Origin of the sequence: Pseudomonas sp. GM18 (genome assembly GCF_000282195.1) — a bacterium.
In the GTDB taxonomy this organism is placed as follows: domain Bacteria; phylum Pseudomonadota; class Gammaproteobacteria; order Pseudomonadales; family Pseudomonadaceae; genus Aquipseudomonas.
The window spans coordinates 1-57,671 of the sequence record NZ_AKJT01000075.1; the positions used below are offsets into that span (position 1 = coordinate 1).

At 55.0% G+C, this 57,671-nt stretch carries 48 protein-coding genes (1 of these 48 running past the window's edge); 42 read left to right on the forward strand and 6 right to left on the reverse strand.

Features of this window, described 5'->3' with window-relative positions:
- Nucleotides 1-116: 116 nt before the first annotated feature.
- The gene (locus PMI21_RS09260) at nucleotides 117-1,511 is read right to left on the reverse strand and encodes a class II fumarate hydratase (protein ID WP_033064110.1); all 1,395 of its coding nucleotides are present in this window, start codon (nucleotides 1,509-1,511) and stop codon (nucleotides 117-119) included.
- Nucleotides 1,512-1,703: 192 nt separating this feature from the next.
- Between PMI21_RS09260 and PMI21_RS09255 the strand changes: the two genes are divergently transcribed.
- The 7 genes from PMI21_RS09255 (at nucleotide 1,704) to PMI21_RS09225 (ending at nucleotide 9,548) form a co-directional block, all read left to right on the forward strand.
- Complete coding sequence (locus PMI21_RS09255; protein WP_007939899.1) at nucleotides 1,704-2,234, forward strand: DUF2059 domain-containing protein; 531 nt, start codon at nucleotides 1,704-1,706, stop codon at nucleotides 2,232-2,234.
- 12 nt (nucleotides 2,235-2,246) lie between these two features.
- Nucleotides 2,247-2,546: a BolA family protein gene (locus PMI21_RS09250; RefSeq protein ID WP_007939900.1), complete on the forward strand. Its 300-nt coding sequence runs from the start codon at nucleotides 2,247-2,249 to the stop codon at nucleotides 2,544-2,546.
- Between the two features lie 102 nt (nucleotides 2,547-2,648).
- Nucleotides 2,649-3,590 carry an oxygen-dependent tRNA uridine(34) hydroxylase TrhO gene (trhO, locus tag PMI21_RS09245; protein ID WP_007939901.1) on the forward strand — a complete coding sequence of 314 codons (942 nt, stop codon included), beginning with the start codon at nucleotides 2,649-2,651 and terminating at the stop codon, nucleotides 3,588-3,590.
- 36 nt (nucleotides 3,591-3,626) lie between these two features.
- Nucleotides 3,627-4,229, forward strand: coding sequence for a DsbA family protein (locus tag PMI21_RS09240; RefSeq protein WP_177318296.1), 603 nt, complete (start codon nucleotides 3,627-3,629; stop codon nucleotides 4,227-4,229).
- Nucleotides 4,222-6,048 carry an ABC transporter ATP-binding protein gene (locus PMI21_RS09235; protein WP_007939903.1) on the forward strand — a complete coding sequence of 609 codons (1,827 nt, stop codon included), beginning with the start codon at nucleotides 4,222-4,224 and terminating at the stop codon, nucleotides 6,046-6,048. Before PMI21_RS09240 ends, PMI21_RS09235 begins: the two co-directional genes overlap by 8 nt.
- A 201-nt stretch (nucleotides 6,049-6,249) precedes the next feature.
- On the forward strand, nucleotides 6,250-8,709 hold the full coding sequence (locus tag PMI21_RS09230) for an EAL domain-containing protein (RefSeq protein WP_007939904.1): 2,460 nt from the start codon (nucleotides 6,250-6,252) through the stop codon (nucleotides 8,707-8,709).
- Nucleotides 8,710-8,786: 77 nt separating this feature from the next.
- Entirely contained in the window at nucleotides 8,787-9,548 is a 762-nt protein-coding gene (locus tag PMI21_RS09225; protein ID WP_443200770.1) for a TenA family transcriptional regulator, read from the forward strand.
- Between the two features lie 61 nt (nucleotides 9,549-9,609).
- Here the strand turns inward: PMI21_RS09225 and PMI21_RS09220 are convergent, their stop codons facing one another.
- The 5 genes from PMI21_RS09220 to PMI21_RS09200 form a co-directional block, all read right to left on the reverse strand.
- Complete coding sequence (locus PMI21_RS09220; RefSeq protein WP_007939906.1) at nucleotides 9,610-10,536, reverse strand: GGDEF domain-containing protein; 927 nt, start codon at nucleotides 10,534-10,536, stop codon at nucleotides 9,610-9,612.
- Nucleotides 10,537-10,910: 374 nt separating this feature from the next.
- On the reverse strand, nucleotides 10,911-11,651 hold the full coding sequence (locus tag PMI21_RS09215; protein ID WP_007939907.1) for a YciK family oxidoreductase: 741 nt from the start codon (nucleotides 11,649-11,651) through the stop codon (nucleotides 10,911-10,913).
- Nucleotides 11,652-11,791: 140 nt separating this feature from the next.
- Complete coding sequence (gene mupP / locus PMI21_RS09210) at nucleotides 11,792-12,463, reverse strand: N-acetylmuramic acid 6-phosphate phosphatase MupP (protein ID WP_007939908.1); 672 nt, start codon at nucleotides 12,461-12,463, stop codon at nucleotides 11,792-11,794.
- Between the two features lie 4 nt (nucleotides 12,464-12,467).
- Nucleotides 12,468-13,166, reverse strand: coding sequence for a bifunctional 2-polyprenyl-6-hydroxyphenol methylase/3-demethylubiquinol 3-O-methyltransferase UbiG (gene ubiG, locus PMI21_RS09205; RefSeq protein ID WP_007939909.1), 699 nt, complete (start codon nucleotides 13,164-13,166; stop codon nucleotides 12,468-12,470).
- A 71-nt stretch (nucleotides 13,167-13,237) separates the two neighbouring features.
- A complete protein-coding gene (locus PMI21_RS09200; RefSeq protein ID WP_007939910.1) occupies nucleotides 13,238-14,572 on the reverse strand; it encodes a TRZ/ATZ family hydrolase in 1,335 nt (444 codons plus the stop codon).
- 108 nt (nucleotides 14,573-14,680) lie between these two features.
- On the opposite strand from PMI21_RS09200, the gene mtnA reads away from it, so the two are divergent.
- The 35 genes from mtnA to PMI21_RS09035 all read left to right on the forward strand — a co-directional run.
- Nucleotides 14,681-15,757 (forward strand): S-methyl-5-thioribose-1-phosphate isomerase, encoded by a 1,077-nt coding sequence (gene mtnA / locus PMI21_RS09195; protein WP_033064112.1) that lies wholly within the window; start codon nucleotides 14,681-14,683, stop codon nucleotides 15,755-15,757.
- Between the two features lie 385 nt (nucleotides 15,758-16,142).
- Complete coding sequence (gene gyrA, locus PMI21_RS09190; protein WP_007939912.1) at nucleotides 16,143-18,812, forward strand: DNA gyrase subunit A; 2,670 nt, start codon at nucleotides 16,143-16,145, stop codon at nucleotides 18,810-18,812.
- 222 nt (nucleotides 18,813-19,034) lie between these two features.
- Nucleotides 19,035-20,120 carry a 3-phosphoserine/phosphohydroxythreonine transaminase gene (gene serC / locus PMI21_RS09185; RefSeq protein WP_007939914.1) on the forward strand — a complete coding sequence of 362 codons (1,086 nt, stop codon included), beginning with the start codon at nucleotides 19,035-19,037 and terminating at the stop codon, nucleotides 20,118-20,120.
- The gene (gene pheA / locus PMI21_RS09180; RefSeq protein WP_007939916.1) at nucleotides 20,120-21,214 is read left to right on the forward strand and encodes a prephenate dehydratase; all 1,095 of its coding nucleotides are present in this window, start codon (nucleotides 20,120-20,122) and stop codon (nucleotides 21,212-21,214) included. Before serC ends, pheA begins: the two co-directional genes overlap by 1 nt.
- A 12-nt stretch (nucleotides 21,215-21,226) precedes the next feature.
- Complete coding sequence (hisC, locus tag PMI21_RS09175) at nucleotides 21,227-22,339, forward strand: histidinol-phosphate transaminase (RefSeq protein WP_007939918.1); 1,113 nt, start codon at nucleotides 21,227-21,229, stop codon at nucleotides 22,337-22,339.
- Nucleotides 22,340-22,367: 28 nt separating this feature from the next.
- Entirely contained in the window at nucleotides 22,368-24,575 is a 2,208-nt protein-coding gene (locus PMI21_RS09170; protein WP_007939919.1) for a bifunctional prephenate dehydrogenase/3-phosphoshikimate 1-carboxyvinyltransferase, read from the forward strand.
- Nucleotides 24,572-25,261, forward strand: a complete 690-nt coding sequence (gene cmk / locus PMI21_RS09165) for a (d)CMP kinase (RefSeq protein WP_007939921.1) — start codon at nucleotides 24,572-24,574, stop codon at nucleotides 25,259-25,261. Before PMI21_RS09170 ends, cmk begins: the two co-directional genes overlap by 4 nt.
- A gap of 119 nt (nucleotides 25,262-25,380) precedes the next feature.
- The gene (gene rpsA / locus PMI21_RS09160) at nucleotides 25,381-27,075 is read left to right on the forward strand and encodes a 30S ribosomal protein S1 (protein WP_007939922.1); all 1,695 of its coding nucleotides are present in this window, start codon (nucleotides 25,381-25,383) and stop codon (nucleotides 27,073-27,075) included.
- Nucleotides 27,076-27,294: 219 nt separating this feature from the next.
- Nucleotides 27,295-27,573 (forward strand): hypothetical protein, encoded by a 279-nt coding sequence (locus PMI21_RS09155; protein ID WP_007939923.1) that lies wholly within the window; start codon nucleotides 27,295-27,297, stop codon nucleotides 27,571-27,573.
- Between the two features lie 150 nt (nucleotides 27,574-27,723).
- Entirely contained in the window at nucleotides 27,724-28,020 is a 297-nt protein-coding gene (ihfB, locus tag PMI21_RS09150) for an integration host factor subunit beta (protein WP_007899751.1), read from the forward strand.
- A 27-nt stretch (nucleotides 28,021-28,047) separates the two neighbouring features.
- The gene (locus PMI21_RS09145; protein WP_007939924.1) at nucleotides 28,048-28,287 is read left to right on the forward strand and encodes a LapA family protein; all 240 of its coding nucleotides are present in this window, start codon (nucleotides 28,048-28,050) and stop codon (nucleotides 28,285-28,287) included.
- 224 nt (nucleotides 28,288-28,511) lie between these two features.
- Nucleotides 28,512-29,588 carry a dTDP-glucose 4,6-dehydratase gene (rfbB, locus tag PMI21_RS09140; protein ID WP_007939926.1) on the forward strand — a complete coding sequence of 359 codons (1,077 nt, stop codon included), beginning with the start codon at nucleotides 28,512-28,514 and terminating at the stop codon, nucleotides 29,586-29,588.
- A complete protein-coding gene (gene rfbD, locus PMI21_RS09135; RefSeq protein ID WP_007939927.1) occupies nucleotides 29,585-30,478 on the forward strand; it encodes a dTDP-4-dehydrorhamnose reductase in 894 nt (297 codons plus the stop codon). The genes rfbB and rfbD overlap by 4 nt, the downstream gene beginning before the upstream one ends.
- Entirely contained in the window at nucleotides 30,475-31,383 is a 909-nt protein-coding gene (rfbA, locus tag PMI21_RS09130) for a glucose-1-phosphate thymidylyltransferase RfbA (protein WP_007939928.1), read from the forward strand. The genes rfbD and rfbA overlap by 4 nt, the downstream gene beginning before the upstream one ends.
- A gap of 440 nt (nucleotides 31,384-31,823) precedes the next feature.
- Nucleotides 31,824-33,266, forward strand: coding sequence for a mannose-1-phosphate guanylyltransferase/mannose-6-phosphate isomerase (locus PMI21_RS09125; RefSeq protein WP_007939929.1), 1,443 nt, complete (start codon nucleotides 31,824-31,826; stop codon nucleotides 33,264-33,266).
- Nucleotides 33,267-33,392: 126 nt separating this feature from the next.
- Nucleotides 33,393-34,760 carry a phosphomannomutase/phosphoglucomutase gene (locus PMI21_RS09120; protein WP_007939931.1) on the forward strand — a complete coding sequence of 456 codons (1,368 nt, stop codon included), beginning with the start codon at nucleotides 33,393-33,395 and terminating at the stop codon, nucleotides 34,758-34,760.
- A complete protein-coding gene (locus PMI21_RS09115) occupies nucleotides 34,757-35,554 on the forward strand; it encodes an ABC transporter permease (RefSeq protein WP_007939932.1) in 798 nt (265 codons plus the stop codon). The genes PMI21_RS09120 and PMI21_RS09115 overlap by 4 nt, the downstream gene beginning before the upstream one ends.
- Nucleotides 35,554-36,774 (forward strand): ABC transporter ATP-binding protein, encoded by a 1,221-nt coding sequence (locus tag PMI21_RS09110; RefSeq protein WP_007939933.1) that lies wholly within the window; start codon nucleotides 35,554-35,556, stop codon nucleotides 36,772-36,774. Before PMI21_RS09115 ends, PMI21_RS09110 begins: the two co-directional genes overlap by 1 nt.
- Complete coding sequence (locus PMI21_RS28470) at nucleotides 36,771-38,981, forward strand: glycosyltransferase (protein ID WP_007939934.1); 2,211 nt, start codon at nucleotides 36,771-36,773, stop codon at nucleotides 38,979-38,981. The genes PMI21_RS09110 and PMI21_RS28470 overlap by 4 nt, the downstream gene beginning before the upstream one ends.
- Nucleotides 38,982-39,242: 261 nt before the next feature.
- A complete protein-coding gene (locus PMI21_RS09105; protein WP_007939935.1) occupies nucleotides 39,243-40,757 on the forward strand; it encodes a hypothetical protein in 1,515 nt (504 codons plus the stop codon).
- A gap of 58 nt (nucleotides 40,758-40,815) precedes the next feature.
- Nucleotides 40,816-41,805, forward strand: a complete 990-nt coding sequence (locus PMI21_RS09100; protein WP_007939936.1) for an FAD-binding oxidoreductase — start codon at nucleotides 40,816-40,818, stop codon at nucleotides 41,803-41,805.
- 12 nt (nucleotides 41,806-41,817) lie between these two features.
- Nucleotides 41,818-42,591, forward strand: coding sequence for a glucose-1-phosphate cytidylyltransferase (gene rfbF, locus PMI21_RS09095; protein ID WP_007939937.1), 774 nt, complete (start codon nucleotides 41,818-41,820; stop codon nucleotides 42,589-42,591).
- 1 nt (nucleotide 42,592) lies between these two features.
- On the forward strand, nucleotides 42,593-43,675 hold the full coding sequence (rfbG, locus tag PMI21_RS09090) for a CDP-glucose 4,6-dehydratase (RefSeq protein ID WP_007939939.1): 1,083 nt from the start codon (nucleotides 42,593-42,595) through the stop codon (nucleotides 43,673-43,675).
- A 28-nt stretch (nucleotides 43,676-43,703) separates the two neighbouring features.
- Nucleotides 43,704-45,017, forward strand: coding sequence for a lipopolysaccharide biosynthesis protein RfbH (gene rfbH, locus PMI21_RS09085; RefSeq protein WP_007939941.1), 1,314 nt, complete (start codon nucleotides 43,704-43,706; stop codon nucleotides 45,015-45,017).
- A gap of 3 nt (nucleotides 45,018-45,020) precedes the next feature.
- On the forward strand, nucleotides 45,021-46,739 hold the full coding sequence (locus tag PMI21_RS09080) for a thiamine pyrophosphate-binding protein (RefSeq protein WP_033064113.1): 1,719 nt from the start codon (nucleotides 45,021-45,023) through the stop codon (nucleotides 46,737-46,739).
- The gene (locus PMI21_RS09075) at nucleotides 46,736-47,686 is read left to right on the forward strand and encodes an NAD-dependent epimerase/dehydratase family protein (protein ID WP_007939943.1); all 951 of its coding nucleotides are present in this window, start codon (nucleotides 46,736-46,738) and stop codon (nucleotides 47,684-47,686) included. The genes PMI21_RS09080 and PMI21_RS09075 overlap by 4 nt, the downstream gene beginning before the upstream one ends.
- On the forward strand, nucleotides 47,686-48,063 hold the full coding sequence (locus PMI21_RS0128230; protein WP_033064114.1) for a GtrA family protein: 378 nt from the start codon (nucleotides 47,686-47,688) through the stop codon (nucleotides 48,061-48,063). The genes PMI21_RS09075 and PMI21_RS0128230 overlap by 1 nt, the downstream gene beginning before the upstream one ends.
- Nucleotides 48,056-48,988 (forward strand): glycosyltransferase family 2 protein, encoded by a 933-nt coding sequence (locus tag PMI21_RS09070; RefSeq protein WP_007939944.1) that lies wholly within the window; start codon nucleotides 48,056-48,058, stop codon nucleotides 48,986-48,988. Before PMI21_RS0128230 ends, PMI21_RS09070 begins: the two co-directional genes overlap by 8 nt.
- Nucleotides 48,989-49,009: 21 nt before the next feature.
- Nucleotides 49,010-51,304: a DUF7024 domain-containing protein gene (locus PMI21_RS09065; RefSeq protein ID WP_238541226.1), complete on the forward strand. Its 2,295-nt coding sequence runs from the start codon at nucleotides 49,010-49,012 to the stop codon at nucleotides 51,302-51,304.
- 356 nt (nucleotides 51,305-51,660) lie between these two features.
- On the forward strand, nucleotides 51,661-52,692 hold the full coding sequence (gmd, locus tag PMI21_RS09060; protein WP_007939947.1) for a GDP-mannose 4,6-dehydratase: 1,032 nt from the start codon (nucleotides 51,661-51,663) through the stop codon (nucleotides 52,690-52,692).
- On the forward strand, nucleotides 52,692-53,588 hold the full coding sequence (locus PMI21_RS09055) for a GDP-mannose 4,6-dehydratase (RefSeq protein ID WP_007939948.1): 897 nt from the start codon (nucleotides 52,692-52,694) through the stop codon (nucleotides 53,586-53,588). Before gmd ends, PMI21_RS09055 begins: the two co-directional genes overlap by 1 nt.
- A complete protein-coding gene (locus PMI21_RS09050; protein ID WP_007939949.1) occupies nucleotides 53,589-54,734 on the forward strand; it encodes a glycosyltransferase family 4 protein in 1,146 nt (381 codons plus the stop codon).
- Nucleotides 54,731-55,840 (forward strand): glycosyltransferase family 4 protein, encoded by a 1,110-nt coding sequence (locus PMI21_RS09045; RefSeq protein WP_007939951.1) that lies wholly within the window; start codon nucleotides 54,731-54,733, stop codon nucleotides 55,838-55,840. The genes PMI21_RS09050 and PMI21_RS09045 overlap by 4 nt, the downstream gene beginning before the upstream one ends.
- A gap of 109 nt (nucleotides 55,841-55,949) precedes the next feature.
- The gene (locus PMI21_RS09040) at nucleotides 55,950-56,921 is read left to right on the forward strand and encodes a UDP-glucose 4-epimerase family protein (protein WP_007939953.1); all 972 of its coding nucleotides are present in this window, start codon (nucleotides 55,950-55,952) and stop codon (nucleotides 56,919-56,921) included.
- On the forward strand, nucleotides 56,918-57,671 hold the 5' portion of the coding sequence (locus tag PMI21_RS09035; RefSeq protein ID WP_007939954.1) for an MraY family glycosyltransferase. 275 nt of this gene lie beyond the right edge of the window; the window shows 754 of its 1,029 coding nt (coding positions 1-754); the start codon lies at nucleotides 56,918-56,920; the stop codon falls past the right edge of the window. The genes PMI21_RS09040 and PMI21_RS09035 overlap by 4 nt, the downstream gene beginning before the upstream one ends.

Consider the following 57,671-nt stretch of genomic DNA (forward strand, 5'->3'; position numbering starts at 1 on the left):
GGTTGAATGATCGTTCCCACGCGCAGCAAAGGAATGCAGCCCGGGACGCTCCGCGTCCCAAGAGCGGACGCAAAGCGTCCATTGAGGCATTCCCACGCAGAGCGTGGGAACGATCATCAACCCTTGGCACCCGCTTCCAGCATATTCTCCGGCTTCACCCACGCATCGAACTCTTCATTGGTCAGATACCCCAGCTTCAACGCCGCCTCACGCAAGGTCAGCCCCTCGCCATAAGCCTTCTTGGCAATCTCGGCTGACTTGTCGTAACCGATGTGCGGGTTCAGCGCTGTCACCAGCATCAAGCCTCGTTCCAGATGCTCGGCCATTTTCTCGGCATCCGGTTCCAGGCCGGCGATGCAATGCTGCTGGAAGTTGCTGCAGCCGTCGCCCAGCAATCGGATCGATTGCAGCAGGTTGTGGATGATCACCGGTTTGAACACGTTCAGTTGCAGGTGCCCCTGACTGGCGGCGAAACCGATGGCGACGTCGTTGCCCAATACCTGACAGGCCAGCATCGACAGGGCTTCGCACTGGGTCGGGTTGACCTTGCCGGGCATGATCGAGCTGCCTGGCTCGTTGGCCGGCAGTTTCACTTCGGCAAACCCGGCTCGCGGTCCGGAGCCCAGCAGACGCAGGTCGTTGGCGATTTTCATCAGGGTCACGGCGAGGGTTTTCAGGGCGCCGGACAGCGTGGTCAGTGGCTCATGACCGGCCAGTGCGGCGAATTTGTTCGGCGCGGTGACGAACGGCAGGCCGGAGAGGGCGGCCAGTTCGGCGGCGATCGCTTCGCCAAAACCGTGGGGCGAGTTCAACCCGGTGCCGACCGCGGTGCCGCCCTGGGCCAGCTCACAGACCGCCGGCAGCGCGCTGCGGATCGCCTGCTCGGCGTAATCCAGTTGTGCGATGAACGCCGAGAGTTCCTGACCGAAGGTAATCGGCGTGGCGTCCATCATGTGGGTACGACCGGTCTTGACCAGTTTCATGTGCCGCGCGGACAACTCCGCCAACCCGCCGGACAACTCACCGATCGCCGGCAGCAAATGCTGTTGCACCGCCTGAACCGTCGCGATGTGCATGGCCGTGGGGAAGCAGTCGTTGGAGCTCTGGGAGCGATTGACGTGATCGTTGGGGTGCACCGGAGACTTGCCGCCGCGCGGGTTGCCGGCCAGTTCGTTGGCGCGACCGGCGATCACTTCGTTGACGTTCATGTTGCTCTGGGTGCCGCTGCCAGTCTGCCAGACCACCAGCGGGAACTGGTCGTCGTGGTTACCGTCGAGCACTTCGTCGGCGGCCTGTTCGATCAGGCGGGCGATGTCGGCGGGCAGATCGCCATTGCGATTATTGACGCGCGCCGCGGCTTTCTTGATCAGGGCCAGGGCATGCAACACGGCCAGGGGCATACGTTCGTTGCCGATGGCAAAATTAATCAGCGAGCGTTGCGTCTGAGCGCCCCAGTAAGCGTCATCCGGGACTTCCACCTGGCCCAAACTGTCGGTTTCGATACGGCTCATCATGCACACTCCTGTAGGTCTGATAGCGCAGTTTAGGCTGTGATCGCCGGTCGTGGTTCCATCAGCCTGGAATTTGACCGTTCAACCCCTCTAAATCAGGCGTGACAAGGCTTGGGGTTGAGCGACACACTTTTTTAGGCGCAGAATGGGCGCCCTTGGGGTTATACCTCGCCTGCTAGAAAAGGAAACTCGATGACTCGTCTTCGTGCCATCTGTACCGCGGTTGCACTGGTTTGCGCCAGCGGCCAGGTTTTTGCCGATACCGCCAGCCACAACGCCAGTGCCGAAGCTTTCCTGACCCTGGCGCACGCTGACAAACTGGGCACTCCGGTGTACATGCAAGTGCAGCAAATGTTCGCTCAGCGCTTTGAACAGACCAAAGCCCCTGAGTCGAAAAAAGCCGTTCTGGAAACTTATCAGGCCAAGGCCAACGCAGCGCTGGACGCAGCCATTGGCTGGAAACAGCTGAAGCCGGACATGGTCAAGCTCTACACCACCAACTTCAGCGAATCCGAGCTCAAGGATCTGGTGGCGTTCTACCAGTCGCCACTGGGCAAGAAAGTCCTGGAAAAAATGCCGCAGCTGACTCAGCAATCGGCCCAGATGACTCAAGCCAAGCTGGAAAGCGCGGTGCCTGTGGTCAACAAGCTGCTGGCTGACATGACGGCCGAGCTTTCGCCGAAAGATGCGGCCGCTCCAGCTCCAGCCAAGAAAAAGCCTTAAGCGGAGTTCGGGATGACCATGCAACAACGCATCGAATCGACGCTGGGGCTGCTACAGCCCGAGCACCTGCAAGTGCTGGATGAAAGCCACATGCACAGCCGTGGGTTGCAGACCCACTTCAAGGCAGTGGTGGTCAGCCGGCAGTTCGAAGGGCTCAATCGCGTCAAGCGTCACCAGAAGGTGTACGGCACTTTGGGCGAACTGATGGGCGAGTTCCATGCGTTGGCGCTGCATACCTACACGCCGGAAGAATGGGCACAGATCGACGCGGCTCCGGCCTCGCCGACCTGTGCTGGCGGCAGCAAGCATTAAGCATCGGTTTTTTGCTAGAATCCGCAACGCGCCGCTTACCCGGCGCGTTTTTTTTCGCATCCGGTTCACCCCTTACGAGGGTAGCCACCTGGAGAATTACCCATGACACAACAGATTGTCGTGGCGGCACTGTATAAGTTCGTCACCCTGGAAAACTACGTCGATCTGCGCGAGCCACTGTTGCAAGCGATGGTCGATAACGGCATCAAAGGCACCCTGCTGATCGCCGAAGAAGGCATCAATGGCACCGTGTCCGGCAGCCGCGAAGGCATTGACGGGCTGATGGCCTGGCTCAAGAACGACCCGCGCATGGACGACATCGACCACAAAGAGTCGTACTGCGACGAACAGCCGTTCTACCGCACCAAAGTCAAACTCAAGAAAGAAATCGTCACCCTCGGCGTTGAAGGCGTGGACCCGAACAAAAAGGTCGGTACCTATGTGGATCCGCAGAACTGGAACGCGCTGATCAGCGATCCGCAAGTGTTGTTGATCGACACCCGCAACGACTACGAGGTCTCGATCGGCACCTTCGAAGGCGCCATTGACCCGAAGACCACCAGTTTTCGCGAATTCCCCGACTACATCAAAGCCAACTTCGACCCGGCCGTGCACAAGAAAGTCGCGATGTTCTGCACCGGCGGCATTCGCTGCGAAAAGGCCTCGAGCTACATGCTCAGTCAGGGTTTCGACGAGGTCTATCACCTCAAGGGCGGCATCCTGAAGTACCTCGAAGAGGTGCCGCAGGAAGAAACCAAATGGCAGGGCGACTGCTTCGTGTTCGATAACCGCGTGACCGTTCGTCACGATCTCAGCGAAGGCGACTACGATCAATGTCATGCCTGTCGTACGCCCGTCAGCGTTGAAGACCGCGCATCCGAGCACTATGTGGCCGGCATCAGTTGCCCGCATTGCTGGGATAAGCTGAGCGAGAAAACCCGTCGCAGTGCCATCGACCGGCAGAAGCAGATCGAACTGGCCAAGGCGCGCAACATGCCGCACCCGATCGGTTACAACTACAAGCAATCCGCTTCCGAGGCTTGAACCATGTCTGCACGCCTGCTCTATGTGATGGATCCGATGTGTTCCTGGTGCTGGGGCTTCGCTCCGGTGGCCAAAGCGCTGGTTGAGCAGGCGCAGGCGGCGGGTGTGGAGTTGCATCTGGTGGTGGGCGGTTTGCGCACCGGCAGTGGCGCGGCGCTGGAGCCGACCACCCGGCGCTACATCCTCGAGCACTGGCAGGCGGTCAGCGAGGCCACCGGCCAGCCGTTCAAATTTGAAGGCGCGTTGCCCGACGGGTTTGTCTACGACACCGAGCCTGCCTGTCGGGCACTGGTGACCGCGCGCAGCCTGGCGCCGGATTGCGCCTGGACATTGCTCGGGCTGATCCAGCACGCGTTCTACACCGAAGGTCGCGATGTCACCCGTGCCAGCGTGTTGGTGGAGCTGGCGGAGAAGGCCGGTTTGCCGCGCATCGAGTTTGCCGCAGCGTTCGACCGTGCCGATCAGCACGCCGCGACTGCCGCCGATTTCACCTGGGTCCAGGACCTGGGCATTGCCGGTTTCCCGACCTTGCTGGCAGAACGCAATGGTCAATTGGCGCTGCTGACCAACGGTTATCAGCCCCTGAGCGAGTTGTCACCGTTGCTCGGCCGCTGGCTGGAGCGCGCTGCCTGTGCATGATCTGCCCGATGATGCAGCGGCTCCCAAACGTGTCGATCGGCTGAGCTGGGCGGAAATCCGCCGCCTGGCCCTTCACCATAAAAAGTCCCTGTGGATCGCCAACGGCGTAGCGGTATTGGCAACGCTGTGCAGCGTGCCGATTCCGTTGCTGTTGCCGTTGCTGGTGGATGAAGTACTGCTGGGCCACGGTGACGTTGCGCTGAAAATCATGAACCACGCGCTGCCCGATGTCTGGCAGAAAGCTGCGGGTTATATCGGTCTGATGCTGCTGGTGACCCTGGCGCTGCGTTGCGCCGCGTTGTTGTTCAACGTGGTGCAGGCGAAATTGTTTGCGGCGCTGGCCAAGGACATCGTGTATCGGATCCGGGTGCGGTTGATCGACCGGCTCAAGCGCATCTCGCTGGGCGAATACGAAAGCCTGGGCAGCGGCACGGTGACCACGCACCTGGTCACCGACCTGGACACGCTGGACAAATTCGTCGGCGAAACCCTCAGTCGTTTCCTCGTGGCGATGCTGACACTGGTGGGCACCGCATCGATCCTGATGTGGATGCACTGGAAACTCGCGCTGCTGATTCTGCTGTTCAACCCGCTGGTGATCTACGCCACGGTGCAGTTGGGCAAGCGGGTCAAACATCTGAAGAAACTCGAGAACGACAGCACCTCACGCTTCACCCAGGCCTTGACCGAAACCCTGGACGCCATTCAGGAAGTACGCGCAGGTAACCGGCAGGGCTTTTTCCTCGGACGGTTGGGGCAGCGAGCGCGGGAAGTGCGCGATTACGCGGTGAGCTCGCAGTGGAAAACCGATGCATCGAACCGGGCCAGCGGTTTGTTGTTCCAGTTCGGCATCGATATTTTCCGCGCCGCGGCCATGCTCACCGTGCTGTTTTCCGACCTGTCCATCGGCCAGATGCTGGCGGTGTTCAGTTATCTGTGGTTCATGATCGGTCCGGTGGAGCAACTGCTCAATCTGCAGTACGCCTTTTATGCGGCCGGCGGTGCGCTGTCGCGGATCAACGAGTTGCTGGCCCGTGCCGACGAGCCGCAATACACCGGCAGTGTCGATCCGTTTCAGGGGCGCGACACGGTGGGGATCGAAGTGCAGGGGTTGAGTTTCGGCTACGGCGACGAGTTGGTGCTGAACCAAATGAACCTGTCGATTGCCCCCGGTGAAAAAGTCGCGATCGTCGGCGCCAGCGGGGGTGGCAAAAGTACCCTGGTGCAGTTGCTGCTGGGCTTGTACACGCCGCTGGCCGGGACCATCCGTTTCGGTGGTTCGACTCAGCAAGAGATCGGCCTGGACACCGTGCGCGAAAATGTCGCCGTGGTCTTGCAACATCCTGCCCTGTTCAACGACACCGTGCGGGCCAACCTGACCATGGGCCGCGAACGCAGTGACGAAGCCTGCTGGCAGGCACTGGAAATTGCTCAGCTGCAACACACGGTGCGTGAACTGCCCAATGGCCTGGACAGTATCGTCGGGCGATCCGGCGTGCGTTTATCCGGCGGGCAGCGTCAACGCCTGGCGATTGCCCGAATGGTGTTGGCCGAGCCCAAAGTGGTGATCCTCGACGAAGCCACGTCCGCCCTGGACGCGGCCACCGAATACAACCTGCACCAGGCGCTGGCGCGCTTCTTGAGCCACCGTACCACGTTGATCATTGCGCACCGATTGTCGGCCGTGAAGCAGGCCGATCGGGTGCTGGTGTTTGATGGCGGACAGGTTGCCGAGGATGGCGACCATCAGCAATTGATTGCCGATGGTGGCTTGTACGCCAAGCTTTATGGGCATTTGCAGCAAATTCAACGACCTTGAACTTTGTACGGTTTTCTGTGCTTAGTGTTTGAGCGGTCCCGGGGAATTCAATTTTGGCGTTTTTCGCGCTCTGTCTGGCCAGACAATCGGGTTGCAGTGGTGTGCTCGATGATTCGAAGTGTCGGAAATTAGCCTAGTCTGTGCTGTCAGGTGCAGGATTTATTTGGGTGTTCATCCGGCAGTGCTTATGCAAGGGACCTCATGAAGCAAAAACGGACTCTCGGAACGCCACGGCTGTTGGGCATCGTCTGGCCATTTATCGCCGTTGTGTTGTTTCAGGCACTGTTGGGCGGCGTCAGTCTTTACGTTCTTTCAGCGGTTCGTGGCTACGTCGGCGGTGAGAGCCTGTGGTCCAAGGGCCAGAAAGAGGCCATCTATTACCTCAATCTCTACGCCGACAGTCGCGACGAGACGATTTTTCTCAAATACCAGAACGCGATTGCCGTGCCTCAGGGCGGCCATGAGTTGCGTATGGCGCTGGATCATCAGCCACCGAATATCGAGGCCGCGCGGCTCGCGATTCTCAAGGGCGGCAATCACCCGGACGACGTCCCCAGCCTGATTTGGCTGTACCTCAATTTCCGGCATTTCAGTTACCTGGAAAAAGCCATCGAACTCTGGACGATCGGTGACGCGTACCTGGTGCGGCTCGATGACGTCGCGCGGGAAATGCATCAGGGTATCGTCGATAACCAGGCCACCGATGCCGACATCAAGCGCTGGAAGGCGCAGATTTTGGCCATCAACGATGGCGTAACACCCCCTGCCAAAGCGTTCAGCGATGCCTTGGGCGAAGGCTCGCGCATGATTCTCCGGCTGCTGCTGGCGACGAACCTCGCCACCGCGCTGGGCCTGATCGTGCTGGCCTTGATGCGTACCCACAAGCTGCTCGAGCAGCGCCATGCCTTCGCCGATGCCTTGCAGTTGGAGAAGGACCGGGCGCAGATCACTTTGCAATCGATTGGCGACGGGGTGATCACCACCGACGTCGAGGGCGCGATTGCCTACATGAACCCGGCCGCCGAGGCCTTGACTCACTGGAAGGCCGAACAGGCAACGGGGTTGCCATTGGCGGCGCTGTTCAATCTGCTGGACGAGAACGCTCAGGCCGACGGTTTTACCTTGATCGAGCACATTTTGAGCGGCCAGCTCAGCGGCGGCAGCGAACATTCCAAACTGATCCAGCGACTGGATGGCAGCACGGTTTCGGTCACCCTGGTCGGTGCGCCGATCCGCAACGCGGGCAAGGTCAGTGGCACCGTGCTGGTGCTGCATGACATGACCCAGGAGCGGCAGTACATCGCCAATCTGTCCTGGCAGGCGACCCATGACGCCTTGACCGGGCTGGCCAACCGCCGTGAATTCGAATATCGCCTGGAGCAGGCCCTGCATGGCCTGATGCGACAAGCGGGGCGTCACGCCTTGATGTTCCTCGATCTGGATCAATTCAAACTGGTCAACGACACCTGCGGTCATGCTGCCGGCGATGAGTTGTTGCGGCATATTTGTGCGTTGCTGCAGTCAGGTTTGCGCGAAGGCGACACCTTGGCCCGATTGGGTGGCGACGAGTTCGGCATTCTGTTGGAAAACTGTGCGCCGGAAGCGGCTGAGAAAATCGCCGAAGTCCTGCGCCAGACTGTGCAGAACCTGCATTTTGTCTGGAAAGGCCGGCCGTTCGTGACCACGGTGAGTATTGGTCTGGTGCACGTCACTCAGAGTCCGGCCACCCTCGAGGCCTCGCTGCGAGCCGCTGATATGGCCTGTTACATGGCCAAGGAAAAGGGCCGCAACCGGGTTCAGGTCTATCACGCCGACGATTCGGAACTGTCCGTGCGCTTTGGCGAGATGGCCTGGGTGCAGCGCCTGCACATGGCGTTGGAGGAAGACCGCTTTTGCCTGTACTCCCAGGAAATCGCGCCTCTGGGCCTTGGCGAGCGGGACGGCGGACATATCGAAATCCTGCTGCGCCTGCATGACGAGGCCGGGCGCATGATTCTACCGGACAGTTTCATTCCGGCCGCCGAGCGTTATGGTTTGATGACGTCGCTTGACCGCTGGGTGGTGGAGAACGTTTTCAAGGTCATTGCCCAGGCCATCGCCCAGGAGGGCGAAGGGCCGCTGGCCATGTGTGCGATAAATCTGTCAGGTATTACTATCGGAGATGAGGCGTTTCTGGACTTCCTTCGTGAACAGTTTGTTGCATATTCAATTCCACCTGAAATGATTTGTTTTGAAATCACAGAAACCAGCGCGATTTCCAATTTGCCTAGCGCAATTAGATTTATTAATGAACTCAAAGGCTTAGGTTGCCACTTCTCATTAGATGACTTCTGCGCCGGTATGTCCTCATTCGCTTACTTGAAACATTTACCTGTAGACTTCTTGAAGATCGATGGGAGTTTCGTAAAGGATATGCTGGACGACCCGATTAACCGCGCCATGGTCGAAGTGATCAATCACATCGGGCATGTCATGGGTAAGCGTACGATTGCCGAGTTCGTTGAAACACCTCAGATCGAGCAGGCATTGCTGGAGATCGGGGTGGATTACGCTCAAGGGTATCTGATTGAACGCCCGCATCTGTTTACCTGCGACAGTTTACAAAGTCGTCCTGCCAGGCCCCGGCCTTTGTTATTCAAGGCGCCCGGCACGTTCCGTTGAAATCTCCTGTCGATCTTAAAATCACAATCAAAAGGAGCGCGACAGTGATCGACACATTCAACAGAACCGGACCCCTCATGGAAGCTGCAAGTTACCCCGCCTGGGCTCAGCAATTGATTCAGGATTGTAGTGAGAGCAAGCGCCGGGTTGTCGAACATGAACTGTATCAGCGTATGCGCGATAACAAGCTCAGCGCAAAAACCATGCGTCAGTACCTCATTGGTGGCTGGCCGGTGGTCGAACAGTTCGCCTTATACATGGCACAGAACCTGGCCAAGACCCGTTTTGCACGCCACCCTGGCGAAGACATGGCGCGTCGCTGGCTGATGCGCAATATTCGCGTCGAACTGAACCACGCCGATTACTGGGTGCACTGGAGCCGTGCTCACGGTATCAGCCTGGAAGATCTGCAGGCGCAACAGGTTGCCCCTGAACTTCACGCCTTGAGCCACTGGTGCTGGCACACCAGTTCGTCGGACTCGCTGATCGTGGCCATCGCCGCCACCAACTACGCCATCGAGGGAGCGACCGGGGAGTGGTCGGCACTGGTCTGTTCCAGTGGCGTCTACGCGGCATCGTTCCCCGAGGAGGATCGCAAGCGGGCCATGAAGTGGTTGAAGATGCACGCCCAGTACGACGATGCTCATCCTTGGGAAGCGCTGGAAATCATCTGCACCCTGGCGGGGCTGAACCCGAGCAGATCCCTGCAAATGGAATTGCGCCAGGCGGTCTGCAAAAGTTACGACTACATGTACCTGTTCCTGGAACGTTGCATGCAGTTGGAACTGGCAGGAAAAGCCCCGGTAGTCCGTGAGCGGATGGCGTTGGCCGAAAGCTAAAAGATCGCAGCCTACGGCAGCTCGCAGGAGCTGCCGAAGGCTGCGATCCCTTCAAAAATATTTACCCCGCCATCGTCAACCGGTTACGCCCCTCGCGCTTGGCCACATACAGCGCACTGTCGGCACGTCGTAACAGGCTCTCGGCAGACTCGCCGGGCAGCAGGGTCGAGCAACCCAGGCTGACCGTCAGTTCGATGGTCTTGCCTTCGGCCACATAGTCCTGAGCTTGCGCAGCAAACCGCAGTCGTTCGCCGACCATGGCCGCGGCTTCCCGGCTGGTGTTGGACAGCAGGATCATGAATTCTTCGCCGCCAAACCGGAACACCATGTCCACGTTACGCAACTGGCTTTTGATCGAAGCCGCGACGGCCTTGAGCACTTCATCGCCGGCGCTGTGCCCGTAGGTGTCGTTGATCTGTTTGAAGTGATCGATGTCCAGCATCAGCAGCGACAGGGGGTGTGAGTGTCGGCGCGACATCTCGATTTCCCGTTGCAGCGTCTGATCCATCGCGATGCGATTGCCGGTGTCAGTCAGCGGGTCGCGCAAGGCGCTTTGGGTGGCGGCACGGTAGAGCAGGGCATTGCGCATCGGGTAGAGAAGCGCTGATAACAGCGATTCCAGATGGCCTTGCTCTTCATCGCTGAAACGCTGATTGCGACGGAACACCAGTTCACCCAATCGCTCGCCTTCATGACTGAGGCTGTAGCTGATCGAATGATGACCCCGCTGGCCGAACTGCAGGCGCAAGTCGCTGGGCTGATGCTCATAATTCAAGGCATCCAGCGGTACAAGGCGCTGAATTTCACGGAAGAAAAGTCCGAGAATGCGTTGCGGCTCAAGACTGGTTTGCAGTTGCAGGCCCAGCTCCTGACGCAACTGCGCAAGACTGACGGGCCGCTCCAGAAGGGGAGGCTGCTGACCAAAGCCCAGGCGTTGCAATTTGGCGCTGTCGAAGTCAATTGCGTTGGTCTGGGAAGGTGATTTCATATGGCGTGAGCCCCTAAGCAGTAAGGCTGTCTTACAGGCTGGGTGAGAGCGGCTTTGGGCTGCGCGTCATACTGGTCCATCAGTCCCGTAGGACATTTGGCACGAGTTTAGTCCGCTTTGCCGAAGATTAGTAACCTCTCGGCTCACGCTCCGCCCCGTCTGCTTTCACACGGCGTGTCTGAGCAAAATTAGAGCGAAAGTCGTGCCATTCGGTTCAGTCGGCTAAAAAGCCTTCTAAATCAATCGGGTTGGGTTTTTTGCGAAGGATGGTGTCAGGGGGGTTGACATTTATTTGACTTGAAACAGCAGCAGTTATCACCGGTTATGCGTGCCGCGACGGGAAGTCGTCGCGGCACAAAAGCGACGCACGGGCATTACTGAGCGTCGAACGCCTGGCCATTGATGCCGGTACTGTCCGGACCCATCAAGTAAAGGTAGACCGGCATGATCTCCTCGGGTGTCGGGTTGTTCAGCGGATTTTCACCAGGGTAGGCCTGAGCGCGCATGCTGGTGCGGGTGGCGCCGGGGTTGATGCTGTTGGAGCGCACGGGTGCCACGGTGTCTACTTCGTCGGCCAGGGTTTGCATCAGGCCTTCGGTAGCGAACTTGGACACGCCGTAAGCGCCCCAATACGCACGCCCCTTGCGACCGACGCTGCTGGAGGTGAACACCACCGAGGCGTCCTGCGACAGCTTGAGCAGCGGCAGCAGGGTGCTGGTGAGCATGAACATGGCGTTGACGTTGACCTGCATGACGCGCATGAAGTTCTCGCCGGACAACTGCTCGATCGGCGTGCGTGGACCGATGATCGACGCGTTGTGCAGCAAGCCGTCGAGGTGGCCGAATTCGGTTTCGATCATGGCCGCCAGTTCATCGTATTGATGGGGTAGGGCGGTTTCCAGGTTGAACGGGATCACCACCGGTTGTGGATGCCCGGCCGCTTCGATTTCGTCGTAGACCTGAGTCAGGTTGGCTTCGGTCTTGCCCAGCAGCAACACGGTGGCGCCATGCGCGGCGTAGGTTTTCGCAGCGGCAGCACCGATGCCCCGGCCAGCGCCGGTGACCAGGATGACCCGGTCCTTGAGCAATTCAGGACGGGCGGAATAATCAAACATAAAAAACCTCAACACAAAAAAGCGGACCCTGTGGGAGCCAGCGGTGCGGCGATCCGACTTGCCGGCGAAGGCGTATTCAAAACTGCCATCGCCGGCAAGTCGGATCGCCGCACCGCTGGCTCCTACAAAAGCATCTCAACTCAGCAACTGCACAAAGCGCTATCCAGCACCTGGCGCAACTCCAGCGGATGATCGACCACCACATCCGCGCCCCAATGCCGCGGGTTATCGTCCGGATGAATATAGCCATAGGTCACGGCGGCTGTCTTGGTGCCGGCATCACGCCCGGACTCGATATCGCGCAGGTCATCGCCGACAAACAGCACGCTGGCCGGGTCGAGGTCGAGCATCTTGCACGCCAGGATCAACGGCTCCGGGTCCGGTTTGCTGTTCTTCACATGATCCGGGCAGATCAGCAGCGCCGAACGCTCGGCGAGCCCCAGTTGCTGCATGATCGGCTCGGCGAAGCGCAGCGGCTTGTTGGTGACCACGCCCCAGATCAGGTTGGCCTTCTCGATGTCGGCCAGCAATTCGCCCATGCCGTCGAAGAGCTTGCTGTGAACCGCGCAACCTTTGACGTAGCGCTCCAGAAACTCCAGGCGCAGCTCCTCGAATCCCGGCGATTCCGGGTCCATGGAGAAGGTCACCGCGACCATCGCCCTGGCGCCGCCGGAAATCTCGTCACGGATGTGTTTGTCGTTCATCGGCGGCAAACCACGGTCAGCACGCATCGCCTGGCAGATGGCGATGAAGTCCGGCGCGGTGTCGAGCAGGGTGCCGTCCATGTCGAAAAGAACTGCTCTGATACGCATCGGCTTACTCCTCGCGCAGAGTCTGGATCATGTAGTTGACGTCAACATCGGCTGCCAGTTTGTAGTGCTTGGTCAGCGGGTTGTACGTCAAGCCAATGATGTCCTTGACGGTCAGGCCGGCCATGCGGCTCCAGGCGCCGAGCTCGGAAGGGCGGATGAACTTCTTGAAGTCGTGAGTGCCGCGCGGCAGCAGCTTCATGATGTATTCGGCACCGACGATGGCGAACAGATAAGCCTTCGGGTTGCGGTTGATGGTGGAGAAGAACACCTGGCCGCCAGGTTTGACCATGCGGAAGCAGGCGCGGATCACCGAGGACGGATCCGGCACGTGTTCGAGCATTTCCAGGCAGGTGACCACGTCGAATTGCTCAGGCATTTCTTCAGCCAGGGCTTCGGCAGTGATTTGCCGGTACTCGACATTCACGCCGGATTCCAGCTGATGCAATTGCGCGACCGCCAGCGGCGCTTCGCCCATGTCGATGCCCATGACGGTGGCCCCGCGTTGCGCCATGGCTTCGCTGAGGATGCCGCCGCCGCAACCGACGTCGAGGACTTTCTTGTCGGCCAGATTGACGCGCTCGTCGATCCAGTTGACCCGTAGCGGGTTGATGTCGTGCAGCGGTTTGAACTCGCTTTCGCGGTCCCACCAGCGATGGGCCAGGGCTTCGAATTTGGCGATTTCGGCGTGGTCGACGTTGCTCATGGTGTCAGTCCTCTAAAACTTGAAAAATTCTGTTGCCCCGGTTTCGGTCCAGGGTGCTTACAATTCGGTGCTTACGATTCGGTGTGGCCGCTGATGCGCCTGCCCCAGGCCTTGGCGGTGGCGCACAGTTGCGCTTCATCCAGGCGGGTCAGGCGGCGGTCGTCGAGCAGTTGCTTGCCGGCGACCCAAAGGTGTTTCACGCAGTCGCGGCCAGTGGCGTATATCAGTTGCGAAACCGGGTCGTAGACCGGTTGCTGCGCCAGGCCCGACAGGTCGAACGCGACGATGTCCGCCGCCTTGCCGACTTCCAGCGAACCGGTTTCGGCTTCGATTCCCAGCGCGCGGGCGCCATTGAGCGTGGCCATGCGCAGGGCGCGATGGGCGTCCAGCGCGGTGGCCGAGCCGGCGACAGCCTTGGCCAGCAATGCGGCGGTGCGGGTTTCACCAAGCAAGTCCAGGTCATTATTGCTGGCCGCGCCATCAGTGCCGACCGCCACATTCACCCCGGCCTGCCACAAACGCTCGACCGGGCAGAAGCCACTGGCCAGCTTCAGGTTCGACTCCGGGCAATGAATCACATTGGTGTTACTTTCTACCAGCAGCGCCAGGTCTTCATCGCTGATCTGGGTCATGTGAACGGCCTGGAAGCGCGGCCCGAGCAGGCCCAGGCGGCCGAGGCGGGCCAGCGGGCGTTCGCCGCGCTGCTCCACCGACTGCTGCACTTCGAAGGCGGTTTCGTGGACATGCATGTGAATCGAGGCGTCCAGCTCTTCGGCGATCACCCGGATTTTTTCCAGGTTTTCGTCGCCCACGGTGTACGGGGCATGGGGGCCGAAGGTGACTTTGATCCGTTCGTGATGCTTGAGATCGCCGAATAATTCGACGCCCTGACGAATGGCTTCATCCGCGGTGCTGGCGCCTGGAATCGGGAAATCGAGGATCGGAATGGCGATCTGGGCGCGAATCCCACTGTTATGTACGCGTTCGCTGGCGACCTTCGGGAAGAAATACATGTCAGAGAAGCAGGTGATGCCGCCTTTTATCTGCTCGGCGATGGCCAGGTCCGTGCCGTCGCGTACGAAAGCCTCGTCGACCCATTTGGCTTCGGCCGGCCAGATGTGGTTTTCCAGCCAGGTCATCAGCGGCAGATCGTCGGCCAGTCCGCGGAACAGCGTCATTGCCGCGTGCCCGTGGGCATTGATCAGGCCGGGGCTGAGCAGCATGCCCGGCAATTCGCGCACTTCGCTTGCGTTAAGTTTCAAGGCTGCTGCGCGCGGGCCGATAAACACGATACGACCGTCGCGGATGCCCAGGGCATGCTCTTTTAGGACCACGCCAGCCGGTTCGACGGGTACCAGCCAGGTCGGCAGCAATAATAGGTCGAGCGCAGCGGTGGGGGTCGGCATCGAGAGTCGGTTCCAGTGCTTTTGTAAGGGATGGCGAAGTATACCCGAGCGTCTTCGCGGGGGGATCGCTATAATCGGCGGCTTTTGTTCATGAGTGCGGGGTGTGGGATGCGCGATCGACTGTTGGCTGCGGAGAAGGTGAAGGCCATCGATTGGCGTGATGACGCACTGTACCTGCTGGATCAGCGTATTTTGCCGTTCGAGGAAACCTGGATCGCTTACACCAGCGCCGCCGGTGTGGCCGAAGCCATTCGCTCGATGGTAGTGCGCGGTGCGCCGGCCATTGGTATCAGCGCCGCTTATGGCGTGGTGCTGGCGGCCCGCGCCCGATTTGCCGAGGGTGGCGACTGGCAGGCAGCGCTGGAAGAGGATTTCGCGCTGCTGGCCGACTCCCGTCCGACCGCGGTTAACCTGTTCTGGGCGTTGGGCCGGATGCGTGAGCGGCTTGAGCGCCTGAGGGAGCACACCGATCCGCTGTCGGTGCTGGAAGCCGAAGCCATCGCCATCCACGAAAGTGATCGCGAAGCCAACCTGACCATGGCCCAGCTGGGTGTCGACCTGATCCGCAAGCATCAGGGCAACGCCCAGGCGATCCTCACTCACTGCAACACCGGCGCACTGGCCACCGGTGGTTTCGGCACGGCGCTGGGGGTGATTCGCGGGGCGTTCATCGAAGGCATGGTCGAGCGCGTCTACGCCGACGAAACCCGGCCATGGCTGCAAGGTTCGCGATTGACCGCATGGGAATTGGCCAATGAAGGCATTCCCGTGACGTTAAATGCCGACTCCGCCGCTGCGCACATCATGAAAACCAAGGGTGTGACCTGGGTGATTGTCGGCGCCGACCGCATCACCGCCAATGGCGATGTGGCGAACAAGATCGGCACCTACCAGTTGGCGGTCAACGCGATGCACCACGGCGTGCGTTTCATGGTGGTGGCGCCGAGTTCGACCATCGACATGAACCTGGCCAGTGGCGACGAGATTCCTATCGAAGAGCGTGATGGCCGCGAGTTACTGGAAGTTGGCGGTAAGCGGGTGGGGGCGGATGTGGAAGCGTTCAACCCGGTGTTCGACGTGACTCCGGCCGACCTGATCGACGCGATCGTCACCGAAAAAGGCATCGTCGAGCGCCCGGACACCGCGAAAATGGCCCAATTGATGTGCCGCAAGCGTTTGCATTAAATCATTCAGGTTGCACGAAATCCCTGTAGGAGCTGCCGAAGGATCGCAGCCTTCGGCAGCTCCTACAGGTCGGTGTTTACAAGTGAAAAATACGGTTGAATGCCGGTTGATCACACCTCTAAGCCCCTCTCGTCCCCTTCAAGCCTGTCACCGGTCAACTAACTATGCTCCATGCGCATCTGGGGGATAGGTGCGTGGCGGCTCTTGTGATAACATCCGGCGGTTTCCAGGGTAGCCTGATGTGGCTGCCTTTACTGCGCAGATCCATGGCATAACTCGTTGATTTGTCGTAAGTCGGTGCATGGCACTCAGTCTGCATCGGCGAGCTTCGTTCGTCCCATATGGATGTGACGAAGTTTCACCAGAAAAAGGAATCAGGCTTCTCATGGGCGAACTGGCCAAAGAAATCCTCCCGGTCAATATCGAAGACGAGCTGAAGCAGTCCTACCTCGACTACGCAATGAGCGTAATTGTCGGGCGGGCACTGCCGGATGCGCGCGATGGCTTGAAGCCCGTGCACCGGCGTGTGCTGTTCGCGATGAGCGAGCTGGGCAACGACTTCAACAAGCCGTACAAGAAATCTGCCCGTGTTGTCGGTGACGTGATCGGTAAGTATCACCCTCACGGTGATACCGCGGTGTACGACACCATCGTTCGGATGGCGCAGCCATTCTCGCTGCGTTACCTGCTGGTGGACGGTCAGGGCAACTTCGGTTCGGTGGACGGCGACAACGCCGCGGCCATGCGATACACCGAAGTGCGCATGACCAAACTGGCGCACGAGCTGCTGGCCGACCTGCATAAAGAAACCGTGGACTGGGTGCCGAACTACGACGGCACCGAAATGATCCCCGCGGTCATGCCGACCAAGATCCCCAACCTGCTGGTCAACGGTTCCAGCGGTATCGCCGTGGGCATGGCGACCAACATTCCGCCGCACAACCTCGGTGAAGTCATCGACGGTTGCCTGGCACTCATCGACAACCCTGAACTGACCGTCGATGAACTGATGCAGTACATCCCCGGTCCGGACTTCCCGACCGCCGCGATCATCAACGGTCGCGCCGGCATCATCGAAGCCTACCGCACCGGTCGCGGGCGCATTTACATGCGTGCCCGCTCGATGATCGAAGACATCGACAAGGTCGGTGGTCGTCAGCAGATCGTTATCACCGAACTCCCTTACCAGCTGAACAAGGCGCGTCTGATCGAGAAGATCGCCGAGCTGGTCAAAGAGAAGAAGCTTGAAGGCATCACCGAGCTGCGCGACGAGTCCGACAAGGACGGTATGCGCGTCGTGATCGAGCTGCGTCGCGGTGAAGTGCCTGAGGTGATCCTCAACAACCTCTACGCCCAGACTCAGCTGCAAAGCGTGTTCGGCATCAACATCGTCGCGCTGATCGACGGCCGTCCACGGATCCTCAACCTCAAGGATCTGCTGGAAGCCTTCGTTCGTCACCGTCGCGAAGTCGTGACCCGCCGTACCGTGTTCGAACTGCGTAAAGCGCGCGAACGTGGCCACATCCTGGAAGGTCAAGCGGTTGCCCTGTCGAACATCGACCCGGTCATCGCCCTGATCAAGGCCTCGCCAACCCCGTCGGAAGCCAAGGAAGCGCTGGTCAGCACGCCGTGGGAATCCTCCGCTGTGGTTGCGATGGTCGAACGTGCCGGTGCCGATTCGTGCCGTCCGGAAAACCTCGATCCGCAATACGGCCTGCGCGACGGCAAGTACTTCCTGTCGCCAGAGCAGGCGCAAGCCATTCTGGAACTGCGTCTGCACCGTCTGACCGGTCTGGAACACGAAAAGCTGCTGGCCGAGTATCAAGAGATCCTCAACCAGATTGGCGAGCTGATCCGCATCCTCAACAGCGCCACGCGCCTGATGGAAGTGATCCGCGAAGAACTGGAAGTGATCCGCGCCGAATACGGCGATGTGCGTCGCACCGAGATTCTCGATGCCCGTCTCGACCTGACCCTGGGCGACATGATCCCGGAAGAAGAGCGCGTCGTGACCATTTCCCACGGTGGCTACGCCAAGACCCAGCCTTTGGCTGCGTACCAGGCTCAGCGTCGTGGCGGTAAAGGTAAATCGGCTACCGGCGTGAAGGATGAGGACTACATCGCTCACCTGCTGGTCGCCAACAGCCACACCACGCTGCTGCTGTTCTCCAGCAAAGGCAAAGTGTACTGGCTGAAAACCTACGAAATCCCGGAAGCCTCCCGCGCTGCCCGTGGTCGGCCGCTGGTCAACCTGCTGCCGCTGGACAGTGATGAATACATCACCACCATGCTGCCGGTCGAGGAATACACCGAAGGTCACTTCATCTTCATGGCCACCGCTAAAGGCACCGTGAAGAAGACCCCACTGGAATCCTTCAGTCGTCAACGCAGCGTCGGTTTGATCGCGCTGGAGCTGGATGAAGGCGACGTGCTGATCTCTGCCGCCATTACCGATGGCGATCGCGAAGTCATGCTGTTCTCCGACGGCGGCAAGGTGACTCGCTTCAAGGAGACCGACGTTCGCGCCATGGGCCGTACCGCTCGCGGTGTCCGCGGCATGCGTCTGCCGGAAGGCCAGAAGCTGATTTCCATGCTGATCCCGGAAGAAGGCAGCCAGATCCTCACCGCTTCGGCACGTGGTTTCGGCAAGCGCACCGCGATCACCGAGTTCCCTGAGTACAAGCGTGGCGGTCAGGGCGTTATCGCCATGGTCAGCAACGAGCGTAACGGCCGTCTGGTCGGCGCGGTCCAGGTGCTCGACGGCGAGGAAATCATGCTGATTTCCGACCAGGGTACGTTGGTTCGTACCCGCGTCGACGAAGTGTCCAGCCTGGGTCGTAACACCCAGGGCGTGACCCTGATCAAGCTGGCCAACGATGAAACGCTGGTGGGCCTGGAGCGGGTTCAGGAGCCGTCGGAAGTCGAAGGCGAAGAGCTGGAAGGCGAAGGGCTTGCAGGTGAAGAGGGTGCAGTGTTCGAAGGTGAGGTCGTGATCGACGATATTGCCGACGACCAGCAACTCGACGCCGCCGCCGACGAAGAGCCGCAGGAGTAAGCGGACAGACAGGGGGCGGATGAGAATTCGCCCCCTTGTTGTTTGTCCTGTGGAATTGTTTTTTTGATCGTTCCCACGCTCTGCGTGGGAATGCCGCCCGGGACGCTCCGCGTCCCTATGACGCAGAGCGTCATTAGATGCATTCCCACGCAGGAGCGTGGGAACGATCAACAGGTCAAATAGATTATTGCGTGATACCACCAAATCAGAGCGAGATTGGATGTGAGCAAGAGAGCCTATAACTTCTGTGCCGGTCCTGCGGCGCTTCCCGAAGCTGTCCTGAAGCGCGCCCAGGCTGAACTCCTTGATTGGCACGGCAAGGGCCTGTCGGTCATGGAAATGAGCCATCGCAGCGATGAGTTCGTGTCCATTGCCACCAAGGCCGAGCAGGATCTGCGTGATCTGCTGAATATCCCCTCGAACTATAAAGTGCTGTTTCTGCAAGGTGGCGCGAGCCAGCAATTTGCTCAGATTCCGCTGAACCTGTTGCCGGAAAACGGCAGCGCCGACTATATCGACACCGGTATCTGGTCGCAGAAAGCGATCGAAGAAGCCGCGCGCTACGGCCACGTCAACGTTGCCGCGACCGCCAAGCCTTACGACTATTTCGCTGTGCCTGGTCAGAACGAATGGAACCTGTCTGCAGATGCGGCCTACGTTCACTACGCGCCGAACGAAACCATCGGCGGCCTGGAATTCCAGTGGATCCCGGAAACCGGTGATGTACCGCTGGTCGCCGACATGTCCTCGGACATTCTTTCGCGCCCGGTGGATGTCTCGCGTTTCGGCATGATCTACGCCGGCGCCCAGAAAAACATCGGCCCGAGCGGCATTGTCGTCAACATCGTTCGCGAAGACCTGCTGGGTAACGCCCGCTCCATCTGCCCGACCATGCTCAACTACAAGGTCGCGGCTGACAACGGCTCGATGTACAACACACCGCCAACCCTGGCCTGGTACTTGTCCGGTCTGGTGTTCGAGTGGCTGAAAGAGCAGGGTGGCGTCGAAGCCATCGGCAAACTCAATGAAGTGAAGCAGCGCACGCTGTACGACTTCATCGACGCCAGCGGCTTGTACAGCAACCCGATCAACAAGCCTGACCGCTCGTGGATGAACGTGCCGTTCCGTCTGGCCGACGATCGTCTCGACAAGCCGTTCCTGGCTGGTGCCGACGAACGTGGCCTGCTGAACCTCAAGGGTCACCGTTCCGTGGGCGGCATGCGTGCCTCCATCTATAACGCCGTCGATATCGTTGCGGTCAACGCACTGGTTTCGTACATGGCAGAGTTCGAGAAGGAACACGGCTAATGTCTGAGCAAGAACTCAAGGCACTGCGCCTGCGCATTGACGCCCTGGACGAAAAGGTCCTGGAGCTGATCAGTGAGCGCGCACGCTGCGCCCAGGAAGTTGCGCGAGTAAAGATGGCCTCGCTGGCCGAAGGCGAAGTGCCGGTGTTCTATCGTCCTGAGCGCGAAGCTCAGGTGCTCAAGCGCGTGATGGAGCGCAACCAGGGGCCGCTGGGCAACGAAGAGATGGCGCGGCTGTTCCGCGAAATCATGTCCTCGTGCCTGGCCCTTGAGCAGCCGCTGAAAGTGGCTTACCTCGGCCCTGAAGGTACCTTCACTCAGGCTGCGGCCATGAAGCACTTCGGTCATGCGGTGATCAGCAAGCCAATGGCGGCGATCGACGAAGTGTTCCGTGAAGTGGCGGCCGGTGCGGTGAACTTTGGTGTGGTCCCGGTGGAAAACTCCACCGAAGGCGCGGTCAACCACACCCTCGACAGTTTCCTCGAGCACGACATGGTGATCTGTGGCGAAGTCGAGCTGCGCATTCACCATCACCTGTTGGTTGGCGAAAACACCAAGACTGACAGCATCAGCCGCATCTACTCCCACGCCCAGTCCCTGGCCCAGTGCCGCAAGTGGCTGGACGCCCATTACCCGAATGTCGAGCGCGTTGCGGTGTCCAGCAACGCCGAAGCGGCCAAGCGGGTCAAGGGTGAGTGGAACTCGGCGGCGATTGCCGGCGACATGGCTGCCGGCCTCTACGGGTTGACCCGTCTGGCCGAGAAAATCGAGGATCGTCCGGACAACTCCACGCGATTCCTGATGATCGGTAATCAGGAAGTGCCGCCGACCGGCGACGACAAGACCTCGATCATCGTCTCCATGAGCAACAAACCCGGCGCGCTCCACGAATTGCTGGTGCCGTTCCACGACAATGGTATCGATCTGACACGGATCGAGACCCGTCCGTCGCGCAGCGGTAAATGGACCTACGTGTTCTTCATCGATTTCGTCGGCCATCACCGCGACCCGCTGGTCAAAGGTGTGCTGGAAAAGATCAGTCAGGAAGCAGTGGCACTCAAAGTGCTGGGTTCCTACCCGAAAGCAGTTCTCTAAGGGCGGTAGCAAATGAGTGGCAACTTCCTCGCTCTGGCACAGCCGGGCGTGCAACAACTTTCGCCTTACGTTCCAGGCAAACCCGTGGACGAACTGGCCCGTGAGCTGAACCTCGACCCGGCCAGCATCGTCAAACTGGCAAGCAACGAAAACCCGTTGGGCGCCAGTCCCAAGGCGCTGGCAGCGATTCGTGAAGCGCTGGCTGAGCTGACCCGCTATCCGGACGGCAATGGTTTTGCGCTCAAAACCCTGTTGGCCGACCAGTGTCGCGTCGAGCTGAACCAGGTGACGCTGGGCAACGGCTCCAACGATATTCTGGAGCTGGTGGCGCGTGCCTATCTGGCACCGGGCCTGAACGCAGTGTTCAGCGAACATGCGTTTGCGGTCTATCCGATCGCGACCCAGGCCGTTGGCGCCCAGGCAAAAGTGATCCCGGCCAAAGACTGGGGTCATGATCTACCGGCGATGCTGGCCGCGATCGATGCCGATACCCGCGTGGTGTTCATCGCCAACCCGAACAACCCGACCGGGACCTGGTTCGACGCCGAGGCGCTGGATGAATTCCTGCAGGACGTTCCGGCCCATGTACTGGTGGTGCTGGACGAGGCCTACATCGAGTACGCCGAAGGCAGCGACTTGCCGGATGGCCTGGACTATCTGGCGGCCTATCCGAACCTGCTGGTCTCGCGCACCTTCTCCAAGGCCTATGGCCTGGCGTCGCTGCGGGTCGGCTACGGTTTGTCCTCGGCCATCGTTGCCGATGTGCTCAATCGCGTGCGTCAGCCGTTCAACGTCAACAGCCTCGCACTGGCCGCCGCTTGTGCTGCGCTGCAAGACGTCGAGTACCTGGCTGAAAGCCGTCGCCTGAACCAATCCGGCATGCAGCAGCTTGAGGCAGGTTTCCGCGAGTTGGGGCTGAGCTGGATTCCATCCAAAGGCAACTTCATCTGTGTCGATCTGGGTCGCGTTGCTGCCCCGGTGTTCCAGGGGTTGCTGCGTGAAGGCGTGATCGTGCGTCCGGTGGCCAACTACGGCATGCCGAACCACCTGCGTATCACCATCGGTTTGCCAGCGGAAAACAGCCGCTTCCTCGAGGCGCTGACCAAGGTTATGGCTCGTGGTTGATGTCACTGCACTGCAATCTGCTGAACCTATGATCGGTCGCCTGGTGGTGGTCGGTCTGGGGTTGATCGGCGGTTCGTTTGCCAAAGGCCTGCGTGAAAGCGGTCTGTGCCGCGAGGTGGTCGGGGTCGATCTCGATCCGCAGTCGCGCAAGCTGGCGGTCGAGTTGGGTGTTGTGGATCGCTGCGAAGTAGACCTTGCGGCAGCTTGCCAGGGTGCCGACGTGATTCAGTTGGCGGTACCGATCCTGGCCATGGAGAAGCTGCTCGCGCTGTTGGCGGGCATGGACCTGGGGCAGGCGATTCTGACTGATGTTGGCAGCGCCAAGGGCAATGTGGTGCGTGCGGCGACCGAGGCGTTTGGCGGCATGCCGGCGCGTTTCGTGCCGGGGCATCCGATTGCCGGTTCCGAGCAGAGTGGGGTGGAAGCCTCCAATGCCGACCTGTTCCGTCGCCATAAAGTGATTCTGACGCCTCTGGATCAGACCGATCCGGCCGCGCTGGCGGTGGTCGACCGGTTGTGGTGCGAATTGGGTGCCGACGTCGAGCACATGCAAGTCGAGCGTCATGACGAAGTGTTGGCGGCGACCAGCCATTTGCCGCACTTGCTGGCATTCGGTTTGGTCGATTCGTTGGCCAAACGCAATGAAAATCTTGAGATCTTCCGTTACGCTGCGGGCGGTTTCCGCGATTTCACAAGAATCGCCGGTAGCGACCCGGTCATGTGGCACGACATCTTCCTCGCCAACCGCGAAGCTGTCCTGCGCACACTCGATACATTTCGCAGCGACCTCGACGCCTTGCGCGACGCGGTCGATGCAGGGGATGGGCACCAATTGTTGGGCGTGTTCACTCGCGCCCGGGTTGCCCGCGAGCATTTCAGTAAAATCCTGGCCCGCCGGGCCTATGTGGACGCTATGAATTCCAACGATCTGATTTTCCTGGCACAACCTGGTGGCCGCCTGACTGGGCGGATTCGTGTACCGGGCGACAAATCGATTTCCCACCGCTCGATCATGCTCGGTTCCCTGGCCGAAGGCGTCACCGAAGTGGAAGGTTTCCTCGAGGGCGAAGACGCCCTGGCGACCCTGCAAGCTTTCCGCGACATGGGCGTCGTCATCGAAGGTCCGCACCATGGGCGTGTGACCATTCACGGCGTCGGCCTGCATGGCCTGAAGCCTGCGCCTGGCCCGATCTATCTGGGTAACTCCGGCACTTCGATGCGTCTGCTGTCTGGCCTGTTGGCTGCGCAGACCTTCGACAGCACTCTGACCGGCGACGCTTCGTTGTCCAAGCGTCCGATGAATCGCGTGGCCAATCCGCTGCGTGAAATGGGCGCCGTGATCGAGACCGCCGCTGACGGTCGTCCACCGATGACCATTCGTGGCGGCAACAAGCTCAAGGGTCTGACTTACACCATGCCGATGGCCAGTGCCCAGGTTAAATCCTGCCTGCTGCTGGCGGGTCTGTATGCTGAAGGCAAGACCACGGTCACCGAGCCGGCACCGACTCGCGACCACACCGAGCGCATGCTGCGTGGCTTCGGCTATCCGGTGACCGTCAATGGCGCGACCGCCTCGGTCGAGTCCGGCCACAAGTTGACCTCGACCCACATTGAAGTGCCGGGCGATATCTCGTCGTCGGCGTTCTTCCTGGTGGCGGCGTCGATTGCCGAAGGTTCGGAGCTGGTGCTCGAGCACGTCGGTATCAACCCGACCCGTACGGGCGTAATCGACATCCTGCGCCTGATGGGCGCTGACATCACTCTGGAAAACCAGCGTGAAGTCGGTGGCGAGCCGGTAGCCGACCTGCGCGTACGGGCAGCTAAACTCAAAGGTATCGAGATTCCCGAAGCGCTGGTTCCACTGGCTATCGACGAGTTCCCGGTGCTGTTCGTGGCGGCGGCCTGTGCCGAAGGTCGCACTGTGCTGCGTGGTGCCGAAGAGCTGCGCGTGAAGGAATCGGACCGGATCCAGGTCATGGCGGACGGTCTGCTGGCGCTGGGCGTCAAGTGCGAGCCCACCCCGGACGGCCTCATCATCGACGGCGGCCAGATCGGCGGCGGCGAAGTGCACGGTCACGGCGATCACCGGATTGCCATGGCCTTCAGCGTGGCTTCACTGCGCGCCACTGCGCCGATCCGCATCCATGATTGCGCCAACGTCGCGACCTCGTTCCCGAACTTCCTTGCGCTGTGCGCGCAGGTCGGTATCCGTGTTGCACAAGAGGCTCAGTCGTGATCAGCATCGCACCGGTCATCACTATTGATGGGCCAAGCGGCTCTGGCAAAGGTACTGTCGCCGGGATTCTGGCCAAGCGCCTGGGCTGGAACCTGCTGGATTCCGGTGCACTTTATCGATTGCTGGCTTTCGCTGCGCATAACCATGGCGTCGACCTGACCAATGAGGAATTGCTCAAGAAGCTGGCCGCTCATCTGGATGTGCAGTTCATCGCGGCGACCGACGGTCAGTTGCAGCGCATTATTCTGGAAGGCGATGAAGTCAGCGATGTGATCCGTACCGAAAGTGTCGGCTCGGGTGCCTCGCAGGTCGCCGCGTTGCCTGCGGTTCGCGAGGCGTTGCTGCAGCGTCAGCGGGCTTTCCAGGAGGCGCCGGGTCTGGTGGCCGATGGTCGCGACATGGGTACGGTGGTATTTCCCGACGCGCCCTTGAAGATTTTCCTCACTGCCAGTGCCGAGGAACGTGCGCGCCGACGTTACTTGCAGTTGAAGGGCAAAGTCGATGGTGTTAGTCTGTCGAGTCTGCTAGATGAGATACGTGCGCGCGATGAGCGTGACACCCAGCGAGCGGTAGCCCCGCTCAAACCGGCGGCTGACGCCATACAGCTGGATTCCACGGAATTATCCATCGATCAGGTGCTGGAACGCATCATGAGCGAGATCGCCATTCGCGATATCGCCGGGTGACCAAGAGGGCCGCAGGGGACCAGTCATAGTCCTGCGGAGCTTCTTTTAAATGAAACTAACCCACATCGTCTGGGATGTGGAGATGGGCGTATTCTTCGCCCTTATCAACAGGAATTAAAATGAGCGAAAGCTTTGCGGAACTCTTTGAAGAAAGCCTAAAAACCCTGAACCTTCAGGCAGGCTCCATCATCACCGGTGTTATCGTTGATATCGATTACCAAGCTCGCTGGGTAACCGTTCACGCTGGCCTGAAGTCTGAAGCACTCATCCCGCTTGAGCAGTTCTACAACGACGCTGGCGAACTGAACATCAACGTCGGTGACGAAGTTCACGTTGCTCTGGACTCGGTTGAAGACGGCTTTGGTGAAACCAAGCTGTCCCGTGAAAAAGCCAAGCGCGCTGAATGCTGGATTGTTCTGGAAGCAGCCTTCGCAGCCGAAGAAGTGGTCAAGGGCGTTATCAACGGTAAGGTTAAAGGCGGCTTCACTGTCGACGTTAACGGCATCCGTGCGTTCCTGCCAGGTTCTCTGGTTGACGTCCGTCCAGTGCGCGACACCACGCACCTGGAAGGCAAAGAGCTGGAATTCAAGGTCATCAAGCTCGACCAGAAGCGCAACAACGTTGTCGTTTCCCGTCGCAGCGTCCTCGAAGCCGAGAACTCCGCCGAGCGTGAAGCTCTGCTGGAATCCCTGCAGGAAGGCCAACAAGTCAAAGGTATCGTCAAGAACCTCACCGATTACGGCGCATTCGTCGATCTGGGTGGCGTCGATGGCCTGCTGCACATTACCGACATGGCTTGGAAACGTATCAAGCATCCTTCCGAAATCGTCAACGTTGGCGACGAGATCGATGTCAAGGTTCTGAAGTACGATCGCGAGCGCAATCGTGTTTCCCTGGGCCTCAAGCAACTGGGCGAAGATCCATGGGTTGCTATCAAAGCCCGTTACCCAGAAAGCACTCGCGTTACCGCTCGTGTAACCAACCTGACCGACTACGGCTGCTTCGCTGAGCTGGAAGAAGGCGTTGAAGGTCTGGTACACGTTTCCGAAATGGACTGGACCAACAAGAACATCCACCCTTCGAAAGTCGTACAAGTCGGCGACGAAGTGGAAGTTATGGTTCTGGACATCGACGAAGAGCGTCGTCGTATCTCCCTCGGCATCAAGCAGTGCAAATCGAACCCATGGGAAGATTTCTCTGGCCAGTTCAACAAGGGCGATAAAATCTCCGGCACCATCAAGTCGATCACCGATTTCGGTATCTTCATTGGTCTGGACGGCGGCATCGACGGTCTGGTTCACCTGTCCGACATCTCCTGGAACGAAGTGGGCGAAGAAGCCGTACGCCGCTTCAAGAAAGGCGACGAGCTGGACACCGTTATCCTGTCGGTTGACCCAGAGCGCGAGCGCATCTCCCTGGGTATCAAGCAACTGGAAAGCGATCCGTTCTCCGAGTACGTTCAAGAGAACGACAAAGGCGCCATCGTTAAAGGCATCGTGAAGGAAGTTGACGCTAAAGGCGCCATCATCACTCTGGCCGACGATATCGAAGCGACTCTGAAAGCCTCCGAAATCAGCCGTGACCGCGTTGAAGACGCGCGTAACGTTCTGAAAGAAGGCGAAGAAGTAGAAGCCAAGATCATCAGCGTTGACCGCAAGAGCCGTGTAATCCAGCTCTCCATCAAGTCGAAAGACGTTGAAGAAGAGAAAGAAGCAATCCAGAGCCTGCGCGACAAGCCAGCTTCGGATACCGCTGCTCCTGGTCCTACCACTCTGGGCGACCTGTTGCGTGCACAAATGGAAAAACAGAACTGAGTTCTGTCAGACCATAGAAAAAGGGCGACTTCGGTCGCCCTTTTTTGTGTCTGTAATTTGGCAAATCCAGGGTGTGTGGGTGCCCGCAATGTTTCATTCATGAAACCAATGATTTGAATGAGTTGTCTGTTTCTTCAAGTGGGTCAATCGTCTATTCAGGCTAGGCTTGGTCTGAAGCAAGCGACTGTCGAGCGCTGCGCGCCTGGCATAAGGAAGTTAATGAACAAGCTCATTGTCGTAATGGCAGTAATGACATTGGCAGGTTGTACCACCAGCGCCAAGACTCATGCGATACGCGGCGTCAGTGGTATAGAGGTCGATTGTTCGGGATTGGGCTCGGGGTGGGAGAGGTGTCATAAGCGAGCGGCCAAGGAGTGTAAGGGGGCAGGTTATAAGGTCATCGTGAGGTCCGATGACGCCAAGGAGGAAGATGAATTCCCTTTCGGCTTCAATCCCGCGGGTTATCTGACACGCACCATGCTGGTTATCTGTAGGTGAATGCAGGGTTTGAGTATTGTTCCGGTGCTCTGAAATCGGGCATCTCGGTGTCGGGAAAGAGATGTCAAGAACTCGGGCTGTTCAAATTCCTCCGGGCATGCTAAAACCTTTGAAGCGCTGATCTAGCTGCTTGAAAAAGAAGGGAAAAATATGACGAAGTCGGAGTTGATCGAACGAATTGTCACCCATCAAGGGCTGCTCTCATCCAAAGATGTGGAGCTGGCCATCAAGACCATGCTTGAGCAAATGTCCCAATGTCTGGCCACTGGTGATCGCATCGAGATCCGTGGTTTTGGCAGCTTTTCCCTGCACTATCGCGCGCCGCGCGTAGGCCGCAATCCTAAAACCGGTCAGTCCGTCAGTCTCGACGGCAAGTTCGTTCCACATTTCAAGCCAGGCAAAGAACTGCGCGATCGAGTGAACGAGGAAGAGGAGGAGGGGCTTTGACAGCTGCTGCACTTCAAGGAACTGCTGATGCGTAACCTCAAGCGCGTACTTCTCGCTGTATTTATCCTGTTGCTCGTTCTGGCAATCCTGGCGTTCGTTCTTGAGAACCAGCAAGGCGTGTCATTGCTGTTTCTGGGTTGGGCGGGGCCACAGCTGCCAGTCTCGCTGATCATGGTGCTTGCACTGCTGGTCGGTATGGTGATCGGGCCGATTCTTGGCTGGTTTCTGGGGCGTACGTCCAGAGTCTCACGCAAGCGCCTTGTCTGATTGTGGCAACCCCGTTGTAGGCTGAATTTGCGTCGCTGCTTGTCCTTATCCAATAGTAAAACCTTCATTAGGCTGTAAAATGCTGCGCTTGGTCGAGAAGGCATTCCCGAATCGGTTCGCACTGACTCTGTCAGAAGCCTCGGCGAACTTGATGGATTTTGCATTTATGGATTGGACAGTGCGCGGTCAACGGCCCTGTCAGCAACTTAAGGGTATGGTTTCGCGTGAAAATTCTAGTAACCGGCGGCGCCGGGTTTATCGGCTCGGCAGTCATTCGTCATATCATCTCCAGCACTACCGACTCTGTCGTTAACGTCGATAAGCTGACTTATGCCGGTAACCTTGAGTCGCTGGCCGAAGTCAGCCAGAGCTCGCGTTATGTGTTCGAGCGCGTCGACATCTGCGACCGTGATGAAGTGGACCGTGTCCTGCGTGAACACCAACCGGATGCTGTCATGCACCTGGCCGCAGAGTCCCACGTTGACCGCTCGATCTCCGGTCCGTCTGAATTCATCCAGACCAACATCATCGGCACTTACACCTTGCTGGAAGCTGCGCGCCACTACTGGGCGGCGCTGGATGATGCGCGCAAAGCCAATTTCCGCTTCCACCATATTTCCACCGACGAAGTCTACGGAGATCTCGAAGGTCCGGAAGACCTCTTCACCGAAACTACGCCGTACCAGCCAAGCTCGCCATATTCGGCAAGCAAGGCCAGTTCCGATCACTTGGTTCGCGCCTGGAGCCGTACCTACGGCCTGCCGACCCTGGTCACCAACTGCTCGAACAACTACGGTCCGTGCCATTTCCCTGAGAAGTTGATCCCGCTGATCATTCTCAACGCGCTGGAAGGCAAACCGTTGCCGGTCTACGGCAAAGGCAACCAGGTTCGTGACTGGCTCTACGTCGAAGACCACGCCCGCGCACTGTACAAAGTCGTGACCGAAGGCGTGATCGGCGAAACCTACAACGTCGGCGGCCATAACGAAAAGCAAAACATCGAAGTGGTGCATACCCTGTGCGCACTGCTCGACGAGCTGCGTCCGGACTCCGCTCATCGTCCACACGCCGGCCTGATCACTTACGTTCAGGATCGTCCAGGCCACGACCAGCGTTACGCCATCGACGCCAGCAAAATCCAGCGCGAGTTGGGTTGGACGCCGGAAGAAACCTTTGAAACCGGTATCCGCAAGACCGTCGAGTGGTACCTGAACAACACTGAGTGGGTGGCTCACGTGAAGAGCGGCAGCTACCAGCAATGGATCGACCAAAACTACACGGATCGTTTGGATAAAGCATGAAAATCCTTCTGTTGGGAAAAAACGGCCAGGTGGGCTGGGAGCTGCAACGCTCCCTTGCGCCGCTTGGCGAATTGATCGCCCTGGACCGTCACCCGGTCGATGGTTTGAGTGGCGACCTGTCCGATCTCGACGCACTGCGCGCGACGATTCGTCAGGTCAAGCCCGACGTGATCGTCAACGCTGCGGCCTACACTGCTGTCGATAAAGCTGAGTCCGAGACTGAGCTGGCCGACCGCGTGAACGGCCAGGCCAGTCAGGTCATGGCTGAAGAGGCTGCATCTCTAGGGGCTTGGCTGATTCACTACTCGACCGATTACGTGTTCAGCGGTGAAGGCCTGGCGCCGTGGCAAGAGACCGATGCCGTCGCCCCGGTGAATCACTACGGCGCCAGCAAACTAGCTGGCGAGCAGGCGATTATTGTCTCGGGCTGCAAGCACCTGATCTTCCGTACCAGTTGGGTCTATGGCGCTCGCGGCAACAACTTTGCCAAGACCATGCTGCGTCTGGCCAAGGATCGCGACACTTTGAGCGTTATCGCCGACCAGATCGGCGCTCCGACGGGTGCAGACCTGATCGCCGACGTGACGGCGTTGGCCATTCAGCAAGTGCTGCAGCGTCCTGAATTGGCGGGCCTGTATCACCTGGCGGCGGCTGGCGAAGTGTCCTGGCACGGCTATGCCAGTCATGTGATCGGTTTTGCCAAGGCCAATGGCGAAGAGCTCGCTGTTACAGCGATCAATCCGATAGACACAACCGCTTACCCAACACCGGCGCGTCGCCCTCTGAATTCCCGGTTGAACACTCAGAAGCTGCGCGACAATTTTTCGCTGCACTTGCCGGATTGGCAAGCTGGTGTCACCCGAATGCTTGTGGAAGTCCTGAACAAATGACCACGACAAATCGTAAAGGCATCATCCTCGCGGGTGGCTCGGGCACTCGTCTGCACCCGTTGACCCTCGGCGTGTCCAAGCAGATGCTGCCGATCTACGACAAGCCGATGATCTTCTACCCGCTGTCGGTGCTGATGCTCGCCGGCATGCGCGAAATCCTGATTATCTCCACTCCTGAAGACCTGCCGTGCTTCCGCAAATTGCTAGGCGATGGCAGCCTGTACGGCATCAAGCTGACCTATGCCGAGCAGGCTAGCCCGGACGGTCTGGCACAAGCCTTCATCATTGGCGAAGAGTTCATCGGCAAGGATCCATGCTGCTTGATCCTGGGTGACAACATCTTTTACGGGCAGCACTTCTCGGACAACCTCCGTGCCGCCTGTGCTCAAGAGTGCGGCGCGACCATATTCGGTTATCACGTGTCGGACCCGGAGCGTTTCGGTGTAGTCGAGTTCGACGCCGCCGGCCGTGCCTTGAGCATTGAAGAGAAGCCGCTGAAGCCAAAATCCAGTTATGCGGTGACAGGGCTGTACTTCTACGACAACCAGGTCGTCGAGATCGCCAAGAGCATCAAGCCATCTGCTCGTGGCGAGCTGGAAATCACTGACGTTAACCAGGCGTACCTCGAGCGGAAAACCCTCAAAGTCGAAATGCTGGGTCGCGGCTTCGCCTGGCTGGATACCGGTACGCATGATTCATTGCTGGAGGCGAGCCACTTTGTGCATACCATCGAGAAACGTCAGGGTTTGAAAGTTGCCTGTCTGGAGGAGATTGCCTACAGCAGTGGGTGGATCTCCGCCGCTGAGCTGTCTGCTCAGGCAGAGCGTCTCAAAAAAACTGGTTATGGTTCCTATCTGGAGAAGCTTCTGGGTGCGCAGGGTTGCCGAGGCTTGAGTGAGATTTGATCGTGGCTGATAGTTGATGTTATTTTGATGTCACTTTTTTGAAAAACTCGTTTGTTTTCAAGTGATTTTTGCATCCTGCCCCTCGCATGAGTTATTTATTCCCGGTACTGGCTGTAGAATGGCCAGCAGAATTACCTGACCCCATTCAGCGCTGCATGCCTCAAGTTTATTGGATCTGCACTCCCTGCCAGGAAGGGCTCCGACTTGTCGAGATCGCCTCAAAAAATTGAGGCGGCAGGAATACGGATAAGTGGTAGAGCTGGCGAGTGGAAGGGGGGCGTACCCGGTGTAAAATCGACCGCTTTAGATTGATGCTTGGCGGTCACCCTTGGTCGACTCGAGCAAAAAATTTGCATTGTTGACGATGCAAGAATGACCAGAAACATAACTGAGCCCACTGTCTGGAAGAATTTGCCGGAAGGGGATTAAGGATTTAGAGAATGGAACTGATTCCCGTAATTTTGTCTGGCGGAGTGGGCAGCCGGTTGTGGCCTGTTTCTCGAGAGGCCCATCCAAAACCGTTCATGGATCTGCCAGATGGCCAGAATCTAATCCAGAAAACGTTCCTTCGTGCTTCGCGTCTGGAAGGTGTTGTAGAGGTTCTGACGGTGACCAACCGTGAGCTCCTGTTCAAGACAGAAGACGAGTACGGTGCAGTCAACAAGCTCAAACATTCGCAAGGCTTCATCCTTGAGCCTTTCGGGCGTAATACAGCTGCCGCGGTTGCTGCCGCGGCGCTTCAACTGGAAGCCACGCATGGCCCCGACGCCCAAATGTTGGTGCTGGCGGCAGACCACCTGATAAAAGACGAAAAAGCGTTTGCTGCAGCAGTAGCCAGCGCGGTGACGCTTGCCTCCGAAGGCTGGCTGGTAACCTTTGGTATTCAGCCAACCTACCCTGAAACAGGGTTCGGGTACATCGAAGCTCAAAAAGATGCGCCCCTGAAGGGCGGCCTGAGGGTTGCGCGCTTCGTCGAAAAGCCCAATCTTGAAACGGCTGAAGGCTACGTCAGCGCAGGCAACTACTATTGGAACTCCGGGATGTTCTGCTTCCGGGTCGGTACGGTGCTGGAAGAACTTCGCCAGCATGCCCCGGATGTGGTGGAAGCCGTCAGAAATACCATTGAAAATTCGCGCCTCACTACCTCTGACAAATATCGTTGCCTGGCACTCGACGCTGATGCATTCGCGGAGGTTCCGGACATCTCTATCGATTACGCATTGATGGAGCGCTCCTCCAAAGTAGCGACCATCCCTTGTGATATCGGTTGGAGTGACATCGGTTCCTGGAATGCTGTCAGCGAGCTGACCGAGCCTGATGAAAACGGCAACCGTTTTGAAGGCGAGGTGTTGTCCCACAATTCCCGTAACAACTACGTAAACAGTGAAGATCGACTGACTGCGCTGGTGGGGGTTGAGGACTTGTTGGTCATCGATACACCGGACGCGGTGATGATCGCCCACAAAGATCACGCCCAAGACGTAAAACATATTGTCAATCAGCTCAAGGCGGCCAGCCACACGGTGCATTTGCTCCATCGTACCGTTCATCGCCCTTGGGGGACCTACACAACCCTGGAAAACGGCGAGCGCTTCAAGATCAAGCGCATTGTGGTGAAGCCCAAGGCTTCGTTGTCCTTGCAGATGCACCACCACAGAAGCGAACACTGGATCGTCGTCAGCGGGATGGCTGTGGTTGTCAACGACCAGCAGGAACTGATGTTGAACACCAACGAGTCCACGTTTATTCGTGCCGGCCACCAGCATCGTTTGATGAACCCGGGTGTTATCGATCTGGTGCTGATCGAAGTGCAGAGCGGTGACTATCTGGGCGAAGACGACATCGTGCGTTTTGAAGACAACTACGGTCGCGTCGACAAGTAACGACACTGAACCCGATGCGAGCCTCGTGCCTTGCGAGGTTAGCGCGCCAATGGCATCAGGCTTTGGCGCTCCATTCTTGCCGTTGCCGCCTCCGGGCGGCATCGGACATTTCAGTTAGTGAGCAGTATGTATCCTCCTATCGTGACGCAATGCTTCAAAGCCTATGACATTCGTGGTCAGGTTCCCGCTCAACTCAACGAAGACATCGCCTACCGCATAGGTCGTGCGCTCGTGGTCGAGTTGCAAGGGAAAACCTTCGTAGTCGGCCAGGACATGAGGCTCGAAAGCCCACCCCTGGCGGCAGCGCTGATGCGCGGCATTACCGAGGCGGGTGCCGATGTGATCGACATCGGGCTGTGCGGCACCGAGGAAGTCTACTTCGCCACCAGTCATTACAAGGTCGACGGCGGCGTGATGATCACTGCCAGCCACAACCCCAAAGGCTACAACGGCATGAAACTCGTCAAGGCCGAGTCTCGCCCTATCAGCGGCGACACTGGCCTCGACGCTATTCGCCTGCGTGTCGATCAGGGTGACCTGGGCACCGCCGCGGCACAAAAAGGCACAGTTCGTCAGGCCTTCGACAAGACCGCCTACATCGACCATTTGCTCACTTACGTCGACGTCAGCGCCTTGAAGCCCCTCAAGATTCTCGCCGATCCGGGCAATGGTGCTGCAGGTCCTGTGCTACAGGCGCTGGCTGAGCGACTGCCGCTGCAGTGGGTGTTCATCAACGAAGTGCCTGATGGTCACTTTCCGAACGGCGTCCCCAATCCACTGCTGCCCGAGAACCGCGAACTGACACGTCAGGCGCTGCTGGCCAACCAGTGCGACATGGGCCTGGCCTGGGACGGTGACTTCGATCGATGCTTCTTCTTCGATGCCGATGGTCGGTTCATCGAGGGCTATTACCTCGTTGGCCTGCTGGCCGAAATGCTGCTCAAGCAGCACCCTGGCAGCAAGATCATCCACGACCCACGCCTGACCTGGAACACCATCGAGCAGGTCGAGCAGGCTGGCGGTATCGCCGTTCAAAGCAAAACCGGACATGCGTTCATCAAGGAGCGCATGCGTGAGGAAGACGCGGTGTATGGCGGGGAGATGAGTGCTCACCACTACTTCCGCGATTTTGCGTATTGCGACAGTGGGATGATTCCGTGGTTGTTGGTGGCGGCATTGATGACGACTACTGAAAAGACGCTGGCTCAATTAGTCGACGAGCGTATTGCTGCCTACCCTTGCACGGGGGAAATCAATTATCGGGTGGCGGACGTCGGTGCAACACTGGACAAAGTGCGAGCTCATTACGCGCCTGAAGCGCTTGATGTCGACGAGACGGATGGTGTCAGCATGTCGTTTCCGACATGGCGATTCAACGTCAGAGGCTCGAACACCGAGCCCTTGCTTCGATTGAATATCGAATCCCGCGGTGCTGCCGGGCATCTACAGGATCTCTTGGCTGAAGTTGAATCACTGATTGAGGTCGCACCATGATGCCTGCGGCGATCAAAGCGCTGTGGAATTATCGCGGGTTCATTTTAGGCAGTGTCAAACGTGAGTTTCAGGCCAAGTACACGAATTCGATGCTGGGTATTTCGTGGGCGATCATTCAGCCGTTAGCGATGATTCTCGTGTACACCGTGATCTTTTCGCAGATTATGCGCGCCAGATTGCCGGGAGTTGAGAGTCTCTTCGGTTACAGCATCTATCTGTGTGCGGGCATTATCACATGGGGTTATTTTGCGGAAGTCGTGGGGCGTGCGCAGAATATATTTATTGAGAACGCCACGCTGCTGAAAAAGCTGAGCTTTCCACGCTTGTGTTTGCCAGTCACGCTGGTATTGAGCGCCAGTCTCAACTTTTTCATTATTTTCTCGTTGTTTTTGGTGTTTATGCTCGTGACCGGGCAATTTCCGGGTTTGGCATTTATCGCCCTGTTTCCGGTGCTTGCCATCCAACTATTGTTCGCCATCGGCCTGGGTGTTTCATTAGGGGTATTGAACGTTTTCTTTCGTGACATCGGTCAGCTGTTTGGCGTAGTGCTGCAATTCTGGTTCTGGCTGACGCCCATTGTTTATCCTGCCAATATCCTGCCCGCTCAACTGCAGCCGTTCATGCAGTTGAATCCCATGGCTTCTGTCATTGGGGCTTATCAGCAGATCCTCGTACACGGTCAGTTCCCCGATTGGCTATCGCTATGGCCAACAGCAGTCCTGAGCATTTGCTTATGCCTGTGGGGGCTGCATTTGTTCAAGAAACACTCCGGTGAACTGGTGGATGAGCTCTGATGGGTAGCATAAGTGTTCGCAATCTAGGCAAAGCCTACAAGGTTTACAGTAACCGCTGGTCGCGTCTCGCGGAGTGGCTGATCCCGTTCAGTGGCACCCGGCATACCCTCAAATGGGTATTGAATGACCTCAGTTTCGAGATCAAGCCCGGTGAGGCAATGGGGATCATCGGGATGAACGGTGCGGGTAAAAGCACTCTTTTGAAAATGATCACAGGCACTACCCAGCCCACCCATGGAACGGTAGCGATCAAAGGGCGCGTCGCTGCGCTGCTGGAGTTGGGCATGGGCTTCCACCCTGACTTTACGGGGCGGCAGAACGCGATCATGGCAGGTCAGTTGCTGGGCTACAGCGTCCAGGAAATAGACGAGTTGATGCCTCAGATTATTGAGTTTGCAGAAATCGGCAGTTCGATAGACCAGCCCGTTCGAATGTATTCCAGTGGCATGCAAATGCGCCTGGCTTTTAGTGTGGCTACCGCTAACCGTCCTGACGTGCTGATCGTGGACGAGGCATTATCGGTGGGCGATGCCTACTTCCAGCACAAGAGTTTTGAGCGGATCCGCAAGCTCCGTGAAGAAGGCACGACATTACTGATCGTCTCCCATGACAAGGCAGCTATCCAGTCTATTTGCGATCGCGCCATTCTGCTGAACGAAGGAAATATCGCGATTGAGGGCAGTCCTGAGGCAGTAATGGACTACTACAACGCGATGCTGGCCGAGCGAGACAGCGAGTCGGTTCACCAGGCTGTAACGCCTCAAGGCAAGCTCCAGGCATTGTCCGGTTCAGGTGAGGCCATCGTCGAAGAGATTATTCTGGTCGGTGAAGATGGTACCCAGGTGGAAACGGTCAATGTAGGGCAACAGGTTGCACTGCGAATTACCGTGCGTGCCGTCGAGGATCTGCCTCAGTTAGTGTTGGGGTACATGATCAAGGATCGTTTGGGGCAGGAAGTGTTTGGTACCAACACCTTCCATTTGGACCGAAAACTCGAGCACATTACGGCAGGCTCAAAATTGGTCTTCAACTTTGCGTTCTCCGCCAATCTGGGGGAGGGCACCTACTCGGTGGCTACCGGTTTGCATGATGCTGATACGCACTTGAGCAAAAACTACGAGTGGAGAGATCTGGCCTTGATTTTTAATATTGTCAATTTGGATAAAGATGGTTTCGTCGGCGTTTCCTGGATGCCGCCAAGCCTGGAGCTTCATCGATGAGCAAAGGATTTTATCGCGCATTCGAAGATAAACTTCGTGGGTCGCGACAGCTGGTCAAGAGTCGACTGAGTGTCTATTTGCCCTTCATCAATCTAGTCAAGGATCTATATCCAGGCGCGCAAGCTGTCGATTTGGGTTGCGGTCGCGGTGAGTGGCTGGAGCTATTGGGCGAAAATGGTATTGTCGCGCGGGGAGTTGACCTCGATGATGAGATGCTGCAGGCCTGTCGGGACATTGGTCTGGATGTCGCAACTGCCGACGCCTTGAGCTTCCTCAAGTCCGTCCCGGATGAAAGCCTTTTTCTGGTGTCCGGGTTTCATTTGGTTGAGCATATCCCCTTTGAAGCGCTTCAAGATCTGGTTATCGAGTCGCTTCGTGTACTGAAACCAGGTGGCTTGCTGATTCTTGAAACTCCCAATCCAGAGAACCTGGTCGTTGGTACGTCCAACTTTTATCTGGACCCAACGCATATTTGTCCTATTCCGCCCGCATTGCTCTCGTTTGTTCCTGAGTATTACGGATTTGGCCGCGTTAAAACAGTGCGTCTTCAAGAGTCCGTAGCGTTAATCAATAATGCGGACATCAGTTTGTTGGACGTCTTGCAAGGTGTTAGTCCCGACTACTCGATCGTTGCACAAAAGGATGCGGGTGCTGAGGTCATGACGGCTACCGCAGAGCCGTTTGATAAGGACTATGGGTTGACACTCCATAATCTCGCAACCCTATATGATCGAAAGCAAAAAAATCAAATCGATGAAGTAAAAAAAGAATTGGCTTCCATCTATGAAAGTTGGTCCTGGAGGCTGTTTGCGCCAATACGTTTTTTGGGGCGAGCGTTTTCGAATGAAAAAACTCCAATTCAACGTATGAAGTCAGCGGCCTGGAAAGTGTTAGCCCCTGTTCTTCGGTGGGTAAAGAGTGTACTTGTATTTGTTGTCATTCGTTGCCCGCCTTTAAGGCGTCTTGCGAAGCAGGCTGTTGCGCGCTTTCCAATTATCATGCGCTTTATTCGCCGGATCGAAAGAAGCGGGATCAATTACGCAGCCATGACGCCTAGCCGAGAAGGCCCTGAGCTCTTCATTGATGTGACGCATGTGTTTACCGAAGACTTGCGCACCGGAATTCAACGTGTTGTCCGTTCTATCTCCACCGAGATTGAACAGGAGTTCCTGCCTGGAATAAAAGTCGAGCCTATTTATTTAACAGACGCCGGTGGCTATTGGCACTATCGGTATGTCAATGGTTTTGCTGACGATTTCGAGATCGTAGTACCCAAGAAAGGCGATATATTTTTGGGCCTGGATTTGAATGCCCGAATCGTGGGTGCAGTGCAGACAGGACTTTTTCAAGACTGGATAGCGCGCGGTACCAAAATATCTTTTGTGGTCTACGACATCCTCCCGATCGAACATCCGGAATGGTGGCCTGGGGACGTTGGACGGCACCACGAAGAGTGGCTTCGTTCGGTATTGAATGTCTCCGATAATTTGATTTGTATCTCCCGTGCCGTGTGTGACTCTGTGCGGGCCTGGGCGTTGAGTGCAGGGTATGAGCAGAGCAAAATACCCGTTATGAAATCATTTCATCTCGGTGCGGACGTCGAAAACTCGCTGCCGACACGTGGAATGCCTGGAAATGGTGAAGCTGTTCTGGCTGTGTTGAAAGGTTCACCAAGTTTCTTGATGGTGGGTACGGTGGAGCCTCGTAAAGGGCATTCATTAGTACTTTCTGCTTTTGAAAAGCTTTGGCTAAACGGTGTTGATGTAAAGTTTGTCATTGTAGGCAAGCAAGGTTGGTTGGTTGAAGAACTTTCCACTAAGTTGCGAAATCATCCAGAGTACGGTCGGAATCTGTTTTGGCTGGAACACGCGAGTGATGAATATCTGGATAAGCTCTACGATGCGGCATGCTGTCTAATTGCTGCTTCCGAGGGGGAAGGATTCGGTCTGCCATTGATCGAGGCTGCGCAACATAAGCTTCCAATTATTGCTCGTGATATTCCTGTGTTCAGGGAAGTGGCGGGAGAGCACGGCTATTATTTTTCTGGCTCTGATAGCGATAACTTTGCAGGTGCGATAACGGACTGGCTGGAGCTCTATGAAAATAATAAGCATCCTTTGTCTGTTGGCATGCCTTGGCTGACATGGAAGGAAAGTGCTCAGCAGTTACGTTCGATTATTGGGGCGAGTGTAGGCGATGCTGTCTAGCACACTAGGTTTATTTGAAATTTTGGGGCGCGCGGGTAATGACTAGCCGGCAGTGGCTAAGGCGTGAGCCTTGGTCAGGCTGGCAGTTAAGGATTGACCCATGGGCGCAGACCCATTGAGCGAGTATTCGTACGCTTGACCTGATCCTCGGATATAATCCGAGGATTTTTGACTTGGCAGATACCTGATAGAGGTGAACGTTGGCTCTGGATTTCAAGTAATGTCGAGAGCGATAGCTGCAAATTAAAATGGACGGAGTTTATGAGCGAATCTTTGGCTATACGCAATTTTAAAATTGGTTTGATTGATCTGGCCATTGTAGTAGCTATGCTTGTTGTGTTTGTTATAGCTATGTATCCGTATGTCAGGAATGGTTTTTGGTTTGATGACTCATTGAATAGTCAAACTTGGGGGCTGATCAATAGGGCTGATACCAGTGTTTATGATTTTTCGATAAAAATTATGACAAGCTGGTTTCATGCTGGAAGGCTAATGCTTTCATTTCCTTTTATTTATGGTTTTTACTATTTGATACATGACCCGGTTTGGGTCAGAGTTGTTGATGTGGCACTGGTTGCCGTTAATATTGGTTTAGTGGTTTATCTTTTGCGCTTTTTGCAAGTTTCATGGCAAGTGGCTGGTTTGTTTGTTTTGTTTTTGTTAGTGTGCTTTCAGATCAGGGATTATCATGATCCTATCGCCTCCTATGCAACTTTTCTTCAGGTCTTGGTTATTGAGTTAACGGTTTCTTTGGTGTTTTTGGTGAGGTGGCTCAAGACTGGTTCTGTTTTCTCTTTGTTATTGTCTTCTTTTGTTGCGTTGCTGTCTGTGTTTTGTTATGAGTTAAATGTTATTTATGTGCCGATCGCACTTTTAATAATAGTTTTTTCCTCTCGTCAAAAAAAATGGCAGGCAATATTGGTTGTCACTGTTCCGTTTGTTTTTTTTGTGCTGGCGACTTTGTATATCAAAAGTGTAGCCGCAGCGAAATACTCCGGTTCGGATTTTGGCGCGCTTGAGAAAATTCCGATCACTTATTTTGTTCAGTTTGTTTCGGGTTTTCCAGGGAGTTTCTATTTCTTGAGGGGGGAGAATGATTTTTCATTCATGAATGCTTTTGCATCGATGAGAAGTCATACGGTGTCAGCGTTTGGTTTGATTGCGCTATCTTTGTTCTGCTTTTGGTCATTCTCTCGGAAAACAGATACTAATAGTGGCGGTGCGCCGGTAATTGGCATCGTTTTGGTTGCGCTGGTGTTGTTGTTTTTTCCGCCATTGTTGATTGCAATGTCTTCTAGGTATCAATCCGAGTTGTCGTTCGGGCTTGGTCACATAGCAGTCTATTATCAATATTTCGGTTTTTCTCTTCTGGCGGCATTTGGGTTGTTTTATGCGTCACAGCGAATGGCTGGGGGAGTCAGGTTGCTATTGTGCTTAGGCTTTTCGGGGTGGTTAGGGTTTAATTTTATTGTGAATCTTGATCGGTCTGAAAAGGTTGATGCTACGTTCGAAGAACCAAGAGCATCATTAGTTCGCGCTCTTAAATCTGGATTGTTTGAATTGGTTCAGGATGGAGATATTGTAGAGATTCCTGATCAACCTATATTTATTAATGGGAATTTGATATATCAGGTGATTCAAAAGAGAGTTTATGTTCCGGATGAGCAGGCAATCGCTGGACTTTTTGATGTAAAACCGAATGAGGCCGCAAAAGTGTACAGGCTTACTCGGCAGGCTGAGCTGCCGCGCGAGTGGCAGTTAAGTCTAGTAAGGTAGGTCGGCCTATTCGCGCTGTCTATTGTCATTGGCAAAATTTACATAATCGGTTGAAATTATGGCTTTAGTAAAAATATGCAATGGCAAGAGCTTTGACTCAGTAGTGGGTGAGTCAATGCTCGACAATGCCAGAACTCAAGGGATAACGCTTGAGTATAGCTGTAGGACCGGCCGCTGCGGCGTTTGCAAAGCAAAAGTAGTGAGCGGTGATACGGAGGCTTTCAAGGGAGAGCTTTCGCTAAGCGAAGAGGAGCGTGATGCCGGGTATATATTGACCTGCTGCCGCTATGCTCAATCTGACGTAGAACTTGATGTTGAGGATATTAGCGCGCTGGCCGATATCAGCATCAGAACCTTGCCCTGCAGAATTGATGGCATTGAGAAACTCGCACATAACGTTGTTGAGATTACGTTGAGGCTTCCTCCTAAAAGCAAGTTCACGTATGTACCCGGTCAATATCTGGATGTCATCGGAGCTGGTGGTGTTCGTCGGAGCTATTCCATTGCTAATGCCCATCGCGCAGATGAAAAGCTGGAACTGCATATACGGGAAGTGGATCAGGGCGTGATGTCGCAGTATTGGTTTTCTGACGCTAAAGAAAATGACCTTTTGCGGCTTGAAGGGCCGCTGGGAACGTTTAGTCTGCGCGAGAAAGAATTGAAAAATATTGTCTTTTTAGCGACGGGTACGGGCATTGCGCCGGTGAAGGCCATGCTGGAGCAAATGTTAAGCACGCCGGCGGCCGCGGCAGGTAAAAATATCTATATCTACTGGGGTGGCCGTACTCAAAGCGATATTTACTGGAAGCCGGATTTTCACGCTTTGGATCCTGTTTTCATACCGGTGTTGTCGCGACCAGACTCGTCATGGACGGGACGAACAGGCTATATACAGACGGCTTTATTGGAAGATTCTGTTGATCTTGCTCAGTCGGTGGTATATGCCTGCGGCTCAGAAGATATGATTTTTTCTGCACATGAAGTATTAGTGGCCGCGGGACTCTCGGCCAAAAACTTTTATTCAGATGCATTTGTGCGTTCAAACTGATCAGGAGGGATTATGAAGGCAGTAATTTTAGCGGGTGGCTTAGGGACGCGTCTGAGCGAAGAAACCAGTATTCGACCAAAGCCAATGGTAGAGATCGGTGGAAAGCCGATACTTTGGCATATCATGAAAATGTATTCTTCTCATGGCATCAATGACTTTGTTATCTGTTGCGGATACAAGGGCTATTTAATAAAAGAGTATTTTGCTAATTACTTCCTGCATATGTCTGACGTTACATTCGATATGCGCGAAAACAGTATGGAAGTTCACGGTAAGCGCGCCGAGCCCTGGAATGTGACATTGATCGATACGGGTGACGTTTCGATGACGGGTGGGCGTTTGCGGCGAGTGGCAGATTATGTCCGTAACGAAGAGGCATTCTGCTTTACCTATGGCGATGGCGTCGGGGATATGGACATCAGTGCCGCGGTAGCTTTTCACAAGCAACATGGTAAAGCAGCGACGCTCACTGCCACTTACCCACCAGGTCGTTTTGGCGCGCTGGATATTCGAAAGGGCCAGGTACTCAACTTCAAGGAAAAGCCCAAGGGTGATGGAGCCATGATTAATGGCGGATTTTTCGTACTCACTCCCAAAGTACTTGATTATTTGACTGACGACAGCACCGTATGGGAGCAGGAGCCCCTGATGAACCTTGCGGCGGACGGTCAATTGATGGCGTACGAGCACCATGGTTTCTGGCAGCCGATGGACACTTTGCATGACAAAAACATGCTCGAAAATCTATGGCACAATGGCAAGGCTCCGTGGAAAACCTGGGATTAATATGAAAGCTACTGTCGCACCTGCCTTCTGGAAAGGGAAAAAAGTCTTCCTCACCGGCCATACTGGCTTCAAGGGCAGCTGGTTGTCGCTCTGGCTGCAGGGCATGGGTGCGCAAGTCAAAGGTTTTGCGCTCACGCCGCCTACGGCTCCGGCGCTGTTCGACGAAGCTCGTGTCGGTGAAGGAATGCAGTCGGAAATCGGTGATATTCGCGACCTGCAAGCCGTTACCGAGAGCATGACCGGTTTTGACCCGGATATTGTGATTCACATGGCTGCCCAACCTCTGGTCAGGTTGTCATACCGTGAACCGGTGGAAACCTACGCAACCAATGTCATGGGTACCCTCCATGTGCTGGAAGCGGCTCGCCAATGCCCGAATCTAAAGGCCATTGTCAATGTCACGACCGACAAGTGCTACGAGAATCAGGAGTGGGAGTGGGGCTATCGCGAAGATGAACCCATGGGAGGGCATGATCCATATAGCAACAGTAAAGGCTGTGTAGAGCTGCTTACCTCGGCTTATCGCAAATCTTTTTTTAATGGCGAAAAGTCGGCGGCCCTGGCTTCTGCGCGTGCAGGTAACGTCATCGGCGGCGGAGATTGGGCAGAAGATCGCCTCATTCCTGACATTCTTCGCGCTGTCGAAAAAAATCACCCGGTGATCGTTCGCAATCCGCAGGCTACACGCCCTTGGCAGCATGTTCTGGAGCCGCTCGGCGGCTATCTGGTTCTGGCACAGCAATTATGGGAGCATGGCCACACGTTTGCCCAAGGCTGGAACTTTGGCCCCAGGGACGAAGATGCGAGACCGGTGGAGTGGATACTTAACCATATGGTCGAAACGTGGGGTGCTGGCGCTAGCTGGGAACTCGATGAAGACCCGCAGCCACATGAAGCCCGCTATCTCAAGCTTGATATCTCCAAGGCGCGTGCGCGCTTGAACTGGACCCCGACATGGGATCTGGAAACAACACTCATCCGTATCGTCAATTGGCATCGTGCATGGTTGCATGGCGAAGACATGCGGACCTGTTGCATGGATGAAATTGACGGCTATATGGCAGCTATGGCCGTAAGTAACTAATTAACTAAAGCTTTAAGTAGGAAATCTCATGACACCCGATATGCTCCGTCAGGAAATCAGCCAGCTCGTTGAGCGTTACGCCCAAACAGCTTTGGCTGCCAAACCTTTTGTCCCTGGTGAAAGTGTCATTCCTCCATCAGGGAAGGTGATTGGCGCACGCGAACTGCAACTGATGGTGGAAGCATCCCTCGATGGTTGGCTGACGACAGGCCGCTTCAATGCTGAGTTTGAAAAAAAACTCGCCGACTTTCTGGGCGTCAACTACCTGCTTACCGTTAACTCCGGCTCCTCTGCCAACCTGGTGGCCTTCAGTACCCTGACGTCGCCCAAACTCGGTGACCGTGCGATCAAAAAGGGTGATGAAGTGATTGGCGTGGCAGCCGGCTTCCCGACAACCGTCAATCCTATCGTCCAGTTCGGCGCCATTCCTGTGTTCGTCGATGTTGATATGGCGACTCACAACATCAATGCTGACCTGATTGAAGCGGCCATCACGCCAAAAACCAAAGCCATCATGCTTGCCCATACTTTGGGTAACCCCTTCAATCTGAAGAAGGTCAAGGAGCTGTGCGAGAAGTACAATCTCTGGCTGGTCGAAGATTGCTGCGATGCGCTCGGTGCTACCTATGACGGTAAGCTGGTCGGTACTTTTGGCGATATCGCAACCCTCAGTTTCTATCCTGCGCACCACATCACTATGGGGGAGGGCGGTGCAGTTTTCACCAACAATGCCCAGCTCAAACTGATTGCCGAGTCTTTCCGCGACTGGGGGCGGGATTGCTACTGCGCTCCGGGATGTGACGATACGTGCGGTAATCGTTTTGGTCAGCAGTTCGGAAGCCTGCCTCAGGGTTACGATCACAAGTATGTATATGCACACTTGGGCTACAACCTCAAAATCACTGATATGCAGGCAGCCTGCGGTTTGGCGCAACTGGATCGTGCTCAAGAGTTTATCGATACTCGCAAGCGTAACTTCAACCTACTCAAGGACCGTCTTGCTAGTTTGAGCGAATTTCTTGAAATCGCTGAAGCTACTCCTAATAGCGATCCTTCCTGGTTCGGATTTCCGGTTACCCTCAAGGAAAGTGCTGGCGTCAACCGTGTAGACTTGCTCAAGTTTCTCGACCAGAACAAGATCGGCACCCGGTTGCTTTTCGCAGGAAACCTGACTCGTCAACCTTACTTCCACAACATCGAGTATCGTGTGGTCGGTGAGTTGACCAATACTGACCGTACTATGAATCAGACCTTCTGGCTCGGTGTGCAGCCGGCGTTGGGGCAGGAGCATTTCGATTACGTTGGTGAGAAGTTGGAAGAGTTCTTCGGGATTGGTTTCTAAAATATGAAAGCTTCAGATGCAGTAGCAAAAGTACTTGCAGACAATAATGTTCTGTATGGTTTTGAGCTTATTGGTGGGATGATTACCCATCTGGTGGACAGTATTAATTTGTTAGGTAAAACAAAATTAATATCTATGCACCACGAGCAAGGCGCAGCCTTTGCTGCATCTGCAGTTTCACGTGCTACCAATCATAAGGTCTTGGGTGTGGCGTTGGGGACAAGTGGCCCTGGCGCAACAAACCTGATGACTGGCATTGCTGATTGCTGGCTCGATAGTCACCCGTGCATATTTTTAACTGGCCAAGTCAATACTTACGAACTAAAAGGTGACAGGGCGATACGTCAACAAGGTTTCCAGGAACTGGACAGTGTTGCGCTGGTTAAAAGTATCACCAAGTATGCTTACCAAGTCACTCATGTTGATGAGTTGATTCCATGTCTGCTCAAAGCCATTAAAATCGCTAAAGAAGGTCGTCCCGGCCCGGTGTTGCTGGATATTCCGATGGATATCCAGCGCGCCGAGATTGATGACTCGACATTGAGCGGTTTTTTAACTTGCCAGAGTGACGTTGGAAATAGCGACAACGATTTTTTGGATTTTGAAGTTGTTAACTCCAAGTTGGAGCGAGCCTGTCGACCGTTGTTTCTTATTGGCGGAGGGGCGGTTAATGCACCTGGCTTTCCTGAGTGGCTTTCGCTGATCAATCAGTTGGGAATTCCTCATGTTGCCAGCTTGAAAGGTGCTGAAAAACTGCCGGCGAGTGATTCTTATCTTGGCATGTTAGGTGCCTATGGCACTCGGGTCGCAAATTATGCTGTTCAGAACTGCGACCTTCTGATCGTTTTAGGTAGCCGTATGGATGTGCGGCAGACGGGGGCAAAGCCTGAAAGCTTCGCCCCGCATGCGGAGATAATCCAGTTCGATCTTGAGCAGGGGCAACTCAACAACAGAGTGAGTGCTCACTTTTCATACGAAATCAGCCTGGATAAAGTTTTTGCGCAGTTCATACGATATGGGAGCGAGATCAATCCTGAGTGGAAGCTTTGGCTGGATGGCTTGACGCGAAAGTTCAAACAGACTTTTGTCGATGAGTACTCGGATTGGAAAATTAGCCCATTCAACTTGTTTAGTATGTTGAATGAGCTCGCAGAGGGGCGAGCGCTTGACTACGTGGCGGATGTCGGCAATAACCAGATGTGGGCCGCGCATACGATCAAACTGAGCAAAGACCAAGCCATGCATCATTCAGGTGGCTTGGGCACGATGGGATTTGCGATTCCCGCTGCTGTTGGGGTTTGTTATGCTACCAATAAGCCAGTAGTTGTTATTACAGGTGACGGCGGTGCGCAACTCAATATTCAGGAGTTGGATATTATTGCGCGCGATCAACTCCCTATATTGACAATTGTTTTGAATAATCACTCGCTGGGCATGGTCCGTGGTTTTCAGGAAATGTACTTTGAGGGGCGGAACTCATCAACTTATTGGGATGGTTATACCTCTCAGTTTGAAGCAATAGGTAATGCCTACGGTGTCAAGTCGAGCAGTGTGTTTGATCTTGAGCAGTTCCGTGTCGCAGTACTAGAGTTTTTTAATGAGCAAAAACCTATGCTGATTGAAGTGCTTATGCCTGATGCCAGAGAGTGCCGACCGAGATTGGAATTTGGTCGCCCTATTGATGAGCAGACGCCTATACTTCAGTTGGATGTCAATGAATGAATATTGCGATATTGGGCGCCAATAGTCATATTGCCAAAGACTTGGTTGCCTCTTTTGCCAATAGCACAGGCTATCATTGCCAGCTGTTTTTGCGAGAGGTGGCTGCGCTGGATTCGGATATTCGAAGAATTGCTGAACGCAAGTCATATCCGGTGTTGGATTACTCCAGTTTCAGTGTTGATAGTTGTTTTGATGCAATTATCAATTTTGTGGGCGTTGGTGATCCCGCACGTGCAAAAATGATGGGCGCGCAAATTTTTGAAGTGACAGAGCAGTACGATCAACTGGCGCTGTCCTACCTGAAGCAGCATCCATCGTGCAAGTATATCTTCCTCAGCAGTGGTGCTGCTTACGGCTCAAGCTTTGAAGAGCCTGTGGGTGAAGGTACTAAAGCTTTATTTCCAATAAATAACTTACAATCACAAGATTGGTATTCGATCGCAAAGTTTTATGCCGAATGTCGCCATCGTGCGATGCCTGATTTAAATGTTGTTGATGTAAGAGTGTTTGGCTATTTCAGTCATCGGCAATCTATAGATGCGCGTTTTTTCTTGAGCGATATCTTACGAGCCATTAAGTCAAATCAAGTGTTGGGTGTGTCGCCAGAGAATATGGTGAGGGATTACCTGGCTCCGGCTGATTTTTTTCAGTTGGTTAAAAAAATACTTTCTGCTCCTCCGGCAAATGATGTTGTTGATTGTTATACATTGGAGCCGATCGACAAGTTTTCTTTGTTGTCCAGTATAAAACATGAGTTTGGCCTTCAGTTCGAAGTGGTTGGCGACAGCGCAAAACTAAATGCCACAGGGGCCAAGTCAAACTACTATTCGCTCAATCGTAATGCTGAAAAGTTTGGCTACATGCCTGTTGAGTCATCATTGAGTGGCGTTTTGAGCGAGATTGAATTGTACCTTGGTAACGACGCCGTTAGGGAAGTCAGGTTGTGATGCTTCGTAATCTACTAAAAGTAAAGTTCCTGAGGTTCTTGCTTGTCGGCTTGTTGAACGCTGCTTTTGGTTATGGCTGCTTTGCAATATTTATCTATTTTGGTCTCCACTACAGCGCTGCGTTATTTTTGGCGACCATTTTAGGTGTGGCGTTCAATTTTAAAAGTACAGGCTCATTGGTTTTCGGCTCTAAAGATAATAGGCTGATCGTTAGGTTTGTTATTGGGTATGCGTTCGTATATTGCATCAATCTCGGGGGTATAGCGAGTCTTGCATGCTTTGGGGTTGTTCCGTATGTGTCTGGTATAGCATTGATTCTTCCGATGGCAATACTGTCCTTCTTTATAAATAATAGGTTTGTTTTTAATTATGCGTAAGCTTATAAGTATCGTGACGCCGTGTTACAACGAAGAAGCTAATATTGATGAGCTTTACCAGCGTATCTGCGATGTTATGTCCAAGCAGGATTATGACTACGAACATATTTTTATTGATAATTGTTCAACCGATGGAAGTATTCCGAAGCTCAGAGGGATCGCTGCCCGAGACAAGCGGGTTAAGCTGATTCTGAATGCCAGAAACTTTGGCCATATACGCTCACCCTATCACGCGCTATTACAAACTAAAGGTGATGCGTGTGTTTTGATCGCTTCTGACCTTCAGGACCCGCCTGAGATGATTGAAGAATTCATCCGGAAATGGGAAGAAGGTTTTAAAACCGTCCTAGCGGTCAAGCCTGAGAGCGAAGAATCGCCGTTGATGTTTTTTGCCAGGAAGGCTTATTACCGGTTTGTTTCCCGGATATCAGAAGTCCCTCTTGTAAAAAATGCCACGGGCGCGGGGCTGTTTGATCGCGTTGTCATTGATATCTTGAAAAAGATTGATGACCCTTATCCTTACTTCCGGGGACTTCTTTGCGAGATCGGTTTCCCCATCGCCACCGTTCCTTTCAAACAGCCACGGCGTCAGCGCGGAATTACGAAGAATAATTTTTATACCCTCTATGATATCGCAATGCTGGGTATAACAAATCATTCGAAAGTTCCTTTGCGTCTGATGGTTATGGGGGGCGGGGTACTTGCTCTACTCAGTTTGTTAATAGCCTTTTGCTTCTTTGTCGCGAAAATACTGTACTGGGATTCCTTTCAGCTCGGTGTTGCGCCGATGTTGATTTCTCTGTTTTTCTTCAGTTCGGTGCAAATACTATTTCTAGGTATGTTGGGCGAATATATAGGGTCGGTGCATACGCAAGTTCGTAATATGCCGCTTGTGGTTGAGTCAGAACGCGTAAATTTTGATTAGTTTAGTGGGAAGTTGATAGCTGTGATCTCAAATAAAATGCTCGGCGGTGTGCCAGAAATAAACCCGGAACCACCGCTTGTGTCTTTGTGGGCGGCTTTCAGAGGGGACTGGAAATTAATAATTTTTGGTTCTGTCTTGTCCTTGTTTCTGGCGAGCGTTTTAATGACTGGTTGGCCGGCCGGACTGTGGCCAAATATCTCTTACCCATACTCATATTCTGTGGATAGTCTTTTTCATGCGTGGATGGCTCAGCGTGTAGCTGAGGGCTGGGTGTTTGATAATCCCCGAAGCGGCTATCCGTTTGGTTCGAATTTTTTAGACTTTCCGGGTTCTGATTTTGGTAGTCATTTAATTATCAAAACTCTCGCTATGTTGTCGGGTGATAGTTTTGTTTCTGTAAATCTGTTTTTTTTGCTCGGTTTTTCTGTTGTATTTGCCTCCGCTTTCTCTGTTGCTAGAGTGTTTGGCATTTCGCGTTGTTTTTCGTTTGTTGGTGCATTGCTTTTTGCATTTTTGCCATTTCATTTTCTTCGGATTGTTCATTTATTTTACACTTGGTATTTTGTTGTTCCGTTGTTTTTTTACTGGGCTTTTTCTATTTATAGTTGTAGGGGTGATGGTTTTATAGATGTTAATAGGGGGCGATGGTTTAATAGGGTGGGGGTGTTTTTTGTTCTTTTAGTTCTTTCATCTTTTGGGGTTTATTATGCATTATTTGGTATAATAATTATTTTGCTGGCGGGCTTTTTGAATTTACTCAGATTTAAAAATTTTTTGGGAGTGAAGCGGGCGTTAGCGATATCTTTTGTCTTGGTTCTTGGGGTTTTGATTAATGTAGCGCCAAATTTAATAGGTGCGCGTGAAAACGGTGTCAATACAGAGGTTGCTCAGAGGTCTCCGGTTGAAGCTGAAATATACGGTTTTAAATTAATTCAGTTGATCCTTCCAAGAGCTGATCATCGAATTTCTAGCATGGGTGCATTTACAAATTTTTATAATTCTTCATTTCCGTTGGTTAATGAAAATTACATGTCAACTCTGGGTGTTGTTGCGTCTCTGGGGTTGTTAATGACTTTTTTGTTTCTGCTTGCCTCGGTGGTCGGGGTGAGGATGGATTCAAAGATCAGTTTGTTAGTAGCAATCGTTGTTGTGCTTTTTTTGGTTGGTACAGTTGGAGGGTTGGGTGCGGTTTTTTCTTCATTAATATCGTCGTCAATTAGAGGGTGGAATAGGGTTAGTGTTTTTATCGCGTTTGCAAGTATACTGATTTTCTTTATTGCCATTCAGATGCTTATAAATAACTTTGCAGCGAGATTTTCGGTTTATTCATTTGTTGCGGCATTGTTTGTGCTTGTAATTGGTATATATGATCAGACGGTTCCTGCTTGTACGGCTTGTAACTTTCGTGAAAAAACGACCTACGAGAGTGATCGGGATTTTGTAAGAAGTATTGAGCAATCGCTACCTGAAGGGGGAGCTGTTTATCAATTACCTTACATGGCATTTCCGGAAACTCCAGTCCTCAATCGTCTCGTCAATTATGATCTTGCTGCAGGATTTCTTCATTCGAAGGCTCTTCATTGGAGTTTTGGAGGGATGAAGGGGCGCGATGGTGATATGTTCTATCGGTCTCTTGCTCGGGAACCTATGGATAAGCAGTTGGAAGTTCTGCGGCGCTTGGGGTTTAATGGTATTTATATTGATCGGCGTGGTTATGTCGACAATGCACAGGCTTTGGTCGAGAATTTAACTAAGTTACTTGGTGTACCACCTCTGTTGATTAGCTCAAATGGAGAGCTTGTTTTTTTCAAGTTGAACTCGGTTGAAAGTGCCAATTTGGTGGGGCTTAGTGTAGGGCAGATAATGGAGAAGTCCGGTTATCATGTAGATCATTTGGGGCCTCGGTATTTCGCTAGCTTACAGGAAGGGATAGATTTTACTCGGGCGGGTTGGCCCGATTTTATTTCTAACGCTACTGGGTTTTCGGTAATTGAGCCGTGGGGGCGTTGGTCCGATAAAAACGTTTCTTCGAATATTCTTCTGAAATTTAGTTCTCCGTTACCACAAAAATTCACGCTGATTTTGACTGCGCGGGCTTTTGCTTCTAACGCGAATAAACCTATAAAAGTTATGGTTGGTGCCCGTGAGTATTCGATAGAGCTTTCCAGCGAAGTATCGGAAGTTCGATTGGACGTTGATCAAAAGGGGGGGGCGGTAGATAGCATTTCGTTCTTTCCACCCGCACCGATCTCTCCTGGCGGCGGTGATATGCGTAAGCTAGGGATTGGCTTTGTATCATTGCGACTTCAATTTTAGGTGGTGACTATTTTATGAGTATTCCGTCACTGCTAGTTGGTAAGGTGTGTCAAGGCGGGCTAGAGCCGATATACAAGAGTTTAAGTTGATGTGAATAAAAGACCTCGCCACTTTTGTGATGGGGTTTTTTATTGAGGTTTCCTGTAGTTCGCTCGGAAAATTACAGATCGTCTAGCTTTTTTTTGGTGTGTGTGCTACTGCGTTCGAGCGACAGGAGGCGTGAGTTTCTGCATCCTGTAAAGTTCCTTTAGGGGGGGCAATTTAGGTATCATTACAAACTAGAGTCGCTACGGCGCCCACCGCGCATGTTGATGAGCAAACCAACCAAGGCTCAAGATGGAGTTTAGAGGATTCGCATGAAAGCAATTGTTACTGGCATCACTGGTCAAGACGGCGCCTATCTGGCGGAACTGCTGCTGGAGAAGGGGTACACCGTATACGGTACCTACCGTCGTACCAGTTCTGTCAATTTCTGGCGTATCGAAGAGTTGGGCATCCAGTCCAACCCTAATCTGCATTTGGTCGAATACGATCTGACCGATCTGTCTGCCAGCATTCGTTTGCTGCAGACCACCGAAGCCACCGAGGTCTACAACCTTGCGGCGCAGAGCTTCGTGGGTGTTTCGTTCGAGCAGCCGATCACAACTGCCGAAATCACTGGCCTCGGCGCAGTAAATCTTCTCGAAGCGATTCGCATCGTTAATCCGAAGGTTCGTTTCTACCAGGCATCCACCTCCGAGATGTTTGGCAAGGTGCAAGCTATCCCGCAGGTCGAAAGCACGCCTTTCTATCCGCGCAGCCCTTATGGCGTGGCCAAGCTCTACGCTCACTGGATGACCATCAACTATCGCGAGTCGTACGGAATTTTCGCGACCAGCGGTATCTTGTTCAACCACGAATCCCCACTGCGTGGCCGTGAGTTCGTGACCCGCAAGATCACTGACTCCGTAGCCAAGATCAAACTGGGTCTGTTGGACAAGATGGAACTGGGTAACCTCGACGCCAAGCGCGACTGGGGTTTTGCCAAGGAGTACGTCGAAGGGATGTGGCGCATGCTGCAGTCCGATGAGCCGGACACCTTCGTATTGGCGACTAACCGCACCGAGACTGTTCGCGACTTCGTATCCATGGCTTTCAAGGCCGTTGGTATTACCATTTCCTGGGCGGGTACTGCAGAGGCTGAGCAGGGCACTGATGCGGCTACCGGTAAGGTGCTGATCACCATTAACCCGAAATTCTACCGCCCGACTGAAGTTGAGTTGCTGATCGGCAACCCGGCCAAAGCCAAGGAAGTTTTGGGTTGGGAGCCGAAAACCTCTCTGGAAGAGTTGTGCCGCATGATGGTCGAAGCGGACCTGCGTCGTAATGAGCAAGGATTTTCGTTCTGATGACCATTGCTGGCAAACGTGCTCTGATTACAGGTATTCAAGGTTTCACCGGTCGTTACATGGCGGATGAACTTCGGGCTCATGGCTACGAGGTTATCGGGTTGGGCAGTCAGCCTTCCGACGATCGCAATTATCACCAGGTGGACTTGGCCGATGGCCCTGGTCTGCGTACGTTGCTGGCAAAGATTCAGCCGGATGTTGTAGTTCATCTCGCGGCATTGGCGTTTGTCGGGCATGGCGCAGCGGATGCGTTCTATCAAGTGAATTTGATAGGCACGCGCAATCTGCTGGAAGCCGTCGCGGCCAGTGGGAAATCCCTGGATTGCGTGCTGATCGCCAGCAGCGCCAATGTCTATGGCAATGCTTCCGGTGGCCTGTTGTCGGAGACCACAGCTCCGGCGCCGGCCAACGATTATGCCGTTAGCAAGTTGGCCATGGAGTACATGGCCAACCTTTGGCACGAGCGCCTGCCTATCGTCATTACCCGCCCTTTCAACTACACCGGTGTTGGCCAGGCCGAGAACTTCTTGTTGCCGAAAATTGTTTCGCATTTCCGTCGCAAGGCGCAAAAGATCGAATTGGGCAATCTTGATGTCTGGCGCGATTTCAGTGATGTTCGCGCGTTGGTAAAGGCCTATCGAGGACTCATCGAGGCCAAGCCGCTGGGGCAGACTATAAATGTCAGCTCTGGTAATACCCATTCGCTTCGTGAAGTCATCGATCTGTGCAAAGGGTTTACCGGGCACGATATTGTGGTCGAAGTAAATCCAGCTTTCGTGCGTGCCAATGAAGTGAAGACGTTGTGCGGGGACAATTCGCGGTTGCGTGCACTGGTTCCCGGCTGGACAACCCCTCCACTGGGCGAAACCCTGAGCTGGATGCTGACGGCCGAATAAATGAAGTTAATTCTTTCTGTTGAGCCAGTCCGTTTTCCGCTGACCGGTATTGGTCGTTACACCTACGAATTGGCGCTGCGATTGCAGCAGAATCCGGAAATCACCGACCTGCAGTTTTTCGCCGGTCGGCGATTTTTGCCTGCGCTGCCTACGGCTGCCAACGAATCGGGTAACGGTTATGGCTTGAAACGAGCGGTGCAGAAAAACTTCCTGGCGGTTGAAGCCTATCGGCTTCTTATGCCGTTGCTCAGGAAGCAAGCGTTAAAAAATCATGGTGATTTTCTTTACCATAGCCCGAATTATTTCCTGCCGCCCTTTGCCGGCCGCAGTGTTGCTACTTTCCACGATCTGTCTCCGTTTACCTGGTCTCACTGCCATGCGCCGCAACTTGTGCGCTATTTGCAGAAAGAGCTGAAAACCACGCTGGTACGAGCAGACGCGTTGATCACGGACTCCGAGTACACACGTAAGGAGTTGGCGGAGTATTTCTCCTGGCCGATTGAGCGTATCCATACGGTGCCGCTGGCCAGTTCCGCCGAGTTTCATCCTCGTAGCGCGGACGAACTCAGAAGCACGCTTGCGCGCCATGGTCTTGAGGTGGGTGGTTACAGCCTGTTTGTCGGGACGATCGAGCCTCGCAAGAATATCGAAACGTTGCTTGATGCTTATTCACGTCTGCCGCTGGAAGTGCGCAAGCGTTGGCCTTTGGTGCTCACCGGCTACCATGGCTGGCGGAACGAGAGCATTCACCAGCGGCTCGAAAGCGCACGGCGTGAAGGCTGGGCCTATTACCTGGGGTTTGTACCCAGTGAAGACCTTCCTCTGCTGTTTGCCGGCGCTCGACTGTTTACCTTTCCGTCGTTGTATGAGGGGTTCGGCTTGCCGGTTCTGGAGGCCATGAGCTCTGGCGTTCCTGTCGTTTGTTCAAACAGCTCCTCACTTCCGGAAGTCGCTGGCAATGCGGCCCTGATGTGCGAAGCCATGGACGTCGAAACGTTGACAGGGCTTATCCGGCGGGGGCTGGAAGATGAGTCGTGGCGTTCCAGCGCCGTCGAGCAAGGCTTGTTGCATGCGGCGAGATTTTCGTGGGAACGCTGCGCAATGGAAACACTTGAGGTTTATCAGAAGGTGGTCAAGGGACAATGATCAAGGTTCTGCACTTCTTCAAGACATACTACCCGGAGACTATGGGTGGCATTGAGCAGGTTATCTTTCAGATTGCTGAAGGTGGGACAAAGCACGGCTTTGAGTCCGAAGTTCTTTACCTCAGTGAGCGAGGTGCGGCGCGTAATGAACAGGTGGGGCACCACCTGACTCATCGCTCCAAACTCGACCTGCATGTAGCGTCGACCGGTTTCTCGCTATCGGCGTTCAAGGATTTTGCCGAACTGGCGCATAAGGCAGACATTGTTCACTACCATTTTCCGTGGCCTTACATGGATCTTGTGCATTTCGCCAGTCGAATCCGCAAACCCGCCGTTGTCAGTTATCACTCTGATATCGTCAAACAAAAGACACTGCTCAAGCTTTATCAGCCATTGATGAACCGCTTCTTGTCCAGCGTTGACTGTATCGTTGCTTCATCTCCCAACTACGCTGAAAGCAGTCCGGTGCTGACGCGCTTCAAAGACAAAGTCCGCGTTGTTCCCTATGGGCTGGATCGGCAAACCTACCCGACGCCCTCTGCTGAAAAGCTGGATTTCTGGCGCGCACGCCTTGGGGAACGTTTTTTCCTGTTTGTGGGGGCGCTGCGCTACTACAAAGGGCTGGACTACCTACTTGAAGCTGCAAAAACCACTCAATTGCCCGTTGTCATTCTGGGGGGCGGCCACCTTGAAATGGAGCTGAAAGCTCAGGCGAATCAATTGGGGCTGTCGAATGTACATTTTCTCGGCGGCTTGCCAGATGAAGATAAAGCGGCTCTGCTGACGCTCTGCTATGCGTTCGTTTTCCCGTCGCACCTCAGATCCGAATCTTTCGGTATTTCGTTGCTTGAGGGGGCCATGTACGGGAAGCCGATGATTTCTTGCGAGATTGGCTCCGGCACGACTTACATCAATATCGCAGGAGAAACCGGGTTGGTTGTGCCTCCTCGCGATTCTGCCGCGCTGGCGCAGGCAATGAACCACCTCTGGAATCAACCAGCGGTTGCGGCTTCGATGGGTGAGGCGGCTGCACAGCGTTTTGAAGAAGTGTTTTCAGCTGATTCGATGGCAAAATCCTACGCAGAGATTTATCGGTCCCTGCTTTGACGTAGTGGCTCCAGGCCTGACTTCAGTATTTGCAGCAAATCATCTATGTTCGAAACGTCTCTGCGGACGGGCAGAGCATAGATGTTCTTTGTATTCCCAAGGGTCACCGATGAGATCAAAAACATTCCTGGTTACCGGTGGCAGTGGTTTTCTAGGGCGCGCACTGATTCAACGATTGGTGCAGTTGCCCGACTGTGCTGTTGTGGCGCCGGTCCGGGCCACGTCTGCGGTGCTCCCGGTGGGGGCGCGCGTCCTACCGTTGACGACTCTCAATGGCACAAACGATTGGAGTGACGCGCTTGCCGACGTCGATGTTGTAGTCCATGCGGCTGCTCGTGTTCACGTCATGAAAGACGTTTCTCTCGATCCGCTGGCGGCGTTTCGTGAAGTCAATGTCGAGGCGACGTTGAACCTTGCTCGCGAGGCTGCGGCGTCCGGAGTGAAACGCTTTATCTACATCAGCTCGATCAAGGTAAACGGCGAGGGTACTCGGCCCGGCACTGCATACAGGGCCGATGACGTGCCGGCTCCGATTGACCCTTACGGGATCTCGAAGCTTGAGGCTGAGCAAGGCTTGAAGTTACTCGCCGCCGATACGGGCATGGAAGTGGTCATCATCCGCCCGGTGCTGGTCTACGGGCCCGGCGTCAAGGCCAACTTCCTCAGCATGATGCGCTGGTTGTACCGTGGCGTTCCTTTGCCTTTCGGCGCCGTCCACAACCACCGCAGTCTTGTTGCCATAGACAATTTGGTGGATTTGATCGTGACGTGTTCCGATCATCCGGCGGCGGCCAATCAAGTGTTCCTGGTCAGTGATGGCGAGGACGTATCGACCACGCAACTGTTGCGCAAGCTGGCGGGCGCTCTGGGCAAACCTGCCATCTTGTTACCGATTCCTGCCTGGCTCATGAGTGGCGTGGCAGCGTTACTGGGTAAGCGAGCGCTGTCTGATCGTATTCTCGGTTCCTTGCAGGTTGATATCAGCAAAAACCGACAACTCCTGGGCTGGACTCCTCCGGTCCCCTTCGATAAAGCGTTGGGTCAGACGGCGCAACATTTTCTGGATTCCCGTAAATCATGAGTTATGGCTGGTTTATCCCTGTCATCGGTGCTGTGTCTTTTTCCCTTACCTGGGCGCTGCGTCATTACGCTCTGTCTCGAAGCCTGATGGATATTCCCAATGCCCGAAGCTCTCATTCGGTTCCCACGCCTCGGGGGGGAGGGGTTGCGATTGTTCTGGCGTTTACATTGGCGTTGGGAATGCTTTTGTTTGCCGGGTTGATGCCTTCCTCACCGTTTTTGGCAATCGTCGGTGCAGGCGCTCTGATCGCCCTTATCGGATTTATGGATGACCACGGACACATCGCCGCCCGTTGGCGTTTGCTGGGGCATTTCGTTGCGTCGATGTGGTTGCTGTTCTGGTTAGGTGGATTGCCGGCCGTCGAGATCTGGGGGGGAACGTTCGACCTCGGTTGGTTGGGCCATGTGTTGGCGGCGTTCTATCTGGTGTGGTTGCTCAACCTTTACAATTTCATGGACGGTATCGATGGCATTGCCAGCGTCGAGGCGATTTGTGTTTGTCTTGGCGCGTGTCTTCTGTATTGGGTGGATGGTGCGACGGACCTGGTCTGGGCGCCATTGCTATTGGCCGTTTCCGTTGCGGGTTTTCTCTTTTGGAACTTCCCTCCCGCCAGGATTTTCATGGGGGATGCCGGGAGCGGATTCCTGGGCATTGTGCTCGGAGGGCTGTCGCTTCAAGCTATGTGGTTCTCTGCCGACTTACTGTGGGGCTGGCTGATTTTGCTCGGCGTATTCATCGTCGATGCGACAT

Excerpts from the sequence above, each read along its gene's own strand:
- PMI21_RS09260 (WP_033064110.1), bottom strand. The coding sequence starts at position 1,511 with ATGAGCCGTATCGAAACCGACAGTTTGGGCCAGGTGGAAGTCCCGGAT.
- PMI21_RS09255 (WP_007939899.1), top strand. The coding sequence starts at position 1,704 with ATGACTCGTCTTCGTGCCATCTGTACCGCGGTTGCACTGGTTTGCGCC.
- PMI21_RS09250 (WP_007939900.1), top strand. The coding sequence starts at position 2,247 with ATGACCATGCAACAACGCATCGAATCGACGCTGGGGCTGCTACAGCCC.
- trhO (WP_007939901.1), top strand. The coding sequence starts at position 2,649 with ATGACACAACAGATTGTCGTGGCGGCACTGTATAAGTTCGTCACCCTG.
- PMI21_RS09240 (WP_177318296.1), top strand. The coding sequence starts at position 3,627 with ATGTGTTCCTGGTGCTGGGGCTTCGCTCCGGTGGCCAAAGCGCTGGTT.
- PMI21_RS09230 (WP_007939904.1), top strand. The coding sequence starts at position 6,250 with ATGAAGCAAAAACGGACTCTCGGAACGCCACGGCTGTTGGGCATCGTC.
- PMI21_RS09225 (WP_443200770.1), top strand. The coding sequence starts at position 8,787 with ATGGAAGCTGCAAGTTACCCCGCCTGGGCTCAGCAATTGATTCAGGAT.
- PMI21_RS09220 (WP_007939906.1), bottom strand. The coding sequence starts at position 10,536 with ATGAAATCACCTTCCCAGACCAACGCAATTGACTTCGACAGCGCCAAA.
- PMI21_RS09215 (WP_007939907.1), bottom strand. The coding sequence starts at position 11,651 with ATGTTTGATTATTCCGCCCGTCCTGAATTGCTCAAGGACCGGGTCATC.
- mupP (WP_007939908.1), bottom strand. The coding sequence starts at position 12,463 with ATGCGTATCAGAGCAGTTCTTTTCGACATGGACGGCACCCTGCTCGAC.
- ubiG (WP_007939909.1), bottom strand. The coding sequence starts at position 13,166 with ATGAGCAACGTCGACCACGCCGAAATCGCCAAATTCGAAGCCCTGGCC.
- PMI21_RS09200 (WP_007939910.1), bottom strand. The coding sequence starts at position 14,572 with ATGCCGACCCCCACCGCTGCGCTCGACCTATTATTGCTGCCGACCTGG.
- mtnA (WP_033064112.1), top strand. The coding sequence starts at position 14,681 with ATGCGCGATCGACTGTTGGCTGCGGAGAAGGTGAAGGCCATCGATTGG.
- gyrA (WP_007939912.1), top strand. The coding sequence starts at position 16,143 with ATGGGCGAACTGGCCAAAGAAATCCTCCCGGTCAATATCGAAGACGAG.
- pheA (WP_007939916.1), top strand. The coding sequence starts at position 20,120 with ATGTCTGAGCAAGAACTCAAGGCACTGCGCCTGCGCATTGACGCCCTG.
- hisC (WP_007939918.1), top strand. The coding sequence starts at position 21,227 with ATGAGTGGCAACTTCCTCGCTCTGGCACAGCCGGGCGTGCAACAACTT.
- PMI21_RS09170 (WP_007939919.1), top strand. The coding sequence starts at position 22,368 with ATGATCGGTCGCCTGGTGGTGGTCGGTCTGGGGTTGATCGGCGGTTCG.
- rpsA (WP_007939922.1), top strand. The coding sequence starts at position 25,381 with ATGAGCGAAAGCTTTGCGGAACTCTTTGAAGAAAGCCTAAAAACCCTG.
- PMI21_RS09155 (WP_007939923.1), top strand. The coding sequence starts at position 27,295 with ATGAACAAGCTCATTGTCGTAATGGCAGTAATGACATTGGCAGGTTGT.
- ihfB (WP_007899751.1), top strand. The coding sequence starts at position 27,724 with ATGACGAAGTCGGAGTTGATCGAACGAATTGTCACCCATCAAGGGCTG.
- PMI21_RS09145 (WP_007939924.1), top strand. The coding sequence starts at position 28,048 with ATGCGTAACCTCAAGCGCGTACTTCTCGCTGTATTTATCCTGTTGCTC.
- rfbD (WP_007939927.1), top strand. The coding sequence starts at position 29,585 with ATGAAAATCCTTCTGTTGGGAAAAAACGGCCAGGTGGGCTGGGAGCTG.
- rfbA (WP_007939928.1), top strand. The coding sequence starts at position 30,475 with ATGACCACGACAAATCGTAAAGGCATCATCCTCGCGGGTGGCTCGGGC.
- PMI21_RS09125 (WP_007939929.1), top strand. The coding sequence starts at position 31,824 with ATGGAACTGATTCCCGTAATTTTGTCTGGCGGAGTGGGCAGCCGGTTG.
- PMI21_RS09120 (WP_007939931.1), top strand. The coding sequence starts at position 33,393 with ATGTATCCTCCTATCGTGACGCAATGCTTCAAAGCCTATGACATTCGT.
- PMI21_RS09115 (WP_007939932.1), top strand. The coding sequence starts at position 34,757 with ATGATGCCTGCGGCGATCAAAGCGCTGTGGAATTATCGCGGGTTCATT.
- PMI21_RS09110 (WP_007939933.1), top strand. The coding sequence starts at position 35,554 with ATGGGTAGCATAAGTGTTCGCAATCTAGGCAAAGCCTACAAGGTTTAC.
- PMI21_RS28470 (WP_007939934.1), top strand. The coding sequence starts at position 36,771 with ATGAGCAAAGGATTTTATCGCGCATTCGAAGATAAACTTCGTGGGTCG.
- PMI21_RS09105 (WP_007939935.1), top strand. The coding sequence starts at position 39,243 with ATGAGCGAATCTTTGGCTATACGCAATTTTAAAATTGGTTTGATTGAT.
- PMI21_RS09100 (WP_007939936.1), top strand. The coding sequence starts at position 40,816 with ATGGCTTTAGTAAAAATATGCAATGGCAAGAGCTTTGACTCAGTAGTG.
- rfbF (WP_007939937.1), top strand. The coding sequence starts at position 41,818 with ATGAAGGCAGTAATTTTAGCGGGTGGCTTAGGGACGCGTCTGAGCGAA.
- rfbG (WP_007939939.1), top strand. The coding sequence starts at position 42,593 with ATGAAAGCTACTGTCGCACCTGCCTTCTGGAAAGGGAAAAAAGTCTTC.
- rfbH (WP_007939941.1), top strand. The coding sequence starts at position 43,704 with ATGACACCCGATATGCTCCGTCAGGAAATCAGCCAGCTCGTTGAGCGT.
- PMI21_RS09080 (WP_033064113.1), top strand. The coding sequence starts at position 45,021 with ATGAAAGCTTCAGATGCAGTAGCAAAAGTACTTGCAGACAATAATGTT.
- PMI21_RS09075 (WP_007939943.1), top strand. The coding sequence starts at position 46,736 with ATGAATATTGCGATATTGGGCGCCAATAGTCATATTGCCAAAGACTTG.
- PMI21_RS0128230 (WP_033064114.1), top strand. The coding sequence starts at position 47,686 with ATGCTTCGTAATCTACTAAAAGTAAAGTTCCTGAGGTTCTTGCTTGTC.
- PMI21_RS09070 (WP_007939944.1), top strand. The coding sequence starts at position 48,056 with ATGCGTAAGCTTATAAGTATCGTGACGCCGTGTTACAACGAAGAAGCT.
- gmd (WP_007939947.1), top strand. The coding sequence starts at position 51,661 with ATGAAAGCAATTGTTACTGGCATCACTGGTCAAGACGGCGCCTATCTG.
- PMI21_RS09055 (WP_007939948.1), top strand. The coding sequence starts at position 52,692 with ATGACCATTGCTGGCAAACGTGCTCTGATTACAGGTATTCAAGGTTTC.
- PMI21_RS09050 (WP_007939949.1), top strand. The coding sequence starts at position 53,589 with ATGAAGTTAATTCTTTCTGTTGAGCCAGTCCGTTTTCCGCTGACCGGT.
- PMI21_RS09045 (WP_007939951.1), top strand. The coding sequence starts at position 54,731 with ATGATCAAGGTTCTGCACTTCTTCAAGACATACTACCCGGAGACTATG.
- PMI21_RS09040 (WP_007939953.1), top strand. The coding sequence starts at position 55,950 with ATGAGATCAAAAACATTCCTGGTTACCGGTGGCAGTGGTTTTCTAGGG.